This is a genomic window from Cysteiniphilum sp. JM-1 (genome assembly GCF_008711525.1).
Lineage (GTDB): Bacteria > Pseudomonadota > Gammaproteobacteria > Francisellales > Francisellaceae > Caedibacter.
Genome location: NZ_VXKS01000001.1, coordinates 115,343 through 165,522, shown reverse-complemented (window position 1 = coordinate 165,522; position 50,180 = coordinate 115,343). Strand labels below are relative to the sequence as shown.

At 40.3% G+C, this 50,180-nt stretch carries 43 protein-coding genes, 4 tRNA genes, 2 rRNA genes and 1 riboswitch (1 of these 50 cut by a window edge); of the genes, 33 read left to right on the top strand and 16 right to left on the bottom strand.

From position 1 onward, the window contains the following. The 4 genes from F3D68_RS00725 to serS all read left to right on the top strand — a co-directional run. A 23S ribosomal RNA gene (locus tag F3D68_RS00725) occupies nucleotides 1-161 on the top strand; the annotation flags it as partial. A 41-nt stretch (nucleotides 162-202) separates the two neighbouring features. Continuing rightward, nucleotides 203-317, top strand: a 5S ribosomal RNA gene (gene rrf / locus F3D68_RS00720). 118 nt (nucleotides 318-435) lie between these two features. Further along, nucleotides 436-1,974 (top strand): 2,3-bisphosphoglycerate-independent phosphoglycerate mutase, encoded by a 1,539-nt coding sequence (gene gpmI, locus F3D68_RS00715; protein ID WP_151192622.1) that lies wholly within the window; start codon nucleotides 436-438, stop codon nucleotides 1,972-1,974. 21 nt (nucleotides 1,975-1,995) lie between these two features. Then, a complete protein-coding gene (gene serS, locus F3D68_RS00710; protein ID WP_151192621.1) occupies nucleotides 1,996-3,273 on the top strand; it encodes a serine--tRNA ligase in 1,278 nt (425 codons plus the stop codon). Here the strand turns inward: serS and F3D68_RS00705 are convergent. Further along, on the bottom strand, nucleotides 3,270-4,538 hold the full coding sequence (locus F3D68_RS00705; RefSeq protein ID WP_151192620.1) for an MFS transporter: 1,269 nt from the start codon (nucleotides 4,536-4,538) through the stop codon (nucleotides 3,270-3,272). The two genes, serS and F3D68_RS00705, sit on opposite strands and share 4 nt — an antisense overlap. Nucleotides 4,539-4,719: 181 nt before the next feature. Here F3D68_RS00705 and F3D68_RS00700 point away from each other — a divergent pair, with 181 nt between their 5' ends. Then, nucleotides 4,720-5,292: a flavodoxin family protein gene (locus tag F3D68_RS00700; RefSeq protein ID WP_151192619.1), complete on the top strand. Its 573-nt coding sequence runs from the start codon at nucleotides 4,720-4,722 to the stop codon at nucleotides 5,290-5,292. Here F3D68_RS00700 and F3D68_RS00695 read toward each other — a convergent pair. The 7 genes from F3D68_RS00695 to F3D68_RS00670 all read right to left on the bottom strand — a co-directional run bounded on the left by F3D68_RS00695 (nucleotide 5,242) and on the right by F3D68_RS00670 (nucleotide 10,600). After that, nucleotides 5,242-6,102 (bottom strand): sulfurtransferase, encoded by an 861-nt coding sequence (locus F3D68_RS00695; RefSeq protein WP_151192618.1) that lies wholly within the window; start codon nucleotides 6,100-6,102, stop codon nucleotides 5,242-5,244. The genes F3D68_RS00700 and F3D68_RS00695 overlap by 51 nt on opposite strands. Further along, on the bottom strand, nucleotides 6,089-6,898 hold the full coding sequence (locus F3D68_RS00690; RefSeq protein WP_151192617.1) for an alpha/beta fold hydrolase: 810 nt from the start codon (nucleotides 6,896-6,898) through the stop codon (nucleotides 6,089-6,091). Before F3D68_RS00690 ends, F3D68_RS00695 begins: the two co-directional genes overlap by 14 nt. Nucleotides 6,899-6,972: 74 nt before the next feature. Next, nucleotides 6,973-8,244 (bottom strand): citrate synthase, encoded by a 1,272-nt coding sequence (locus tag F3D68_RS00685; protein ID WP_151192616.1) that lies wholly within the window; start codon nucleotides 8,242-8,244, stop codon nucleotides 6,973-6,975. 183 nt (nucleotides 8,245-8,427) lie between these two features. Further along, complete coding sequence (locus F3D68_RS00680) at nucleotides 8,428-8,763, bottom strand: hypothetical protein (protein ID WP_151192615.1); 336 nt, start codon at nucleotides 8,761-8,763, stop codon at nucleotides 8,428-8,430. Between the two features lie 169 nt (nucleotides 8,764-8,932). Next, on the bottom strand, nucleotides 8,933-9,379 hold the full coding sequence (locus F3D68_RS11360) for an IS1595 family transposase (protein ID WP_263478722.1): 447 nt from the start codon (nucleotides 9,377-9,379) through the stop codon (nucleotides 8,933-8,935). A gap of 23 nt (nucleotides 9,380-9,402) precedes the next feature. Beyond that, entirely contained in the window at nucleotides 9,403-9,891 is a 489-nt protein-coding gene (locus F3D68_RS11355) for a transposase (RefSeq protein WP_224728191.1), read from the bottom strand. Nucleotides 9,892-9,994: 103 nt separating this feature from the next. Next, entirely contained in the window at nucleotides 9,995-10,600 is a 606-nt protein-coding gene (locus F3D68_RS00670; protein WP_151192614.1) for a DUF4124 domain-containing protein, read from the bottom strand. A 114-nt stretch (nucleotides 10,601-10,714) separates the two neighbouring features. Between F3D68_RS00670 and F3D68_RS00665 the strand changes: the two genes are divergently transcribed. From F3D68_RS00665 to rpoC, 13 genes are all read left to right on the top strand, one after another. Then, nucleotides 10,715-10,799: transfer RNA gene (locus F3D68_RS00665), tRNA-Tyr, on the top strand. Between the two features lie 12 nt (nucleotides 10,800-10,811). Further along, a tRNA-Gly gene (locus F3D68_RS00660) sits at nucleotides 10,812-10,885 on the top strand. A gap of 66 nt (nucleotides 10,886-10,951) precedes the next feature. Then, nucleotides 10,952-11,027 (top strand) — tRNA-Thr (locus F3D68_RS00655). 33 nt (nucleotides 11,028-11,060) lie between these two features. Then, the gene (tuf, locus tag F3D68_RS00650) at nucleotides 11,061-12,245 is read left to right on the top strand and encodes an elongation factor Tu (protein ID WP_151192613.1); all 1,185 of its coding nucleotides are present in this window, start codon (nucleotides 11,061-11,063) and stop codon (nucleotides 12,243-12,245) included. Between the two features lie 27 nt (nucleotides 12,246-12,272). Beyond that, nucleotides 12,273-12,348 (top strand) — tRNA-Trp (locus F3D68_RS00645). A gap of 81 nt (nucleotides 12,349-12,429) precedes the next feature. Beyond that, nucleotides 12,430-12,846 carry a preprotein translocase subunit SecE gene (gene secE / locus F3D68_RS00640; protein WP_117003533.1) on the top strand — a complete coding sequence of 139 codons (417 nt, stop codon included), beginning with the start codon at nucleotides 12,430-12,432 and terminating at the stop codon, nucleotides 12,844-12,846. Between the two features lie 10 nt (nucleotides 12,847-12,856). Then, nucleotides 12,857-13,480, top strand: a complete 624-nt coding sequence (nusG, locus tag F3D68_RS00635; RefSeq protein ID WP_151192612.1) for a transcription termination/antitermination protein NusG — start codon at nucleotides 12,857-12,859, stop codon at nucleotides 13,478-13,480. A 115-nt stretch (nucleotides 13,481-13,595) separates the two neighbouring features. Then, entirely contained in the window at nucleotides 13,596-14,030 is a 435-nt protein-coding gene (gene rplK / locus F3D68_RS00630; RefSeq protein ID WP_117003535.1) for a 50S ribosomal protein L11, read from the top strand. Continuing rightward, the gene (rplA, locus tag F3D68_RS00625) at nucleotides 14,030-14,725 is read left to right on the top strand and encodes a 50S ribosomal protein L1 (RefSeq protein ID WP_151192611.1); all 696 of its coding nucleotides are present in this window, start codon (nucleotides 14,030-14,032) and stop codon (nucleotides 14,723-14,725) included. Before rplK ends, rplA begins: the two co-directional genes overlap by 1 nt. 241 nt (nucleotides 14,726-14,966) lie before the next feature. Then, nucleotides 14,967-15,485 (top strand): 50S ribosomal protein L10, encoded by a 519-nt coding sequence (rplJ, locus tag F3D68_RS00620; RefSeq protein ID WP_151192610.1) that lies wholly within the window; start codon nucleotides 14,967-14,969, stop codon nucleotides 15,483-15,485. A 46-nt stretch (nucleotides 15,486-15,531) separates the two neighbouring features. Beyond that, nucleotides 15,532-15,906, top strand: a complete 375-nt coding sequence (rplL, locus tag F3D68_RS00615) for a 50S ribosomal protein L7/L12 (RefSeq protein WP_117003538.1) — start codon at nucleotides 15,532-15,534, stop codon at nucleotides 15,904-15,906. Between the two features lie 176 nt (nucleotides 15,907-16,082). Further along, the gene (gene rpoB / locus F3D68_RS00610; protein ID WP_151192609.1) at nucleotides 16,083-20,174 is read left to right on the top strand and encodes a DNA-directed RNA polymerase subunit beta; all 4,092 of its coding nucleotides are present in this window, start codon (nucleotides 16,083-16,085) and stop codon (nucleotides 20,172-20,174) included. 86 nt (nucleotides 20,175-20,260) lie between these two features. Then, nucleotides 20,261-24,556, top strand: coding sequence for a DNA-directed RNA polymerase subunit beta' (gene rpoC, locus F3D68_RS00605; protein WP_206609105.1), 4,296 nt, complete (start codon nucleotides 20,261-20,263; stop codon nucleotides 24,554-24,556). A gap of 105 nt (nucleotides 24,557-24,661) precedes the next feature. Here rpoC and F3D68_RS00600 read toward each other — a convergent pair whose 3' ends face one another. Further along, nucleotides 24,662-25,753 (bottom strand): hypothetical protein, encoded by a 1,092-nt coding sequence (locus F3D68_RS00600; protein ID WP_151192608.1) that lies wholly within the window; start codon nucleotides 25,751-25,753, stop codon nucleotides 24,662-24,664. A gap of 209 nt (nucleotides 25,754-25,962) precedes the next feature. Beyond that, nucleotides 25,963-26,721 carry an indole-3-glycerol phosphate synthase TrpC gene (gene trpC / locus F3D68_RS00595; RefSeq protein ID WP_151192607.1) on the bottom strand — a complete coding sequence of 253 codons (759 nt, stop codon included), beginning with the start codon at nucleotides 26,719-26,721 and terminating at the stop codon, nucleotides 25,963-25,965. Nucleotides 26,722-26,780: 59 nt separating this feature from the next. Here trpC and F3D68_RS00590 point away from each other — a divergent pair, with 59 nt between their 5' ends. The 7 genes from F3D68_RS00590 (at nucleotide 26,781) to F3D68_RS00560 (ending at nucleotide 34,295) form a co-directional block, all read left to right on the top strand. Then, complete coding sequence (locus tag F3D68_RS00590; RefSeq protein ID WP_151192606.1) at nucleotides 26,781-27,656, top strand: glycosyltransferase family 2 protein; 876 nt, start codon at nucleotides 26,781-26,783, stop codon at nucleotides 27,654-27,656. A 95-nt stretch (nucleotides 27,657-27,751) separates the two neighbouring features. After that, nucleotides 27,752-27,928, top strand: a riboswitch (Lysine riboswitch). Between the two features lie 74 nt (nucleotides 27,929-28,002). Beyond that, nucleotides 28,003-29,397: a lysine-sensitive aspartokinase 3 gene (gene lysC, locus F3D68_RS00585; RefSeq protein WP_151192605.1), complete on the top strand. Its 1,395-nt coding sequence runs from the start codon at nucleotides 28,003-28,005 to the stop codon at nucleotides 29,395-29,397. Continuing rightward, nucleotides 29,394-30,068, top strand: a complete 675-nt coding sequence (locus tag F3D68_RS00580) for a dihydrodipicolinate reductase C-terminal domain-containing protein (protein ID WP_151192604.1) — start codon at nucleotides 29,394-29,396, stop codon at nucleotides 30,066-30,068. Before lysC ends, F3D68_RS00580 begins: the two co-directional genes overlap by 4 nt. Beyond that, nucleotides 30,059-30,955: a 4-hydroxy-tetrahydrodipicolinate synthase gene (gene dapA / locus F3D68_RS00575; RefSeq protein ID WP_151192603.1), complete on the top strand. Its 897-nt coding sequence runs from the start codon at nucleotides 30,059-30,061 to the stop codon at nucleotides 30,953-30,955. Before F3D68_RS00580 ends, dapA begins: the two co-directional genes overlap by 10 nt. A gap of 240 nt (nucleotides 30,956-31,195) precedes the next feature. After that, on the top strand, nucleotides 31,196-31,945 hold the full coding sequence (locus tag F3D68_RS00570) for a 2,3,4,5-tetrahydropyridine-2,6-dicarboxylate N-succinyltransferase (RefSeq protein WP_151192626.1): 750 nt from the start codon (nucleotides 31,196-31,198) through the stop codon (nucleotides 31,943-31,945). Then, complete coding sequence (locus F3D68_RS00565) at nucleotides 31,945-33,153, top strand: PLP-dependent decarboxylase (RefSeq protein WP_151192602.1); 1,209 nt, start codon at nucleotides 31,945-31,947, stop codon at nucleotides 33,151-33,153. Before F3D68_RS00570 ends, F3D68_RS00565 begins: the two co-directional genes overlap by 1 nt. Continuing rightward, nucleotides 33,150-34,295, top strand: a complete 1,146-nt coding sequence (locus F3D68_RS00560) for a succinylglutamate desuccinylase/aspartoacylase family protein (protein ID WP_151192601.1) — start codon at nucleotides 33,150-33,152, stop codon at nucleotides 34,293-34,295. The genes F3D68_RS00565 and F3D68_RS00560 overlap by 4 nt, the downstream gene beginning before the upstream one ends. 7 nt (nucleotides 34,296-34,302) lie before the next feature. Here the strand turns inward: F3D68_RS00560 and F3D68_RS00555 are convergent, their stop codons facing one another. Continuing rightward, nucleotides 34,303-35,499, bottom strand: coding sequence for an FAD-dependent monooxygenase (locus F3D68_RS00555; RefSeq protein WP_151192600.1), 1,197 nt, complete (start codon nucleotides 35,497-35,499; stop codon nucleotides 34,303-34,305). 345 nt (nucleotides 35,500-35,844) lie between these two features. On the opposite strand from F3D68_RS00555, the gene F3D68_RS00550 reads away from it, so the two are divergent. Continuing rightward, a complete protein-coding gene (locus F3D68_RS00550) occupies nucleotides 35,845-36,678 on the top strand; it encodes a DUF2608 domain-containing protein (RefSeq protein ID WP_191092638.1) in 834 nt (277 codons plus the stop codon). Here F3D68_RS00550 and F3D68_RS00545 read toward each other — a convergent pair. Then, entirely contained in the window at nucleotides 36,659-37,504 is an 846-nt protein-coding gene (locus tag F3D68_RS00545) for a YiiX/YebB-like N1pC/P60 family cysteine hydrolase (protein WP_151192598.1), read from the bottom strand. The genes F3D68_RS00550 and F3D68_RS00545 overlap by 20 nt on opposite strands. 37 nt (nucleotides 37,505-37,541) lie before the next feature. Next, nucleotides 37,542-38,978 carry an amino acid permease gene (locus F3D68_RS00540; protein WP_151192597.1) on the bottom strand — a complete coding sequence of 479 codons (1,437 nt, stop codon included), beginning with the start codon at nucleotides 38,976-38,978 and terminating at the stop codon, nucleotides 37,542-37,544. Between the two features lie 524 nt (nucleotides 38,979-39,502). Here F3D68_RS00540 and F3D68_RS00535 point away from each other — a divergent pair. Together F3D68_RS00535 and F3D68_RS00530 are read left to right on the top strand one after the other, a co-directional pair. Next, nucleotides 39,503-41,527 carry a hypothetical protein gene (locus F3D68_RS00535; RefSeq protein WP_151192596.1) on the top strand — a complete coding sequence of 675 codons (2,025 nt, stop codon included), beginning with the start codon at nucleotides 39,503-39,505 and terminating at the stop codon, nucleotides 41,525-41,527. A gap of 92 nt (nucleotides 41,528-41,619) precedes the next feature. Next, nucleotides 41,620-42,843 carry an MFS transporter gene (locus F3D68_RS00530; RefSeq protein WP_151192595.1) on the top strand — a complete coding sequence of 408 codons (1,224 nt, stop codon included), beginning with the start codon at nucleotides 41,620-41,622 and terminating at the stop codon, nucleotides 42,841-42,843. Nucleotides 42,844-42,929: 86 nt separating this feature from the next. On the opposite strand, the gene F3D68_RS00525 is transcribed toward F3D68_RS00530, so the two are convergent. Beyond that, nucleotides 42,930-43,514, bottom strand: a complete 585-nt coding sequence (locus tag F3D68_RS00525) for an HAD family hydrolase (RefSeq protein ID WP_191092637.1) — start codon at nucleotides 43,512-43,514, stop codon at nucleotides 42,930-42,932. A gap of 126 nt (nucleotides 43,515-43,640) precedes the next feature. Between F3D68_RS00525 and F3D68_RS00520 the strand changes: the two genes are divergently transcribed. The 5 genes from F3D68_RS00520 to F3D68_RS00500 all read left to right on the top strand — a co-directional run bounded on the left by F3D68_RS00520 (nucleotide 43,641) and on the right by F3D68_RS00500 (nucleotide 48,703). Next, nucleotides 43,641-44,246 (top strand): peroxiredoxin, encoded by a 606-nt coding sequence (locus F3D68_RS00520; RefSeq protein WP_117003514.1) that lies wholly within the window; start codon nucleotides 43,641-43,643, stop codon nucleotides 44,244-44,246. Between the two features lie 149 nt (nucleotides 44,247-44,395). Then, nucleotides 44,396-45,700: an LbtU family siderophore porin gene (locus tag F3D68_RS00515; protein WP_151192593.1), complete on the top strand. Its 1,305-nt coding sequence runs from the start codon at nucleotides 44,396-44,398 to the stop codon at nucleotides 45,698-45,700. A gap of 76 nt (nucleotides 45,701-45,776) precedes the next feature. Next, complete coding sequence (gene nhaD / locus F3D68_RS00510; RefSeq protein ID WP_224728189.1) at nucleotides 45,777-47,162, top strand: sodium:proton antiporter NhaD; 1,386 nt, start codon at nucleotides 45,777-45,779, stop codon at nucleotides 47,160-47,162. A gap of 18 nt (nucleotides 47,163-47,180) precedes the next feature. After that, complete coding sequence (locus tag F3D68_RS00505) at nucleotides 47,181-48,095, top strand: lysophospholipid acyltransferase family protein (protein ID WP_151192592.1); 915 nt, start codon at nucleotides 47,181-47,183, stop codon at nucleotides 48,093-48,095. After that, nucleotides 48,095-48,703 (top strand): DUF3261 domain-containing protein, encoded by a 609-nt coding sequence (locus F3D68_RS00500; RefSeq protein ID WP_151192591.1) that lies wholly within the window; start codon nucleotides 48,095-48,097, stop codon nucleotides 48,701-48,703. The genes F3D68_RS00505 and F3D68_RS00500 overlap by 1 nt, the downstream gene beginning before the upstream one ends. A 78-nt stretch (nucleotides 48,704-48,781) precedes the next feature. On the opposite strand, the gene F3D68_RS00495 is transcribed toward F3D68_RS00500, so the two are convergent. Together F3D68_RS00495 and F3D68_RS00490 are read right to left on the bottom strand one after the other, a co-directional pair. Further along, nucleotides 48,782-50,077: a sensor histidine kinase gene (locus tag F3D68_RS00495; RefSeq protein ID WP_151192590.1), complete on the bottom strand. Its 1,296-nt coding sequence runs from the start codon at nucleotides 50,075-50,077 to the stop codon at nucleotides 48,782-48,784. Nucleotides 50,078-50,080: 3 nt separating this feature from the next. After that, nucleotides 50,081-50,180 carry the 3' end of a response regulator transcription factor gene (locus tag F3D68_RS00490; RefSeq protein ID WP_151192589.1) on the bottom strand. It continues 605 nt past the right edge of the window, so 100 of the gene's 705 nt are visible here — the last part of the coding sequence; its start codon lies beyond the right edge, outside the window — the gene reads right to left on this strand; it ends in the stop codon at nucleotides 50,081-50,083.

The window sequence follows — 50,180 nt, the reverse complement described above, 5'->3', positions numbered from 1 at the left end:
CCGCTGAAAGCATCTAAGCGGGAAGCCAGCCTCAAGATGAGATCTCCCGGGATTAAATCCCCTAGAAGGGTTGTTGAAGACTACGACGTTGATAGGCTGGCTGTAGAAGTGCAGTAATGTATGAAGCTAACCAGTACTAATTGCCCGAGAGACTTGGTTATTACTCTATGATAGATTGTTAGAGCTTTCAGCTTGACAGTTACCTGATGAAGATAGCGACTGTGAACCACCTGATTCCATTCCGAACTCAGAAGTGAAAACAGTTAGCGTCGATGATAGTGTGGCATTCGCCATGTGAAAGTAGAACATCATCAGGTTTTTATTTAGAAAGGCACCTATCGGTGCCTTTTTTGTTTCTATCACTTTAACTACAACTATCTAGCCTTTTGGCTATCGAGCGCATACAATAGATCAATCTGTTTTTCTGGAGATTTTATGAAAAAGCAAACGACTGTTTTATTGATACTCGATGGTTGGGGTTATCGCGAAGAAAATAAAGATAATGCCATTAATAATGCCAATAAACCCAATTGGGATAGTATTTGGCAACATTCCACGCATACCTTAATTAACGCCTCAGGGTTGATGGTGGGTTTACCACAAGGACAGATGGGTAATTCGGAAGTTGGGCATATTAATATTGGCTCAGGTCGTATTGTATACCAAGAGCTAACACGGATTGATGAAGCAATCAAAGATAAAAGTTTCTTTGATAATAAAGTGCTAACCAACGCTGTTGATCAAGCCGTGAAAGGTGACAAAGCCGTACATATTTTGGGACTCTTATCGCCAGGTGGCGTGCATTCGCATGAAGACCATATTATTGCAATGATTAAGCTCGCTGCTGAACGAGGTGCAAAAAAAGTATTTGTTCATGCTTTTTTAGATGGGCGCGATATGCCACCACGCTCAGCGGAAAGCTCATTGCAAAAAATTGATGCGTTATTGTCAAAACTTGGTGTTGGCTATATTGCAAGTGTTAGCGGGCGCTATTATGCAATGGATCGTGATAATCGTTGGGATCGTGTTGAGAAAGCCTATGATGCGATGACAATAGCCAAAGCAGAATACACAGCAGATAGTGCTGAAGAAGCATTAAATATGGCATATGCGCGCAATGAAAATGATGAGTTTGTTAAGCCGACAATCATCAAAAAGCACAATCAGACAGTGACAATTGCTGATGGTGATAGTGTTATATTTATGAATTTCCGCTCTGATCGTGCGCGCCAATTATCACATGTGTTTACTGATAGTGAGTTTTCTGGCTTTAAGCGCCAAGTTTTTCCTAAAGTGCATTTTGTGACCTTAACAAAATATGCTGATGATATTAAAGCAAACGTTGCTTACGCACCTGAGAAGCTAACCAATATATTAGGTCAAGTATTGGCAGATCAGCATATGACGCAGCTGAGAATTGCCGAAACTGAGAAATATGCACATGTGACCTTTTTCTTTAATGGTGGTCAGGAAGCGCCATTTGGCGGTGAAGATCGTATCTTGGTACCCTCGCCTAAAGTGGCTACCTATGATTTACAGCCTGAGATGAGCGCTTATGAGGTGACTGATAAACTCGTTGATGCGATTACTGCACAAAAATATGATGTGATTATTTGTAATTATGCTAACTCTGATATGGTTGGGCATACGGGCAATTATGACGCAGCAGTTAAAGCAATTGAAGCTTTAGATAAATGTATTGGACGTGTTGCTGATGCTGTTCATACGATCAATGGTAATTTATTTATTACCGCAGATCACGGTAATGCGGATCAGATGGTTGATCCTGAAACAGGTAAGATGCATACGGCACATACCACCAATCCGGTGCCTTTTATTTATCAAGGGAATAAGAAAGCTTCAGTTGCATTAAGCGATGGCAAATTATCGGATATTGCCCCAACGATACTGGCAGTGATTGGAGTGAAGCAACCTAAAGAGATGACTGGTGAGTCTATTTTAAAGTTTGATTAAAAAAATGTGAGTAAAGAGTAAATGATTGACCCTAAATTATTAAGAAGTGATATTGATGCAGTAGCTAAAGGGCTATTAACACGCGGTTATGCGCTTGATATCCATGCCTTTAATGCATTGGAAGAAGAGCGTCGTATCGTTCAGCAGAAAACACAAGACTTACAAGCTAAGCGTAATGCCGCTTCAAAACAAATCGGGATGCTCAAAGCACAAAAAAAAGATGCATCAAGCATTCTGGCAGAAGTTGCTAACTTAGGTGATGAGCTTAAAGCGCTAGAGGATGAGCTAAAAGCAATTCAAGATCAAATAACGGCGATTATTGCGGAAATGCCGAACTTGCCAGCAGATGATATTCCTGTGGGCAAAGATGAAAGTGACAACCTTGAAATCAGACGTTGGGGTGAGCCCAAACAGTTTGATTTTGAAGTGAAAGATCATGTTGATTTAGGTGAAAAGATTGGTGGTATGGACTTTCAAACTGCCTCTAAGTTAACAGGAAGTCGCTTTGTTGTGCTTAAAAAAGAAATCGCCCAGTTACAACGTGCATTGACACAGTTTATGATTGATCTACATGTTAACGAGCATGGATACAATGAAGTCTATGTGCCTTATCTTGTCAACAAGGATTCACTATTTGGCACAGGACAATTGCCGAAATTTTCAGAAGATCTTTTTAATATTCAAGAGCAATTTCCATTTAGCTTAATCCCTACGGCAGAAGTGCCAATTACCAATATCGTACGTGATGAAATTATTCCAGCTGAAAGCTTGCCATTGAAATTCGTAGGACATACACCATGCTTTCGTAGTGAGGCGGGATCTTACGGTCGCGATACCCGTGGGCTTATCCGTCAGCATCAATTTGAAAAAGTTGAAATGGTGCATATCGTCACACCTGATGAAGGCTTAAATGCGTTGGAAGAGTTAACCTCACATGCCGAAGCAGTGTTACAAAAGCTTGAACTACCTTATCGTGTACTAACCTTATGTACAGGGGATATGGGCTTTTCCGCACGTAAAACCTATGATTTGGAAGTTTGGATTCCATCACAAAATACTTATCGCGAGATTTCATCTTGTAGCTGGTGTGGTGATTTCCAAGCCAGACGTATGCAAGCACGGTTTAAATCAAAAGATATGAGTAAGCCAGAGCTGTTGCATACATTAAATGGCTCAGGTTTAGCAGTTGGCAGAACGCTTGTCGCTGTATTAGAGAATTATCAGCAAAAAGATGGTTCTATTGTTGTGCCTGAAGTGCTGCGTAAATATATGGGTGGATTGCATGTCATTAAAGCCTAGCTATTAACTTGTCTTTGGCAGTGTGTTTCTTTAATAAAAAATAAGCTAAAAGCAAAAGCCACTGCAAAAAAGATAATACTAATGCTCAGCATTACCTCATAATTTTGCGTACTAAAGTGTGTTGAGCTTAATGCTATTTTACTCAAGGTGATGCCGCCTAGTATTTGAATAATCGCAGCTCCTAAAACAACACTCATATTGTTAAATGCCATTGCCGTTGCTTCAAGCTTTCTTGGTACGTTTTCAACCACAACACTAAAAGAAATAGCCTGAGCGCCTGTAGCAAAACCAAATAAGAAAAACAGTAAGTAGTATACGTGTAAATGTAAATTTGGTAGCCAAACAATAATCGATGAGGCAATTACACCTATTAATGCAGCTAAATAAAGAACGGGCTTACGTTTACGCATTAAGTCTGAGCATAACCCTAATATTGGACTGCCGAGCCCCATGCCAAGCCAAATAAATTGAATCGCAGAGCTTGCTGAGATTTGTGAGTAGCCCATGCTAACCAAGTAACTAGAGCCATATAGCGAGCCAAATAGTTCAGCAGCTGGATAGATAAAAAAAGCAAAAATAGCGATGATAATAATTTGGCGATATCTAAAAAGTGATAACGTCTGCAGTGTTACTTCTTTAATTGATAGGATGTTTTTTGTTGATTGACGATCACGTGCAAATATCAAGAAAATAACTGACAATATAATACCTGCAACGGTTATAAAATAAAAAACAATGCGCCATTGATAATCCACCGATTCAAGTGCGTAAGCTAAGGGTACGTTGGAGAGAATAGGACCAATTACACCAAGAATCTGAGTCATGCCAACCACAAGACCTAGAATGCGGTGTGGAAACCAATCAAGCACGATTTTAAGGAGCAGGATAAAGGCAAAGGCTGAGCCAAAACCAATAAAAAATCGACCAATAAATGCAGAATAAAAGCTTGAGGCGAAGCTAAAGACCAAAACGCCAATAGCGCACCATAAAATAGCAAAAGTCCCCACCTTACGTACGCCAAAGCGATCCAAAATAATGCCTACCGGAATTTGCATCACTGAGTAGGCGATCGCGTAGGCGGCACCAATTAGACTTAATTGTTCAGGCGTGATGTGTAAACTATTGGCAAATGCATTGTGTGGCATAGCATTTAAAGAGTCCAGCGAGGTGCGTGCAAAATACTCATAGATAAAGAAGAGGCTGCCAAGTAGAAATAAAAAACACCCAAAAAAGGTAACCCTTTGTGGGCGCTGATCAGTAGTCATAAGAAAATACTTGTTATATGAATTTTTAGTGTGCGTAAGTCTAGCAGATATTGATTCTGAAATGCACCCTAAACTGGTGGCGCCAAACTGATCATGTTTTTGTTTGAGAGGCTTTATTGAATCTCATCTTAGGCGTGCTACAATGCCAATACTTTATTTAAGAATGAATATCATTTTTAACATGAAAAATGTAGCAATCGTTTATTACAGTGGTTATGGTCATACTAAGAAAGTAGCAGAGCATATTAGAATGGGTGTCAATGCATCAAAAGAAGTGCATGCGGTGCTTATTAGTGTTGATGAGTTGCAAGATGTCGATGCGCTTAATGATTATGAAGCGATTGTTTTTGGTGCGCCAACGTATATGGGCTCGGTGCCATACCAGTTCAAAAAGTTTATGGATGATGCATCAAAAGTTTGGCTAAAAAAAGGTTGGAAAGATAAGCTTGCCGCGGGGTTTACCAACTCAGGCTCTCTAAGTGGCGACAAGTTTAACGTGTTAATGCAGTTATGCACTTTTGCTTGTCAGCATGGTATGTTGTGGTTGTCATTGGGTATTGATAATACTTCTGGGCAAAATGAGCATCATAGTGGGCATTTGGAAGCACTTAATCGGATGGGCGGATCTTTGGGGCTTATGACACAATCAGAAAATGACTCACCAGAAGTGACACCACCAATTGGTGACAAAAGAACGGCTGAATTATTTGGGCGACGCATCGCAGAGTATGTGATTTTGTTGGCAAAAAGGTAATTGCAGTTTTTTATTACCCCATTCACTCCACGATCCATCATAAACGCTGGTATTGCGATACCCAACAATCTTTGCAGCTGCTGCCAATATGCAAGCAGTGACACCTAAACCACATGTAAAAATAAGTGGTTGTTGTAGACTAGGTGCGTAAGTGGCAAACATTGCTGCTAGGGTTTCTTTAGATTTAAAGCAACCTTGATCAAGGACACTGGCGTAGTGCATATTAATAGATTGTGGGATATGACCTGAGTTCAGGTTGTCACGTGTCTCGAGTTCTCGTGCGCTAAAGCGTGCGGGTGATCTTGCATCAAAGACAATGGCGGACTTACTATCTAAATTATTTAATATGTGCTCTTTGTCACAAAAATACCCATTTGTTAGCGTGGCTGTAAAATATTCTGTAGTGGATGTGATATAGCAAGTTGTCGTTGGTAGGTTATCATTAAGCCACTGTGGCAAACCGCCATCTAGGATATAAATATTATGATGTCCCATCGCTTTGAACATCCACCAACAGCGCGCACTCGAGTAAATGTCATTTTGATCATAGACCACGATTATACTATCATTATGGATGCCAAGTTTTGCTGCAGCAAGGGCAAAGTCTTGAGCTTGAGGCAATGTGTGTGGCAAAGAATTAGTTAAGTCACTAAAGTGTTGCTTCAAATCAAAATAGCGACTTTGTGGAATAAATGAGGCACTACACTTTTTATCGGTGAGTGTCGCATCGAGTATGACGAGTTGTGGTAGATTTAAGTTGTTATGGAGCCACTCTGTGCTAACAAAAGTTGTTTCTTTAAGATGTAGCATGATTAAGTATCCAGTCCAAAATAATTTTATTAATTTGCTCAGGTTCTTCTAATGGCGCAAAATGCCCGCTTTTGCTCATGCTCACATATGTGATGTTTTTAATGTTTTGATAAAAGCTAATACTGCTGTCAGCATCAACAATTTTATCCTCGGATGAGGTGATTAATAGTGTTGGAATGCTGAAGTTGTCTGCATTTTTAATATCATGCATTCCTAAGTTTAACTTTTTGATTACCTCTAAATCATTAGTTTTGCCGGCATTAACTTGCTCATCAATAAGTGTTTGTTGCGTATCGGGGTGGAAGCCTGAGGATGCGAAAAATTGATTCATGTTGTCACAGATGCTTTCTAAGACATCAAGAGCTTGGTTCCAAAAGGCAAAATTTTCAGCATCAAGCTTGGTGCATGGCGATGGGCTGATGAGTATAAGCTGATCAATATTAAGGCTTAAGCTATGTTTTTGAGCGGTGGCATAAGCATACGCACCACCTCGTGAATGTCCAATGATAATATGATGAGCGCTACCTAATTCCGAAATAACATGGGCAATATCGTTAACATACTCATCAAGCGTGTAAGGGTTTGTCTTGTTATTTGCAATAACAGGGCTTTGTCCATGCCCTGGTAAGTCTAGTGTAATGACGTTAAAAAACTGCTTGAAAAATGTTATCTGATGATGCCATTGCGTTTGACGTCCGCCCATGCCATGGATAAATACTAGTGTTATTGGGCTACGGTCATGTTTGTGATAATGACAGTTAATCTCGCGATTATTGCGGAGAATGTTTTTAAGCATAATGGGTTATCCTTAACCTAATTATATTGAACTCTCAAAGAATATTTAGCAGGAATTTTGCAAGCACAGAATGGCTATGGAAGGTCTCTTTTGTTTTCACCGATATAAAGTTGGCGAGGACGTCCAATTTTCATTGCGGGATCATTGTACATTTCTAGATATTGAGAAATCCAACCAGAAGTACGAGCTAATGCAAAAATTGGCGTATACATATAAGTTGGGATATCTAGTGCTTTTAAAATGATGCCTGAGTAGAAATCCACATTCGGGAATAGTTTTCTTTCAATAAAGTAGCTGTCATTTAATGCGATTTCTTCAAGTTTCTTGGCAATGTGTAGCAATGGGTTATTGCTATCACCCATTTGATTAAGGATGCTTTCACATGCTTTTTTCATAGCAGTTGCTCGTGGATCGGTGTTTTTGTATACGCGATGCCCAAAGCCCATCAATCTAAATGGATCTTCTTTGTCTTTAGCGCGCTCGATAAACTTATCGATATTGCTTACATCACCAATTTGCTCAAGCATTTTAACGACTGCTTCATTCGCACCACCGTGTGCCGGTCCCCAAAGAGCGGCAATACCAGCAACAATAGCCGCATATGGGTCAGTGCCTGTGGAGCCAGCAAGGCGTACAGTTGAAGTAGATGCGTTTTGCTCGTGATCTGCGTGCAATATGAAAATCGTATCCATGGCGCGTGCGGCTAATGGATCTGGTTGGTAATTTTCATTGTCTGCGAACATCATATATAAGAAATTCTCAGCATATGAAAAAGATTTCTTAGGCGCCATAAAAGGCAAGCCATTACGGTGACGATAAGTCATTGCAACTAATGTTGGAATGCGTGCAATGATTTTTTCTGCCATTGCTATTTGTTGCTCGGGATCTTTCTTATTCATTGTTTTTTGATTTTCTGCAGACATTACACTCACTGCTGCCATTAAGGCTGCCATAGGGTGCGTGTCTTTCGGAAATGCTTTGATTGTATGCGCAACATGCTCACATGCAGGCATGTGATCTAAAATACGTTGACTAAATGCATTAACTTCAGTAGTGCTTGGTAGCTTGTCATTTAATAAAGCATAACAAAGATTCAGGTAGTGCGATTTCTCAACCCATTGCTCAATAGGGTAACCGCGATGCAGAAGCACGCCTTGACCACCGTTAATATAAGTGATTTTTGACCAGCACGCTGCGGTTGAGAGAAAGCCTGGGTCGTAAGTGAATAAACCTTCTTTAACTAAAGAAGATACATCAACAGTTTGTTGACCTAATACAGGAGTGTGAATTGGTAGCGTTAATGATAAATTTTTGTGTTGGATGTTTAAAACAGCAGTTTCAGACATGTTGATCTCCATGATTTGGCACATTTAAACAGCGCAAAACTCCATTGTGACAGAAGTCAACAAGAGAGTTTTCGTGTTGTTTTAGTTTGTGCAGGTAAGTAAAAAATTCTGAGGCATATTTAAGCTTATATCCCTACAGTTGTCAAATAAAGACACCCAAAGAGTTGGGAGGGGTGCTGAGTCTTAAATAGCATGCGCAGATGATGATTTTGGTAATGCAATCGTTCCAATAAAGCCGATGATGCTCGCAATAAGTTGCAAGATCATGCTTTTTTCAAGTCCGCCGACTGAGAAGCTCGCGGTAATGATGGCTAGAATAAACGTGATAACGAATATCGTGCTTACTGTTGATTTGGTATTGGCAAATGTTAGGAAGCCTAACAGCAGTGAGGCGGCAGATAAGATAATTCCCCAAACACCTACTGCAACTGAATAGCCCATAAGTGTCGCTGCGAAAATAATACCTAAAATACTTGCGATAACAACAAGGATAGACCCAATGTTTTTAATGCCTTTCATAATATTTCTCCTGATAAGTGATATGAACAAAATGCTTCCTTTGCATCATGTGCTCAAGAAGTTAGGCTCAGTTTATTCTTTATCAGTGCTTGCTAGAAATGACAAAATTTTATCAAAGCTATAATATTGATTGGCTCTATTTGTGTTGTGAGGAGATTATAAATCATACTTATTGAACCGTTGGTTTTTTACAAAGGACGTTTTCTAACAACGAGAAAATTAATGCTTTTCCTCGCTTCTTTGCATTATGAACAAACTCAAAAAATGCCAGATACTTTGGTAGCTTTTCCTGAGAAATCCCTCGATGTGGTCTTAACCATGATCTTAATAGCGACCAACAACCCTCCTGAGTATTAACGTGGACTTCATAAAACCCATCACCATCCTCATCGCGTGCATACTCCCCAGAACCATGATTCACTGTTTTATGCTTATAGCTTAATTGCGTCAAATTGGCGTAAATGACATACTCATCCGTATAGACGGTACTGCCTGGCTGTATGCAAGATTCAATATAGGGTTTTATCGTCTTCTGTTTAACATCAGGTAGCATTTGCACCACAACATCTCCTCCACGTTGAATCATACCAAATATTGGCGGCTTTTCTTTTTCCAAGGTGCCTCGTCCTCGAGCTCCTTTCAGTCGATTACGCCTTGCTTTGCGCCCTTTTTTTTAACTGCCGCTGAATTGCCCTTATGCCCCGCAACCACATACACTTCATCGCACTCGACCTCACCTGATAATACGGTAGGTTCTCGTCTTTGCTCGACACCTTCGCGTAATTGCATAGTCATGGTGTACACGTCAGTCTCATTCAGCTCCAACTCCTTTGCAATCTGCGCATTTGAGAGGTTTAGCCCCATGAAATAAAGGCATAAAATCCACGTTTTCAAAGGTTGGTGCCGATTGGTGAAAATCGTATTTGTTAAGTCGTCAAAATCTTTATCACATTGTTTACAATGGTAACGTTGGCAAAACTCTGCTTTACTTGAGGCGCCTCGCTTGATGACTTTGTCTTCTGACGCCATACAATGCGGACAAGTTACTCCATTTAACCAGCGCAATTTACGCACTGTTTCATAGCACTGTTGCTCATCTATTAAGTGTTGAATATTAATCATTGGCATATCTAATTACACGAAAACGTCATAAAACTACAGGATTTATCACTATTGCACAACATTAACATCATATTTTATTTAACTCCCTGAAACACAAATAGAGCCAAACTCATTTGAGATTTTGTTTGACGCGACTGTTATGAATATACATGGTGATTGAGTCGGAGAAAAAAGACTCCCCTGTTTCAGTCTTGCCGTAGAGGCTTATGTCGTTCTTGCCAGGAAAAGGCCTTGGAATATTCCATGTGTCATTTTGATAAACAGCGCTTCCCTCATGTTCATTCGCGATCACCATCACTTTGGCTTTGGCTGATAGTGGTGGAGAGGTCTGGATGGGAATTAATGGATAGAAGTTATGAACATGCGTGTTATTGGCGGGAGATGTGATTTTTATATTAAGCGTGCTTTTTTGATTATCGATATGTTCAGAAAGTTTTTTTTTAAGCGTTGAGGTCATTGTGTTTAAAGCTTCAGTGCTATTATCATCGGCATCTTCACTATCAGTTTTGCTATGTGTCTGAGTAATAACGTTTAGCGTTTGTGTATCAATAGTGGTTGTATCAGTGCTTTCGCCGGGCGGTGTATTAGAGAAAACAGTATTGCCATTTTCATCTTGCCACTGATATATCTCAGCATTCGCTGTGAAGATGAAAAAAACTAAAATTAATAGCAAAAAATGCTGGCAAAATGATTTTGCTTTCGTATATACTTGCACGCGTCTTAACTGCTTAAGTTTTCAAAATCTGGTGCATGAAATTATAGGCAAAAAAATCGATGAAAAAAAGTTGATTTTTAAAAACTAAAGCCCTATGATTGTCGCCAGCACGCTGGAGGGGTTCCCGAGCGGCCAAAGGGATCAGACTGTAAATCTGACGGCTCAGCCTTCGCAGGTTCGAATCCTGCCCCCTCCACCACGATTTCCCAGTGCGGGCGTAGTTCAATGGTAGAACTTCGGCCTTCCAAGCCGATAGCGTGGGTTCGATTCCCATCGCCCGCTCCATTAAAGGGATTTATAAAGTGTATTTAAAGATTAAAGTACAAAAAAATTAGGTTTTAAAATATTGAAGCTCGCATAGCTCAGTAGGTAGAGCACTCCCTTGGTAAGGGAGAGGTCACCAGTTCAAATCTGGTTGTGAGCACCAGTTGAGTTTGTTAATAAAACTTTGGAGCAAATAATGGCTAAAGAAAAATTTGAACGTAAGAAGCCGCACGTTAACGTTGGTACAATTGGTCACGTTGATCATGGTAAAACAACTTTGACAGCTGCGATCACTAAAGTGCTTTCAGAAGCATATGGTGGTAGTGCTAAAGCGTTCGATGAGATTGATAATGCGCCAGAAGAAAAAGCGCGTGGTATTACTATTTCAACTTCTCACGTTGAGTATGAAACACCAAATCGCCACTACGCACACGTAGATTGTCCAGGGCACGCGGATTATGTTAAGAACATGATTACTGGTGCTGCTCAGATGGATGGTGCGATTCTTGTATGTTCAGCTGCTGATGGTCCTATGCCGCAAACGCGTGAGCACATCCTTTTATCACGTCAGGTAGGTGTTCCATATATCGTTGTTTTCTTGAACAAGTGTGACATGGTTGATGACGAAGAGTTGTTAGAATTAGTTGAGATGGAAGTTCGTGAGCTTCTTGATCAATACGAGTTCCCTGGTGATGATACACCAATCATTAAAGGCTCAGCAACTGGCGCTTTAGCTGGTGAGCAAAAATGGGTTGATGCTATTCTTGAGTTAGGTAAAACACTTGATGAATACATCCCTGAGCCACAACGTGAAACTGATAAGCCTTTCTTGTTACCAATTGAAGACGTGTTCTCAATTTCTGGTCGTGGTACAGTTGTTACTGGACGTGTTGAGCGTGGTGTTATCAAAGTTGGTGAAGAAGTTGAAGTTGTTGGTATCAGAGCGACTCAAAAGACGACAGTTACTGGTGTTGAAATGTTCCGTAAGCTTCTAGATGAAGGTAAAGCGGGTGAGAACGTTGGTATTCTAGTTCGTGGTCTTAAGCGTGATGACGTTGAGCGTGGTCAAGTTCTTTGTAAGCCAGGTTCAATTACGCCACACACTAAGTTTGAAGCAGAAGTATATGTGTTATCTAAAGAGGAAGGTGGACGTCATACGCCATTCTTCAAAGGTTACAGACCACAGTTCTACTTCCGTACAACGGATGTAACTGGTTCATGTGAGCTTCCTGAAGGTGTTGAGATGGTAATGCCTGGTGATAACATCAAGATGACTGTTACATTGATCAACTCTATCGCGATGGAAGATGGCTTACGCTTCGCTATCCGTGAAGGTGGTCGTACGGTTGGTGCTGGTGTTGTAGCTAAGATTCTTGCTTAATATCAGTAATAGCTCGATAAGTTTTGTAGGCCAGTAGTTCAATTGGTAGAGCAGCGGTCTCCAAAACCGCAAGTTGGGGGTTCGAGTCCCTCCTGGCCTGCCAAATAAATTGACTTGAACGGCGTGTTAATCTGTGTTAAGATTGCACGCCGTTTTTGTTTGTAGTGGGAAATGAGGCTTCTAGATGAAAGATTCAGTAACTAAAAAAGTGTGGACAACCACCACTAAAAAAGCTGATATGCGTCAAATAAGTAGCGCTAATAATAAGATGTTGTGGTTATTGATGGTGATCATCGCTGCAGTCATTGTTTTTTCGAGTATGTATTTCTCGCTTTTTACCGAGTCATCTGCATTGATGGCGGTGCTTATTATTGTTGGTATTGTTGTTTTACTGGCGATAGGCAAGCAGACGAATCAAGGTGCAAAAGGCTGGCAGTTTGTGCTTGAAGCAAGGTTGGAAATGCGAAAGGTCGTATGGCCAACACGCCAAGAAACCATTAATTCAACATTGATTGTTCTGGCGATTGTTGCTGTGGCGTCGGTAATTATTTATTTTGTTGGTATGCTATTTATGCATCTTATTCAGGCGATATTAAGTTAAGAGGTTGTTTATGTCTGCGGATGAAAAAGATGTGCCTAATGAGCATGTCGAAACAGAAGCTGCACAGTCAGATGCGCAAGCAGGGAGTGGCGGCAAGAAGAGATGGTATGTTATTCAAGCTTACTCAGGCTATGAAAAGCGTGTAAAGACTCAGATTGAAGAGAAAATAAAGCTCGAAGGCTTAGAGCATTTCTTTGGCAAGATTTTAGTTCCAACTGAAGAAGTTGTTGAAATGAAGGCTGGGCAAAAGCGTAAAAGTGAGCGTAAATTTTTCCCTGGCTATGTATTGATACAGATGGAAATGGATGAAGCTGCTTGGCAGTTAGTGCGTCGTATACCTCGTGTTAGTGGGTTTGTTGGCGGCACAAGTGAGCGTCCGATGCCAATTACTAATGCAGAAGCAGAAAGAATTTTAGGTTCATTAAAAACAGGTGCTGATAAGACTGCACCGAAACCGCGTACCACCTTTCAGGTTGGTCAAGTGGTTCGTGTGTTGGATGGTCCATTTGCTGACTTTACCGGTGTGGTTGAAGAGATTAACTATGAAAAATCGCGCGTGCATGTTGCGGTCTCAATTTTTGGTCGTTCAACGCCTGTCGAGTTAGAATTCTCTCAAGTCGAGAAAGATGCTTAAGAGTTTATCACTGCCAGAGTCGGTGATATAAGGTGCTTGATGCTAAGCATTAAGCAAATGTAACAGGGAAGCTATTTATAAAAGAATAGCGTTATACCCAAATTAGGAGTAAATAATGGCAAAGAAAGTACAAGCTTATATTAAGCTTCAGGTAAAAGCAGGGCAAGCAAACCCTAGTCCTCCGATTGGTCCAGCATTGGGTCAGCACGGTGTGAATATTATGGAATTCTGTAAAGCATTTAACGCGCAGACACAAAAAATGGAACAGGGTTCACCGGTTCCTGTTGTGATTACTGTATATAGCGACAGAAGTTTCACTTTCACAATGAAAACGCCACCGGCTTCATTCTTGTTGAAAAAGGCTGCTAAGATTAAATCTGGTAGTTCTAAGCCTTCAAAAGAAGTAGCAGGTACGGTTAATCGTGAACAACTAGAAGAGATTGCTAAGGCAAAAGAACCTGATTTAACAGCGGCAACTTTAGATGCTGCTGTTAGAACAATTGCAGGTAGCGCGCGTAGCATGGGTCTTAAAGTTGAGGGGGTTGAATAATGGCTAAGTTATCAAAAAGAATGAAAGCATTGTCTGAAAAAATAAACAGATTAAATGCGTATTCAGCAACTGATGCATTCAACCTTTTGAAAGAACTTTCAAAAGTTAAGTTCAAAGAATCGATCGATGTCGCAGTTAATTTAGGTGTTGATCCGCGTAAATCTGATCAAGTTGTGCGTGGCGCTTCTGTATTGCCAAATGGTACAGGCAAGACAGTTCGTGTTGCAGTTTTCACGCAAGGTGAGAATGCGCTCAAGGCAACTGAAGCTGGTGCTGATATCGTTGGTATGGATGATTTGGCAGCTGAAGTTAAAAAAGGCAATATGGATTTTGACGTTGTAATCGCAACGCCTGATGCAATGCGTGTTGTTGGTCAGCTAGGTCAAATTCTTGGTCCTAAAGGTTTAATGCCGAACCCTAAAGTAGGTACGGTAACAACTGATGTTGCTCAAGCAGTTACGAATGCAAAAGCAGGTCAGGTTCGTTTCCGCGTTGATAAAGCAGGTATTGTGCATACGACTATTGGTAAAGCTGATTTTGAACCAGCAGCTTTGCAACAAAACTTAGAAACGCTTTTGGCAGATCTTAAAAAGCTTAAGCCTGCAACAGCAAAAGGTGTTTATATTAAGAAGATTACAGTATCTAGCACAATGGGTCCTGGGATTTTGCTTGACATGAGCACAATCGAGGTTTAAGATAACGAGCCTTTTTTGTGTGCCTTGGTGCGATTTTGTGCTAAGGACTTAAACGAGTTTCTTTGGGTCGCTACTTAATGTCATGTTAAGTCAGTGATGTCAAAGACCGTAGGTGTGATCGCAAGATCGCTTAATTTCCTACGCAGACGGTGCGTGTGACCTTTGAAGAGAATAAAATTTTTTATTTGGTTTCAAACATCGTATTAAATAATAACGTAGACAAAAACAAGAGGATTAGCTAATGGCGCTAAAGCTTGAAGATAAAAAAGCGATTGTGGCAGAAGTTGCCGAACAGGCATCCTTGGCATTGTCTGCAGCGGTAGCTGATTACCGTGGCTTGACTGTGAATCAAATGAGTAATTTACGTAAACAGGCTCGTGAATCAGGTGTGTACTTGAAAGTTGTTCGCAATAACTTAGCAAGAGTCGCATTTAAAGGTACTGAGTTTGAGTGCATGAACGATGCGCTTGTTGGTCCTTTAGTATTGGCTTTCTCGAAAGAGGAACCAGGTGCGGCTGCTAAATTATTCAAAAACTTTATGAAAGATCATAAAGCTTTTGAAGTGAAGAACTTAGCAATGGGCGGTGAGTTGTTTGGTGCTGATAAGCTAGAAGAAATGTCTAAGCTTCCAAGTAGAAACGACGCGCTTGCGTTATTGTGCAATGTATTACTTGCACCTGTTACCAAGTTTGTGCGTACAGCTAACGAGATTCCAGCGCAAGCTGTTCGTGTATTCGCTGCTGTTGGTGATGCAAAATAAAACCACTTTTCGTTTTTGAAATTAAATTATTTAATAGGAGTATATAATGGCTATTACTAAAGAAGATATCCTAAATGCAGTTGCTGAAATGAGCGTTATGGATGTTTGTGAATTGGTTAAAATGATGGAAGAAAAATTCGGTGTTTCTGCACAAGCTGCTGTTGCAGTTGCTGCACCTGCTGCTGGTGATGCTGCCGCTGCAGAAGAAAAAACTGAATTTGACGTTGTTTTAGTTGATGCAGGTGCTAACAAAGTTGGCGCGATCAAAGCAGTTCGCGCAGCAACTGGCTTAGGTCTTAAAGAAGCAAAAGATGCTGTTGAAGGCGTGCCTTTCACGATCAAAGAAGCTGCTTCTAAAGCTGATGCTGATGCACTTAAAAAACAGCTTGAAGAAGCTGGTGCTAAGGTTGAGCTTAAGTAATCAAACGATTATTTTAAGTTAAAAAGTAAAGGCTAACAGGTATTTTATCTGTTGGCCTTTTCTGCTATCTAACAAATAGCATTTGTAGATGTGTCTGTAATTGCAGATAAATAAAGTTTTCCAAACTTTTGGCATGATTTAGTGGTTAAAACGAATGTAGTCAGAGGAAGTGCCTGATGTCGTACTCATACGCTGAGAAAAAAAGAATCCGTAAAGAATTTGGGAACCTTCCTAATATTCTAGATGTTCCATATTTGCTTGCTGTTCAAGTGAATTCATATAAAGAGTTTTTACAACAAGATGTAAAAGCGCAAAGCCGTAAAAATAACGGTTTAGAAGCAGCTTTTAAATCGGTTTTCCCTATAGCAAGCGTTTCAGGGTATTCCGAGCTTCACTATGTAAGCTACCGTTTAGGTGAGCCTGTTTTTGATGAAAACGAGTGTAGCATTAGAGGGGTAACCTATGCTGCTCCGTTGCGTGTGAAGCTTAGATTGGTTATCTATGATAAAGATGCACCAGTTGAAGATAAAGTGATTAAAGATGTCCGTGAACAAGAAGTCTATATGGGCGAAATCCCATTAATGACTGATAACGGCACCTTTGTAATCAATGGTACAGAGCGTGTGGTTGTGTCACAACTTCATCGTTCGCCAGGGGTGTTTTTTGATCATGATAAAGGCAAAACCCATTCCTCAGGTAAGATATTACATTCAGCACGCGTGATTCCGTATCGTGGATCATGGTTAGACTTTGAGTTTGATCCAAAAGACTTACTTTATGTGCGTATAGATAGACGTCGTAAACTGCCATCCACTGTGTTGCTAAAGGCACTTGGCTATACAGAAGATGAGTTATTAAAGATTTTTTATGAGCCGGTTGAGTTTGCTGTCGAAGATGGCGCTATAATGATGACATTTGATCCGGATTCATTAAAAGGAACAACGGCTTCATTTGATGTGGTTGATAAAGAAGGTAAAGTGTTGGTTGCCGAAGGCAAGCGTATTACCGCAAGACATACCAAGTTGATGAAAGAGCAAGGTCTAAATAAGATCGAAGTTCCAGTTTCTTATGTTGTTGGCAAGGTGTTGTATTCGCGTATCGTTGATGAAACTTCAGGTGAAGTTTTAGCTAAAGCGAATGAAGAGATTACCCCTGCGTTATTAGAGAAACTTTCTGATCGTGGTATTACAACATTCCAAACGCTTAATACGAATGATTTGGATCGTGGCGCTTATATTGCTGATACGCTGCGCAATGACGTATGTCGTGATCGAGATGATGCGTTGGTTGAAATTTATCGTATGATGCGTCCAGGTGAGCCGCCAACAAAAGATTCAGCAGAGAACCTTTTCCAAGGTCTGTTCTTCTCAGAAGATCGTTATGATCTATCGGCAGTTGGTCGCATGAAGTTTAATAATCGTTTAGGTCGTAAGACAGATAAAGGAGCGGGTGTTTTAACTAAAGAAGATATCATTGATGTGGTTAAAACATTGATTGATATTCGTGATGGTCGCGGTGATGTTGATGATATTGATCACCTAGGAAATCGCCGTATCCGTGCGGTTGGTGAGATGACTGAAAATCAATTTAGAATCGGTTTGGTTCGTGTTGAAAGATCAGTGCGTGAGCGCTTATCAATGGTTGATCGTGAAAGTGCGATGCCGCAAGATCTTGTTAATGCAAAACCAATTACTGCTTCGATTAAAGAATTCTTTGGTTCAGGTGCATTGTCACAGTTTATGGATCAGGATAACCCATTATCAGAAGTAACGCATAAGCGTCGTATTTCAGCATTAGGTCCAGGCGGTTTATCAAGAGATCGTGCAGGCTTTGAGGTGCGTGACGTTCATACAACACATTATGGTCGTTTATGTCCGATTGAAACACCGGAAGGTCCAAACATCGGTTTGATCAACTCTTTGGCATGTTATGCACGCACGAATCATTATGGATTCTTAGAAGCGCCATATCGCAAGGTGATTGATGGTGTTGCTACGGATGAGATCGATTATTTATCAGCGATTGATGAGAGCAACTATGTGATCGCTCAAGCATCTGCTGCGATGGATAAAAAAGGTCGTCTAACCGATGAATTAATTCAGTGTCGTTCAAAAGGCGAAGCAATTTTTACAACCGCTGATCAAGTTCAATATATGGACGTTTCGGCAAAACAAATGGTATCTGTTGCCGCAGCGCTTATTCCGTTCTTGGAGCATGATGATGCGAACCGTGCATTGATGGGTTCAAACATGCAACGTCAGGCTGTGCCAACGCTTAGAGCTGAGAAGCCATTGGTTGGTACGGGAATGGAGCGTATTGTCGCGCGTGACTCAGGTACGTGTATTGTCGCTAAGCGTTCAGGCGTTGTTGATGTGGTTGATGGTGGTCGTATCGTTGTTTGTGCGAGTAATGACGAAATCAATGAAGGTGACTCTGTTGTTGATATTTATAACTTAACAAAGTTCCGTCGTTCAAACAAAAATACCTGTATTAACCAGCGTCCAATCGTTCGTCCTGGCGATGTCGTTAAAAAAGGCGATGTATTAGCAGATGGTTCATCAACTGATATGGCGGAATTGGCTTTAGGTCAAAACCTTCTTGTAGCATTTATGCCGTGGAATGGTTTTAACTTTGAGGATTCAATTCTACTATCAGAGCGTATTGTTGAAGATGATCGTTATACTTCTATTCATATCGAAGAATTAACGTGTATTGCGCGTGATACGAAATTAGGTGCTGAAGAAATTACTTCAGATATTCCGAATGTCAGCGAGCATGCGCTAAACAAACTAGATGAAGCGGGCATTATTCACATTGGTGCTAATGTCGCGCCTGGTGATGTTTTAGTTGCTAAGATCACGCCTAAGGCTGAGCAGCAATTAACACCTGAAGAAAAGCTACTACGTGCGATTTTTGGTGAGAAAGCTTCCGATGTTAAAGACAGTTCATTAAGAATGCCAACAGGTATGTATGGTACGGTCATTAACGTTCAAGTGTTTACGCGTGATGGTTTAGAAAAAGATCAGCGCTCTGTTGAAATTGAAAAAGCAGAATTAGCGCGTATTCGTAAAGATTTACGTGATGAATATCGTATTGTTGAAGGGGCAGTGCGCTCTTATTTATTACAAGAGCTAAATGGTAAGAAAGCACTTGCTGGTCCTGGCGGTATAAAACGTGGACAAGAGATCACTAAAGAGTACTTAAAGAATCTTGAATTTGTCCAGTGGCTTGATATCCGCGCGGAAGATGAAGCAACGATGGAAGCAATTACACGTTGTAAAGCGCAGATTGAACAAGCGCGTAAAGACTTTGAAACGAAGTTTGAAGCGAAACGTAAGAAGATTGCACAAGGTGATGATTTATCTCCTGGCGTTCTTAAGATTGTTAAAGTGTTTGTTGCGGTTAAGCGTCGTATCCAACCGGGTGATAAAATGGCGGGTCGCCATGGTAACAAGGGTGTTGTTTCACGCATTCTACCAATTGAAGATATGCCTTATCTTGAAGATGGCACGCCAATGGACATCGTCTTGAATCCACTGGGGGTTCCATCACGTATGAACATCGGTCAGGTACTTGAGACGCATATGGGTATGGCAGCAAGAGCGTTAGGACACAAAGTATCAGATGCACTTGAAGCAAGTCAGAAAGCGCAAGATATTCGTAAGACTTTAGAAGAAGTCTATAACACGATCGGTAATAAGAAAGTTGATTTAAGTCAGCTTGATGATGATCAAGTGATTGAAATGGCGTATAACCTAAGAGCAGGTGTACCTATTGCAACCCCTGTTTTTGATGGTGCTAAAGAGAAAGACATCAAAGATCTTCTAAAACTTTGTGGCTTAAATGAAAGCGGTCAAGCTCAGCTTTATGATGGGCGTACTGGCTTACCATTTGATCGCCATGTAACCGTTGGTTATATGTACATGTTGAAGTTAGACCATTTAGTTGATGACAAGATGCATGCGCGTTCAACAGGTTCTTATAGTTTGGTTACGCAGCAGCCACTTGGTGGTAAAGCACAGTTTGGTGGTCAACGTTTTGGTGAAATGGAGGTATGGGCACTACAAGCCTATGGTGCTGCTTATACACTTCGTGAAATGTTGACGGTTAAATCAGATGATGTGAATGGTCGTACCAGAATGTACAAAAATATTGTTGATGGTAATTTCAAGATGGACGCAAGTTTGCCTGAATCTTTCAATGTATTGATGAAAGAAGTACGTGCATTAGGTATTGATATTGACCTTGAGTCTGACTTAGAAAACTAAACGTACTTTAGTTGTCGTGATGAAACAGCTATGGGCATAGCCTATAGCATTTTGATTTAAAACTTTGCAAAAATAGGAGTAGAGCCTTGAAAAACTTACTAGGCGGTATGAAACAGCAAGGTAAAGATTTAGAGTTTGACCGTATTCGTGTCGGTCTTGCGTCACCTGAAATGATTCACTCATGGTCATATGGTGAAGTGAAAAAGCCAGAAACCATTAATTATCGTACATTCAAGCCAGAAAGAGATGGTTTGTTTTGTGCTAAAATCTTTGGTCCAATCAAAGATTACGAATGTTTGTGTGGTAAATACAAGCGTTTAAAGCATCGTGGTATCATTTGCGAGAAGTGCGGTGTTGAAGTCACACAGGCGCGTGTGCGTCGTGAGCGTATGGGACATATTGATTTGGCTTGTCCTGTAGCGCATATTTGGTATTTGAAATCACTACCATCGCGTATTGGTTTGTTATTAGACATGACATTACGCGATATCGAGCGTATTTTATATTTTGAAGCATATGCAGTAACTGACCCTGGGATGACGCCTTTTGAAAAAGGACAGTTACTCAATGAAGAAACCTATCTTGATGCATTAGAAGAGTATGGTGATGAATTTGAAGCACAAATGGGTGCTGAAGCAATTCAAAAATTGTTGATTGACACCGATCTTAATCATGAGATTGAAACGATTCGTGAAGAGATCCCAACAACTAACTCAGAAACTAAGCTTAAGAAATTAACAAAGCGTTTGAAATTATTAGAATCATTCCGTGAATCAGGTAATAAACCTGAGTGGATGATTATGACCGTTTTACCAGTGTTACCACCGGATTTGCGCCCATTAGTACCATTAGATGGCGGACGTTTTGCAACCTCTGATTTGAATGATTTATATCGTCGTGTAATTAACCGTAATAATCGTTTAAAGCGTCTTTTAGAACTAAATGCGCCTGATATTATCGTACGTAACGAGAAGCGTATGCTACAAGAGTCAGTTGATGCGTTATTGGATAATGGTCGCCGCGGACGTGCGGTAACCGGCTCAAATAAGCGTGCCTTAAAATCATTAGCAGATATGATCAAAGGTAAGCAAGGTCGTTTCCGTCAAAACCTTTTAGGTAAGCGTGTTGACTATTCTGGACGTTCAGTAATTACCGTTGGTCCGACATTGCGTTTACATCAATGTGGTTTACCAAAGAAGATGGCATTAGAGTTATTTAAACCGTTTATCTACTCAAAACTTGAGCATTATGAGCATGCGACAACGATTAAAGCTGCTAAGAAAATGGTTGAGCGTGAAGAAGCCGTTGTTTGGGATATCTTAGAAGAGGTGATCCGCGAGCATCCAGTGCTTCTTAACCGTGCACCAACGCTGCATAGATTAGGTATTCAAGCATTTGAGCCAACCTTGATTGAAGGTAAAGCCATTCAATTGCACCCATTAGTCTGTACGGCATTTAACGCTGACTTTGACGGGGATCAGATGGCGGTTCACGTACCATTGACGATTGAAGCGCAGCTTGAAGCGCGCGTGTTGATGATGTCAACCAATAATATCTTATCTCCAGCAAGTGGCTCGCCTGTGATCGCACCAACGCAGGATATTGTTCTAGGTCTTTATTATGTGACGCGTGAAAAGGTTAATGCTAAAGGTGAAGGTAAATTATTCGCTGATCTATTACACGTTCAACGTGCTTATGATGCAGGGGTTGTTGATATTCATGCAAAAATCAAAGTACGTTTGGATCACAAGGTTCTGCTTGAATCTGGTGAATATATTGATGAGAAAGGTATTGTTGAAACAACGGTTGGACGCGCTTTATTATCAAGCATCCTACCAGAGGGCTTACCGTTTTCATTGATTAACCAACCATTGACTAAGAAAACCGTTGGTAAGATTATCGATCAATGCTATCGCCGTTTAGGTACCAAAGCTACGGTAATCTTCGCTGACCAATTAATGTATGCCGGCTATAAGTATTCAACAAAATCAGGTATCTCAATCGGTATTAACGACATGATTATTCCTGATGCTAAAGTGGGTATTTTGGCTGAAGCTGAAGGTCAAGTTAAAGAAATTTCTGAGCAATACGCAAGTGGTTTGGTCACTGCAGGTGAACGTTACAACAAAGTAATTGATATTTGGTCACGTGCTAACGAGAAAGTTGCCAAGTCGATGATGGAAGTGATCGCAAAAGAAAAAGTTGCTGATAACGCAGGTAATGAAATCGAACAAGAGTCATTTAACTCAGTGTATATGATGGCAGATTCAGGTGCGCGGGGTTCTGCAGCACAGATCAGACAGCTTGCAGGTATGCGTGGTTTGATGGCAAAACCAGATGGCTCGATTATTGAGACGCCAATTACGGCAAACTTCCGTGAAGGTCTATCGGTTTTACAATACTTTACCTCAACGCATGGTGCTCGTAAGGGTCTTGCTGATACAGCATTAAAGACAGCTAACTCAGGTTATTTAACACGTCGTCTTGTTGACGTGGCACAGGATCTTGTGATTATTGAAGATGACTGTGGTACACAAAAAGGGGTAACGGTTTCTGCATTGATTGAAGGTGGCGACGTAGTTGTACCTTTGGGTGAGCGTCTACTAGGTCGAGTTAATGCTGAAGATATCTACAAGCCAGGTGAAGATGAGATCTTGGTTGAAGCAGGCACATTACTTGATGAGAAAGTCGTTGAGTTGATTGAGAAAAATGGTGTTGACCAAGTGATCATCCGTTCATCGATTACCTGTGAAACACGCCGTGGCTTATGTGCTAAATGTTATGGTCGTGACCTTGCGCGTGGACATTTGGTTAATATGGGTGAGTCAGTTGGTGTTGTCGCAGCACAATCGATTGGTGAGCCGGGTACACAGTTAACGATGCGTACGTTCCACATTGGTGGTGCGGCGTCGCAGGATACTGCTGAAAACAACGTTCAGATCAAAAATGGCGGACGTATTAAGTTTAATAATATTAAAACTGTTAAAAACCGCGAAGGTAACCACGTAGTTGTTTCGCGTTCAGGTGAAATTAGTATTATTGATAAGTTTGGACGTGAGCGCGAGAAGTACAAAGTGCCATACGGTGCTGAGTTGCCAGTAAACGATGATGCACAAGTCAAAGCGGGTGCCGTTGTCGCAACATGGGATCCGCATACGCATCCTGTAGTTGCTGAGGTTGCGGGACACATTAACTTCGTTGACTTTATTGACGGTGTGACAATGAAGCACCAAGCAGATGAAATGACAGGACTTTCAAGTATTGTTATTACCTCTGATTCGCAAAAAAGTGGTAATAGAGACATCAAACCATTGGTGCGCTTGATTGATGAGGTCGGTGAAGAGTTGTGCTTCCCGAATACCAATATTCCAGCAAGCTACTTTATGCCAGTCGGTGCGATTTTGAATATCGAAAATGGCACCAAAATCGAAGTGGGTGACGTTATCGCGCGTATTCCGCAAGAAGGCTCTAAAAACAAAGATATTACTGGGGGTCTACCACGCGTTGCAGACTTGTTTGAAGCGCGTCGTCCTAAAGACGCTGCAATCATGGCAGAGACTTCAGGTATTGTTAGCTTCGGTAAAGAGACAAAAGGCAAGCGTCGCTTGATCATTTCACCAGAGGATATGGATCCGATTGAAATTATGATTCCTAAATGGCGTCATATTAACGTATTTGAAGGTGAGCATGTTTCTAAGGGTGAAATCATTTCTGACGGACCATTAGATCCACATGAAATCTTACGTTTGAAAGGCGTGCATGAGCTTGCTGATTACATTATTAATGAAATCCAAGAAGTTTATCGCTTGCAAGGTGTGGGTATTAACGATAAGCATATTGAGACGGTTATTCGTCAGATGTTACGTAAGGTGAATATCTTAGGCGCGGGTGACAGTAAGTTCGTTGATGGTGAGCCAGTTGAATTGGTTCAAGTCTTGGAAGAGAATGAGAAGCTACGTGCTGAAGGCAAGTTAGAAGCGATTTATGAGCCGATTTTACTGGGTATCACAAAGGCCTCATTGTCTACAGAGTCGTTCCTGTCAGCGGCGTCTTTCCAAGAAACGACGCGCGTACTAACAGAAGCTTCAGTCAGTGGACAAGAAGATCAATTGCGTGGTTTGAAAGAAAACGTATTGATTGGACGCTTGATTCCATCTGGTACGGGGCTAGCTCATCACCAAGAGCGTAAGCGTAAACACTTACAAGAGCAAGAAGCATTAGAAACAGGTCCATCGATGGATGAGCTTGAAATGGCGTTAAGTGCGGCATTAAATGCAGACGCTGAAGAAAATAGTGTTGATCTTGAAGACCTATTTGTTATCGGTGATGACGATCTTGATGAAAACAAAAGACAAGACGATGATGAGGACTATGACGAGTAGTCATTGATTTTCTGAAGTCGAATATAACTTGAAGCCTCGTTGCGAATATCCCGACGGGGCTTTTTTGTTTGAGTATAATTAAGGAAAATGTTTTATGTTTGTTGTTTACTCCGTTGCAGTTGGCGCTGGCTTCTTGTTAGCTATCCAACCAGGAATACTGCTACCATTGCTTCCTCCGTCATCAGTAAAAAATCCCATTTGGCGTTGTCCATCTGCCTTGCCAGGTTCGTTGACAACTTCAAATAAAAAGGTAGGGATGGTGTAACCAGCTGTTAGACTATATTGATCATTAAGAGCATCTGTAATCGCAGAGTTTACTTTAGATCCATCGGTGGGGTCGTCACTATCTTTAATCCCTTCAGCACCGGTTTCACCAATAAATACTTGCAGCCCGTTACCACCTACTGTTTTAAAGCGTGAAACATAGTTATTGTAAACGTCAGCATAGTATTCAGAAAAAACCTTATTTGCTGCCCCAATAATGTTTGCTGGATCTTTCTGTTGATCTGGAGTTAATAACGCATCTGCATAGGGATCAAACTCGACAAAAGGATAGCCATTATTCCAGTTGCTAGACCAGTTATTAACAATGGCTTGCATATAAGGATCAAAAAGAGCATTGGCATTTTTGTCTGTACCAATACGCGGCAACCCATTAAAGCTAGTGCTGACGCTGATATTGGGTAGCCCATTATCTTTTAGTGCTTGAGCCATTGCCTGTATGCGATTACTAAGCTCGTCAGCAGTAATATTGTTAGCATTTACCTCATTGCCAATTAGGATAACTTTTATCTGGTTAATACTACTACCAAATGTGGCTTTTAACTTTTGTACCCAAGCATCTGCAGAGATTGGCATCACATTAAGTGTCCCAATGACCGCCTCAATACTTGGATCTTGCTGCATTTGATCAGCGAGAGCTTGTGTTGGGGTATCAATAACATTGCAATCACTGCCAGACGCGCATAAGCGGTAGACTCGGAAAAGTTTGATATTGGTGGAAACGTTTTTGATAACTGTTTTAGCGTTGACTTTTGGCGCAAGCATTGTGTCAAAATCAATGCCCACATTATAAGAAAAAGGGCTGTGGATATTTTTTATTTGCTCTGCAGTTAATGGGGTGCTTGCATAAGATATACCAAAGCATGATGCTAGTATCCCTATCATCACTATTCTTGAGCGTGCTGTTCTAATCATCTAAATTTTCCTTAACATTATGTGGTTACGACCTTGTTAAAATAGCAAACTCAATGTATGGGCTTATTATTAACAAAACCTTAAGCTATTGTCGTTTTCTATGAATCAATAGATTTGTTTAAGATGTAATGTAGCTGATATTTATAAAGCATGCAAAAAAAGTTAAATAACTAAAAGTGACTAAGAATATCTATTGCCTTGATTGGATTTTATGGCATCGTTGTATTTATCGCTTCCTGCAAAAATGCAACCTTATCATTAGCACGCATTAAAGCTGTTCCTGCTAAAACGCCGTCATAGGTGCAGCCAAAATGATGGAGGTCTTGAGGGGTTTTGGCACCTGATAGACTCAATAGCGTAATATCTTTCGGAGTTATTTTTTGTAAGCGTGCGATATTATTGGTGTCCATCTCAAGCGTATCTAGATTGCGATTGTTAACACCGATTAATTTGGCATTACAGGCTAAGGCAGTTTCTGTTTCTTTTTCATCAAATACTTCAACCAGTGCCGTCATATTGAGTGATTCAACACATTGGATAAGTGTTTGTAAACGTACTTTGTCTAAGCAGCGCACGATCAAAAGACAGGCGTCAGCACCTTTAAGGCGCGCTTGATAGATTTGTTTTTCATCGATAATGAAGTCTTTGCATAATATTGGGATGGTCACTACATCACGTACTTTGCGAATATCTTCAAAACTCCCACCGAAAAAAGGTTTATCAGTCAAAATGGATAAAGCACAAGCACCACCACTTTGGTAGGCTTTAGCAATTGTAACTGGGTCATAATTTGGGTCAATGACTCCTTCAGAAGGTGATTTGGATTTAAGCTCAGCAATAATTGCAGGCTTATGCGTTTTTATGGCTTGTAAAAAATCATATTTTGCAGGAAGTAATGCTTGAGGGATTAGATCGGGGAGCTGCTTAAGCTCTTGACGTTTTGATTCAATAATTTTTTGTAAAATCACGTTATGTCCTTATTACTTTATGTGTACACTATTAAAAAATAAAAATGTTGAAATGTGTTATGAAATTATCAGGATTTACCTTTTTACGCAATGCCGAAGAGCTATGCTTTCCCTATATTCAATCGATTCAGTCTATTTTGCCAATCTGTGATGAGTTTGTAATTGCCTTGGGGCAATCGCAAGATAATAGTCCCGAGGTGTTGCAGCAGTTAGCAAAAGAGCATCCGAAGATTAAAATTATCGAAACGGTATGGAATGAACATATGCAGGTCAAAGGTTATACCTATGCCCAGCAGAAAATGATTGCCCAATTTGCCTGTACTGGGGATTGGCTTTTTTATTTAGAGGGTGATGAGATCGTGCATGAAAATGATCTTCAGACGATTAAAGAAGCACTGCACCGCTATAAAGATGACCAAGAAGTCGAAGCCTTAGCATTTCATTATTACCATTTTTACGGCAACACTAATACGTATCTATCATCACCGACTTGGTATCGTTATGCGCCAAGAATCATTAAGGCAAGTGTCAGAAGTTATGCGCCTGATGGCTTGTATTGGTTGGTTCTTGACCCTAAGAAATCTAATCGTATCGCACGCTATCCAAAGGCGAAATTACTCGATAACTATATTTATCATTATGGATGGGTGCGGCCTGAGGCGGCAATGAGTAAGAAAATCAGCCAAGTGAATAAGCATTGGGGTAAATCTGAAGGTTTTGACTCGAAATATAGTGATATTGATCATCAGATCTTGGTGGAGTTTAAGGGGGCTCATCCTAAGATTATCGAGGGCTTTTTTGTCAAAGAAGAAGGGCTGTTCAAAGCTAACCCCAATCATGTTCTAACCAAAAAAGAAAAACGCCAACGTTTTAAAATGAAACTTGAGAAACTATTCGGTTTGGACTTAAGTCGCAAGTATTTCAAAAAAATCTAGCATAAAAGTTTTGACAGCGATAAAAGGCAAACGTTATAGTAAAAAAGTCGCGTTACCGCGATAAAAATAAATTTAAAGAATTTAAAAAATTTTAAAATAAAAGAAGAGGTGCGCAAGCTATAGCGCTTTTGTGAAGATCATAACATCTAGCGATCAACAGCAATAGAGTAAGCGCCGAAAGTAATGATGTGTTATGGCTGAATTACTTGGGTCTGCTGCTAAAAGGCAGCAGGACTGTCACGTCAACAAAGACGTGGGGCGCTTCGGTTGTATTTGTATTTTTGTCAAACACATGAGTCAAATTTTGCAAAAGCCGTAACCCCGTGTCGATAAATGGAGAAGCTTTATGCAAAACCCTTTTGTCGTCGCGAAGTTTGGAGGCACAAGTGTCGCTAATCTAAACGCGATCTGCCAATGCGCAGAAATTATTAAATCTTCGCCAAGTGTGCGTGTTGTTGTCGTCAGTGCACAATCAGGGATAACCAATCTCTTGGTAAAGTTGGCGCATCATGTAAAGTCTGTGCATGAGATTTCAGGTATTGTTGATGATATTAAGACCATACTATCGCCAATTATTGAGGCGATTGATTGTGCTCATTTACACAGCGACATACAGCAGCGAGTAGATGATCTTGTGTTTTTGGCGCAAATGAGTGTGCGCCTTAATACCAAAGAGCTAAGTGATGAGATATTATCATTCGGTGAGCGGATCTCAGCGCAACTTGTCGCGGCAATCTTTAGACAGAATAAGATTAATGCGCAGTATTTTAATGTGCAAACCGTGATGAAGACCAATAGTAATTTCTCTCAAGCAAAGCCCAATCTAGATGAGATTAAAGCGCAAGTAACGATTCATATGTTGCCATTGCTACTTGCTGATCAAGTGCTCATCTGTGAGGGTTTTATTGGCATGGATTCAAAGGGTAAAACAACGACCTTAGGTCGAGGTGGAAGCGACTATAGTGCTGCTCTTTTGGCACAAGCTTTGCAAGCAAAATCAGTTAAAATCTGGACGGATGTTGCAGGTATTTATGAAGCTGATCCACGCACTATTCCACAAGCGCGAGCGATTGAGAGTTTAAGCTTTAATGAGGCGGCTGAGCTTGCTACCTTTGGTGCTAAAGTTTTACATCCGGCAACCTTATGGCCGGCAATAAGTAGCAATATTGATGTATTTGTAGGCTCTACGTTTTCACCTAAAATGGGCGGCACTTGGATTACTGCTAAGGCCAATAGCTTAAAGGAGCCTCCGCAAATTCGCGCGATTGCTGAGCGTAAAAACCAGCTTTTAATGACGCTCAAAAGTTTTGACATGTTTCATGCGCAAGGTTTTTTAGCCAAAGTATTTAGTATTTTAGCCAAACACAATATATCGGTTGATTTAGTAACGACAAGTGAAGTAAGTATTGCTTTAACCTTGGATCATATAGGTAGCCAGTCAATCGGTGAAAGCCTATTAACCGAAGCACTATTAGATGAGCTGCAATCCATTGGTAATCTTGAGATTAGTGTTGAGCATAATTTGTCCCTCATTGCAGTGGTGGGTAATCGATTACATCAGCACAAAGGAGTAAGTGCTAAACTCTTTGCCGCTCTTGAAAGTTATAATGTTCGCCTTTTCAGCCACGGCGCAAGCGGGCATAATATTTGCCTGTTAGTAGCAGCAGAAGATGCAAAGGGTGTGATGATGGAGATTTATATGTCTCTCTTTAGTGAATCAACTAAGGAGTGTGTGCGATGAAGGTAGCAATAATCGGTCGAGGTAAAACCGGTAAAGCCGTACTTGATCTTTTAAAAGAAGATGAGATAAGTGATGTATTTGACTCACAAAATTTAGTGACTGTGGAGAAACTCAATAAGGCAACAGTAGCAATTATTTTTGTTAGCGCTAATGTTTTAAGGCAAATATTGCCCGTGCTTTTACAAAGCAAGGTATCTGTTGTTTGCGGTACCACAGGATTTCATTATGATGAAACGTTGATACAGCGCATCAGGCAATCAGGACAAATCTGGGTTATAGCGAATAATTTTAGTTTGTCGATGGCGCTGATAAAAGAGATGCTAAACACCTTAGGTAATCTGCAAAACCTAGTGACAAATAGTCATTTTCACTTAACAGAAACACATCACACACAAAAGCTTGATGCCCCAAGTGGCACTGCCGTGTCATGGCAATCATGGCTTAATGTGAAAGAATGCCCTATTGAGTCTATTCGTAAAGAAGATGTAAAGGGTGAGCATGTATTAAGGGTGGAAAACCCTTATGAAACCATTGAATTAAAGCATGTGGCGCATGATCGCAAGCTTTTTGCTGAGGGTGCCGTATGGAGCGCGCGCTTTGTGTGTGAAAATAAGTTAAATGCTGGTTTTTACCAGTTTGATGAATTAGTAAGAGGTGTGTCATGGCAATAAATATTAACAACAATACCTACACAGCAGTGGTTACACCAATGTTTGAAGGTGGTGAGATTGATCTGGTAAGTTTTGAGCGACTGCTACGCAAACAAGAAGCTGCTGATTGTGGTGTGTTGATTCTAGGTAGCACGGGTGAAGCTTTAGCATTGAGTTATGAAGAGCAATGTCAAGTAGTGAGATTTGCCTGTGGCTTAGGACTTAAAGTCCCCTTACTTGTTGGTGTGGGCGGTTATCAATTAACCGAGCAGCTTAAGTGGGTTGAATTTTGTAACGCTCAAGCAGTTGATGGCTTTTTGATGGTCACGCCAATTTATGCCAAGCCTGGCACTCAGGGGCAAATTGCTTGGTTTAGTGCATTATTAGACAGAGCAAAAAAGCCATGTATGCTATATAACGTGCCATCAAGAACGGGGGTGAATCTTTGTTTTGATGCTTTTTCTGCACTTAAGGATCATCCGAATTTGTGGGCATTGAAGGAAGCTTCGGGTGATATCTCGCGCTTTAAGTGTTATGTACAAATAGCGCCTCACGTTAATGTATACAGTGGTGAGGATGCGATGATGCCTGAGCTTGCCAAAGTCGGTGGAAAAGGCTTGGTGTCAGTGGTTTCCAATTTATGGCCAAAAGAAGCCAAAGCCTATGTTGAAACTTCGTTACGCTTTGATGCGGATGAAGCCTTAAGCCGTTTGTGGCAAAATGCAACTGCTGCGTGCTTTAGTGTGGCAAACCCAATTCCGGCAAAGGCATGGCTTGCACATATGGGTGTTATTGATAGTGATACTTTGCGCTTACCATTGATTGCTCAAGAGCTAACAAGTATTGAGCGTTTGCAACAAGCCGATGCCGAGATTCAAAGCTATTATGAGCATATCTGTGTCAGTTAAATGTAATGAATAAAGGCTATGACCATATTCCTGCCCACTTTAATTTTGTAAGCGTTGGCTGAGCGTAAGTCGAAGCCTCTATGAAGTGTGATTTTCCCAAGCTTACCCTTCGACTTACGCTCAGGGTACGGCGAGCACTTATAGGTGAACATTTAGTCTTAACCTGAATAAATAACCGGAGTTACGCACTTTAGAAAAAGTCTGTAACTCCAGCAAATAAATATAAAAGGAGTATAAATGATGAGTTGGGAGAAAACCCTACAAGATTTACAAACAGGTAAACTACGTTCAGCAGAGCGCCAAGAAAATGGTCAATGGCAAGCGAACATTGCGGTTAAAGAAGCAATTTTAGCGGCATTTAAAGCGGGTCAAAATACCGATTTTACTGAAAGTTACCAAGGCTTTGTCGATAAGCATAACTTAGTCCCAAGACGTTTTACCGTTGCCGATGGCGTGCGTATGGTGCCAGGCGGCTCAGCTGTAAGAACTGGTGCTTATATTGCGCCATCGGTAATCATTATGCCACCGGCATATGTTAACACCGGTGCGTATGTTGATGAGGGTACAATGATTGATAGCCATGCACTAGTGGGTTCTTGTGCGCAGATTGGTAAGCATGTTCACTTATCAGCAGGTGTGCAAATCGGCGGTGTACTTGAACCAATCGGTATGAATCCTGTCGTGATTGAAGACCATGTGTTTGTTGGTGCGGGAGCTGTCATTGTTGAAGGAATTGTTGTTAAAAGACGTGCGGTTATTGCGCCATCTGTAGTGTTGTCACGTGGCGTTAGCGTGTATGATTGCGTTAATGAGCGTATTCTTGACAAAGGTGAGGCCATTCCAGAAGATGCTGTTGTCGTACCAGGCACAAGACCGTTGACGCAAGGTTGGGCAAAGACTCAAGGCTTACAAGCAGCATGCCCCATTATTGTTAAATATCGTGATGATAAAAGTGATCATGCGCTTAGTTTGGAGGAGGCATTGCGTTAATGGTTGATACCTTACACCACCATCAAGCATTAGTTGATTTAGCTAAAGAGATTGATGCACCCTTTTTTTTCTATGATCTAGATGTTTTACAATCCCATATAAAAACGTTACAAACATTACCCGTAACCCTTTGGTATGCCCTTAAAGCCAATCCTTTATCAGCAATTATTAGCACTTTAGATGATGAGGGAATGCGCTTTGATGTGGCAAGTATTGGTGAGCTTGATCAGGTGCTAAAGCAAGGTGTTAATCCTCAAAATATCTTGCACACAGGACCCGCTAAGTCGTATGAACAGTTAGGCTATTTTATTGATCAAGGTGTCAGACGGTTTGTCATTGAAAGTACGCAACAATTGCAAGATGTGCAAAGTATTGCCAATCAAAAGCAAGTTTATATTGATGTGTTGCTACGCGTGCAATTGCAATGGCATGATGGAGAAAAAAATGTCTTAGGTGGTGAGTGTGTCACACCATTTGGCTTGTCACCCAATGACTGGGTGACTTATTCAAAGAACAATGATCTTGATTGCCCATATCTTAATATCTTAGGTTTTCATTGTTTTCAATGGGGTAATATCCTCTGTATAGACAAGCTTGAGAGAATCTGGTTTACGATTGCTCATACATTACATGAATTGGCAGAGACCATGCATATTGATTTGCGTGTATTAGATTTAGGTGGTGGTTTAGGGGTTGATTATCAACATAAAGGACAAGAGCTAGGCTTAGCTGAAATTAACGCATTGATTCTAAAACTTAAAAGCCATTATCCACAAACAGATATTTGGCTAGAGCTTGGGCGCTATGCCGTTGCCAAGTGTGGAGTTTATGTTACTAAAGTAGTTGATCGCAAATCAGTTTATGAGCGTGACATGTTAATATTAGAAGGTGGCAGTCAACATCTAATGCGCCCAACACTGACATCACAGGCATTTCCTGTGAGTCTTCTAAGAGAAAGTAGTACTACTCTATCTAAGATGCATTTGCATGGTGCGTTATGTACTAGTTTGGATTATTTAGGGGAAGTGCAACTGCCAAGTGATACTAAGGCACAAGATCATATTATCTTTCACTATACCGGTGCTTATGGCTTTACTGAGAGCATGCCATTTTTTTTGTGTCATACGCTGCCAGCGGAGGTGACATATAATAAAGGGCAAATTAAGATACTAAGAAAAGCTGAAGCAGCGGGAGTCTGGCTTAAATGAGAGAAATGAAAGAAACTAAAGAAACTAAAGAAATGAGAAGTTATATCACAAAGTCGTTGCTTGAAGTGGGGCAAAATGCCTCAGGAGAGGCAATCACAGTTGCGAAATATAGGATTAAAGGTCAAGATGACAATGCTAAGAAAGTTTATATTCAAGCAAGCATGCATGCCTCAGAGATTCAGGGTAATGCCGTGATTATAAATTTACTTAAGCACTTTCATGAAGAACAACCGCAAGGTGATATTACGATGATTCCACAATGTAACCCCTTTGGGCGTGACATGCTTATTGGTGCTGGACATCAGGGGCGTTTTGATGCAACCAATGGTGACAATTGGAATCGCTATTATTTTAAGCCTGAGATAGATTATAAGTCATTTGCCAAAGAGCATCTTAAAAGCGCTCAGGCAGAATATGCTACGGCACTGCGAAATGAGATTAGTGCGCAAATGACAGCAGCACTTAATAATGACTTTGGGTTGTCACGTGCGCGACGGTTAAACTATACCATGCAACTAGAGGCATTACAGGCTGATATTATTTTAGATTTACATACGGATTCATTAGCGATTGATTATTTGTATAGTCCGCAATATGCCAAAGATAGTGCTGAGTCTTTGGGGTTTGAGCATGTGTTATTAATTGAGAATAAATGTAATGGCTCATTAGATGAAGCAGGATTTTATCCTTGGTGGAGTGTGCAGAAGGCATTTAGTGAATTAGGTAGAAATGAGCCTGTATTAGTAGATAGTTTCACCCTTGAGTTGGGTTCAGAAGAGTTGATTGAGCATAAAAAAGCGCAGATTCAATCTAATCGAATATTAAACTATCTAGCGACACAGCAAGTAATAGCTGCAAATAAAGCATACAAAGAAGCGTGCGCTAAGCATATTGGCTTTTATGATGAGGGTTCTTTCCAAGCAGTCTACGCGCAATCTGGTGGCTTATATGAGTGGTTTGTTGTCCCAGGAGATATCTTTGAGAAAGATCAGATAATAGGTCGATGTTTGCAAATGGCAGATGCTAAAGAGTGTGAAATAAGTTACCCATTTGCTGGACTTGTGATCAGTGTTCATAGCAAAGGCGCGTTACAACGAGGTAGTCATTTGCTGAATGTGATTATTAATAAATCGCAGAGTTAATCTTGGATTATTTTTGTGCCTCATAGGCATACCATTGTTGATTTTGCATAATGTTGATCCACCATTGATCCATTTTCTCTTGATTCATTAAATGCCAGTCGGGGGTGTCAGTGACAAGCGCATGCCCAAAAATTTTGCCAAGCTCATATAATTTGCGCTCATTATCATATTGTATTTTTGCCCACTGTTCTGTGGCGCGATCTAAATCATGCTGATTTTCTTGTAATTGTTTAAATAAAATAAGTGCGCTTTGCAAGGCTTTGGTCGCGCCACTTGCAGTATGTGGTCGTGAGATAAATGCAGCATCGCCAGATAAGCAAATACGTCCCTTTTTAAGTGCGGGGACTTGTGTGTCAAAGATATTCTGAATAAAAGGTTTTGGTGTATCAAGTATCACTTTGGCAAAAACTTCAGGCATCATGTTGGCTAATTTCTTTAGCTCTTCAAAGTGCATTGGCTGAAGCTCGCGTGCTGCTAAGCTTGTGACTTCATTGCTGTTATTCGTGTTTAACAGTTTATTTTTATGTGCTTGATTTACCTTTTGATAGAGAACCCAATTCAAATCAACACTGCCATCTTGTTTGGGAATGTAGTAAGTGACAACATGCCCATACTCGTAGCAAAAATAATTAAGTCGATCAAATAGTGATGGCTCGCTAACGTGTTTTTTTGCAATCACGCCACGCCAAGCAATATAAGGTGCCTCGTTAAGTTTTGATTGAGGGAAAAGTGTTGTGCGACCAAGTGAATTAACCCCATCACAACAAAAAAGCCAATCTGTCTCTACGGTTTGCCCATTAGTGAGTGACAGTATGACTTTGTGTTGATCTTGTTTAATATGCGCCACACTTGCATCTTGTCGATAAATACCCTGTGGTAAGCGCTTATATAATTGCGTATAAATTTCTGACCAGTTGTGCGCCATGACATTTACAGACTGTTGCCAGAATACATCGGCATCGCGCTTTGCGTCGCTAACAATAAATTGTCGATCAATGATTTCAATATATTTGGCATCAGAATCAAACATATTGCATTGTACTAGCATATTACGTAGGTCTTTTGGAATACATATGCCGACACCGCGATCATCAAGTTGAGCACCTGAGCGTTCATATATGCTGACATCAAAACCTAAGCGCGACAACACTAATCCCATGGCGTTGCCAGCGATTGATCCGCCAATAATAGCTATCTTTTGCATAGTTTCTTTTTTCCCTTTCAACTTTCCAATGACATAGACGGCATATTCTAAACAGAATGAGATAGTAATAAAACTGAAAGCTCCGTATTTTTTTATTAAGCCCTTACATAGTCAAGTTTTAAAGGTCGCCATCCTGGCAAACTGGATTGCCGACTTCCCTGTCGACAATGACGTCATTGCTGCAGGATGCAGGCAATCCATCACCATGGATGGTAAGCTTAGCAAATCCATACTGTTAATCTTTTGGGGAGTTTACAGAATAAAAGCAAAATGCCTTGCTACAAAAAAATACACAAACTTACGGTTTGTGCTAATATGCCTGCGGGAAATCTAAGAGGGTTAAAAATGATCAAGAAAATAACAGCTATATCATTGGTGCTGTTTAGTGTTGGTGTAGCTCAAGCGATGACAAATCAAGAAGTTAGTGTTACAAATATTAAAGATATCGAACCATATGCTGCTAAGTTAAGCAAAGACTATGGTAAGTCTTCAGTGTGTATTGTTTATGATATTGATAACACGCTATTAACAAATAAAGAAAAGTTTGCCAGCGAAGGTTGGGTATATTGGCAGGCATCACAAAGTAATCCATATGCCAAGCATTTATTAACTGATCAAAGTGCAAATATTTATGATTTCTTGAATGCGGTACGCTACTTTATCAATTATCAGCCGGTCGAAAGTGATACCGTGGCAGTGGTCAGTAAATTGCAAAGGGAATATCCTTCGATTGCGTTGACGTCACGCGGGTTTAGTGCTGAGGCAACAACCTTAAGGCAGCTAAGAATCAATGGACTTGATTTCACCAAGAATCCTATTGGCAGCGATCGATTTGATCCAAGCTTCTTTGCGCAAAATAAGTATAAAAATGACTATACGATGTATAACCATGGCATTCAATACGCCGCAGGCGGTGATAAAGGTCAATTGCTTCTTGGCTTGATTGAAAAAGAGCGTCAAAAGACAAATAACTCAAACCTATGTCAATCGGTTATTTATGTCGATGATACCAGAAGTAAAGTTGATATGGTTAAAGATGAATTGAAAGGCAAACTTAATTATTACGCCATTCATTACACCTATTTACCCGATCCAGAGAATAGCAAAAACTGGGAAATTGCAGATTGGCATAAGATGTCCAATTACTTACAACAAATTGTTAGCCGCTTGAATGCTTAACCTCATTTGATGATGAGATCTCTGTTAAGCCCTCATCGTCATTACTCATTACCTCGTTATTCCATAAGAATAGCTCATCACTATTACCTTCAATTTTAACCATCGGATATTTTACAATATCGAAAAACGGTGAATAATCAAAATCGCAAGGTACAAAAAGTCGAGGGTTACGCACAATCGCTTCAAAATAATTGCCTGAAGATTTTTTCTCAATGGTTGGCAGAATAGGAAATCGTGCTTGAATGAAAGCCTCAGCCAACAATAAAGAGCAAGTCATTTTAGCGTGCCCTTTTGCATTGTGCTGAAAAATGCTTGAGCGCCATTTGCGTGGCAAGATCATCCATGGAAACAAAAAACGTGCTAAATCAAAGACTTGTCGATGGTCATATGGCTTGCCAAGATTGGCTATTGCATAGTTAAAAACAGTGATAACTTGGGCTTTAGAAATCCCTTTGGGGCGGCAGATTCTAACGTGTTCGTGTGTGTATTCATTGAGATTTTTAACAACAACACCTTCTCCAAGAATGCTTTCAATAATAATATGCTCATGTTCAAGATGTGGATTAAATTGCAATAGCGTATGTTGTAGTTGTGGTGCAAGCTCATTAAGTTTTCCAATGTATAAAGCGGCATGCGTCCAAATACTGCGGGTGATATAGCTGATAACTCGTGCTGTGCGTGAACGTCCTTCAACTAATAATACATCACAAGTCAAAACGGCGCGACTTAATGATTGATAATCGGATAATGCTAATTTGCGTGGCTTATCAACATCGCGTGTAAGAAAGCGAATAAGGTGTTTACTAAGGCTATTGCGAAAGAACATCTGTTATTTTTACCTTGCATAGAATGATTTTGAATAACTAATGTTTAGCAGAGATATCACATTTTTCCAAGGCAATGAGCTTACTGCGTTTAATCAATTTATAGCCGATAAGTAATGCTAAAAATAGAATAAAGCCGATATAGGTTGCTAAGAATTTCTGCCATGTAATGTCGCCTGAGATAATATCGCTAAACTCTTGTCCTAGGATAATCACGGCAATTAAAAGCATTGCAAAAATGGGTGCGACTGGGAACCATTTGGCGCGATAGGGTAAATCTTGCAGGTTCATACCTTGTTTTTGGTAAGCGCGACGAAACCGATAATGGCTCAAAGCAATACCAAACCAAGCAACAAATCCCGCTAAAGAGGAAATGTTAACAAGCCAGATAAACACGCTACCATTCTCTAAAAAAGAAGTCAGAAAGAACAAGCAACCAACAAGTGCTGTAATCAAAAGTGCATTAATCGGAATGCCTTGACGGTTAATTTTGACAAATATTTTGGGTGCTTGTTTGGTATTGGCTAGATGCCACATAATACGTGTTGCCGAGAACATGCTAGCATTGCAAGCAGATAAGATTGCAATCAAGATCACCGCATTCATAATCGTTGCGGCATAGGTCAAGCCTGCGTTTTTAAAAACAATGGTAAAAGGGCTAATGGCAATATCAGAATTTTTATTAATGAGAATGTCACTCGTATAGGGAATTAAGAAGCTAATAATCCCAATAGCAAGAATATAAAAAATAACCAAACGCCAGAAGGTGCGTTTAATCGCTTGAGGAATAGCTTTTCTAGGGTTATCTGCTTCACCTGCAGCAACGCCAACGAGTTCTGTGCCTTGAAACGAGAAGCCTGCGATCAAAAACACTGCCATAAACCCAAGCATGCCATTATGAAAAGGCGCATCCCCAATATGCCAATTCTCAAAACCAACAGGTCCACCAACGCCAGTAACACCAATGATTGTTAATATGCCAACAACAATAAAAATGATCACAAAAGCAACTTTGATAAAAGATAGCCAATACTCCGTTTCACCATAGACTTTAACGGCTAATAGGTTTAAACCAAAAATAAGCACAAAAAACAAAACACTCCAATAGATCGTTGGCACATAAGGAAACCAATATTGCATAATTAAAGCTGCAGCAATAATCTCAGCGGCAATAGTAATTGCCCAGTTAAACCAATAGTTCCAACCCATGGCAAAGCCAAAATCAGCACTGACATAACGGCTAGAGTATTCACAAAATGTGCCTGTAGTTGGTGAGTGTGCTGCCATTTCACCAAGGCTACACATTAGAAAATAAACCATCAGTGAGATAATGACATAGGCGAGCATTGCGCCACCGGGACCCGCCTCATAAATGGCGCTGCCGCTTGCTAAAAATAAACCAGTGCCAATCGAGCCACCCAAGGCGATCATGATTAAATGGCGAGCTTTTAAGTTTCGTTGTAATTTATGTGACATACTTTTCTCTTTTCTTCAAATGTTCAAAAATTATTTTAAATTTATTATCTGCAATCGCTGCTGCATTGCGGCAATCTATTCAGATACGTAAACTGTGATATTTTTGGTGAAGAAAAAAGTGTGCTTTTGATCGTGTATTGATGTTTGTTTCATGCTTAAACATTATTAATTCCTTTGTGTGTAATATACCAGTGAATCTACAGATTCCAAACCTGTGTCATAAAAATAAAACCCAAATCTTTACTCATGGTATTTTGCCCCATTATTTAATTATTTAGTTTCGCTATAAGGATAAAATATGTATAGCAACCATACATGCGAAGCAGTTAAATTAATCTTTTTCACAGCTGATGTAAAGCGATCTTTTTATGAAAGTTAAGATATTGGCGCACCAAAAATCATCCATTTGCCATAGGTATTTTTATGACGATCTGCTTAACTCATTGTTAACTCATTTTGTAACGCGTGATTGCAAAGTGGTTTGTAATGGATTAAAGATGTAGAGTTCAAAGAGAGGTAGCATTATGGAAAATAAAACGTGTGTGAAGAAAATTATTAGTAGTATATTTTTATTGCCTTTTTTAAGTTATATCCAAACTTCTGTGGGTGCAGATTCTGGGGCAAGATTACAAGAAAAGCAAAATCAATGGAGTCCCTATGCGCGTTATGGAGATTATCTGAGTGCACAGATGAAGTCGTTGAAAAAGTTTGATTATGGAATGTTTGTTGCTAAATTAAAAGCGGCTGATGGCCCTGTTTGTACAGCCTTTTGGCTTTATTCAGATGCCCCAGCGCCAGGAGCTATGCCTGAGGTAGCGCAAATGTGGCGTTGGAATGAGTTTGACTGGGAGTTTGTGCCGTATACACAAGCAACGCAGAATTCGTATATTGCATTAGATACAGGGGGAAATCCAACGTACTATGGTGCAAAGCTTGATATGAGCCAGATGACATCAGGGCAGATTACTGCAGATGTTATTAATTGGACTCAAAATTATTACATTACTGATGATACAGCTCTTGGTATGATGCAGCGTTATTATAATAAATGGATGACAAATGGCAAAAAGGATACACAAATCAATTCAGAAAATTATAACTACCTTGGTGCAATAGCAACAACCGGGGATGGTTATGAGGTGGGTGGTATAACTGGAAGTAGTAAACAACCAGGTTGGCAAAATGCCTCAGTTTGGAAATATCCATTAACAGCAGTTAAACCCGTACCATCCACTTTAGATATGCGTAAAATGGCAGCGATTAATTGGTGGCGTATGCCGCAGGGTAATCAAAATATTGATGTTACTTTACCTGGATTTAATAGGCAGAATTATAAGTTTATTGAAAAGTTACCTGTATTGGGTGGCTCTACACTTGCTAAATCATATACGGCAGCAGCAATGAATAATGAAACCTATATTTTGCCAGATGCAGGTAATGCTAGTTTTAATCCATATGCGCAATTTAATACTTACACTATTGTCTGGTCACCGACACGCGTTGCCTACTATATCAATGCACCGGACAATGGAACTGATATTTCTCATGCAACACCAGTTGCACTATATACGATAGATGACTACCCATCGCTCAAAGCATCAGGTGTGCAAGCACCACAAGGAAGCCTTCCTTGGGTAGATACAGGGTTTGATAATAAACTTGGCGAGGTATCTATTAACCTTGCTAATTATGTCGCATTCAAAGCTGCTAAAGATCTTGAAAATAGTAAATTAACGCCTAGCCAAGAAGCTGGTGCTGGATGGTCTGGGAATCCTCCAGATAATGATTGGCAGGGTGTTGATGCTTATTTTAGAAGTGTAACGTACTACCCTCTTAAGAAAGATAGTGGTCAATATCTTGATGGGTCAAATACAAGTGACTTCGATATGGCTACGAATGTGTGGAAATTTGATTTAGGTGATGGCTCTTGGAGCAAAGATAATTTTTCAGTCAAGCTTATGGATTATTTTGGTATTTTGTATGCTCAGGACTTCACGAAAAAAGGAATAGAGGGCTCAGATCTTAGGGACTCAAAAAGTCCTTTAGCTATTAGCTTTATTGCAAATAAAGAGGGTAGTTATTCAGCTGATAAATTACCTTTAATGCAATTAAGTGTTACGCCGTCAACCGCTAATCCAAAACGTAATTTTTTTAGAGTAGCAACGACGATGAATACAGGTGTCGCGATCAGTGCAACCAATCCATTTATGTTTGTTACGGTAACATTAGCATCCGGAAATGGGCAGGAATTAAAATCTACTAATTCTTCTTTTGGGATTTCAGGAGCTTCAACGCCTCTAGCATTTTTTGCGCCTCAAAATGGAGAGTCTATGACGGCAACTATTAAACTATATACAACATCAACTTATCATGGTGCCTATCCTGCTGATCAAATTCCAACAGCAGCGACAGCAACAGCGCAACTCACATTAGAAACTTCAGCAACGGGTGACATATCATGGGAAGTTAAGAGTGATCCCAAGGGGATTATTATGGCATATCAATCAGTTAATCCTCACCTTATTACGGTCAAGTCTCCTAGTAGTTAAATCGAAAAAATATAGAGTGACCGGAGTTGAATCTTTTCTTTTCATCTAACTCACGGCATAATCCTTGCGTTTAAAGGGCGAGGGTTATCGTAATGCAATCAAAAAATAAAGTCATTATCGCGTCGGCGATTGGTACATTTGTCGAATGGGCGGAGTTTAGCTTTTATGGTTATTTAGCGTTTAAGTTCGCCCATTTATTTTTCCCAGAAGATACGCCTTATGCGATGTTGTTTAGTTTATGTATCTTTGCTGCAAGCTATTTAGCGCGACCTTTTGGCTCAATTATTTTTGGCATCATCGGCGATAAATTCGGGCGCAAAAAAGCCTTATCCTTAAGTCTTATTCTGATGGGTTTAGCAACTTTATGCATTGGGCTTTTGCCAAGTTATCAAAGTATTGGTGTTGCCGCACCGTTGATGTTACTTTTCTTGCGGATTATCCAAGGCATTTCAGTGTCAGGTGAGTTTACAGGGGCTGCGATTTTTGTCGCCGAGCATTACCATGGTGGCTTTAAAAATCTTGCGGTGAGTTGGGTGAGCTTTGCTGCCGCCTTGGGTATGATGTTGGGGGCGGCAATGGCATCAATCGTTTCATTGCCGATGATGCCGGAATGGTTTTGGCGTGTGCCATTTTATTTGGGGTTTGTCGGCTGTTTAATTGGACTTTATTTTCGGATAAGCACGACTGAGAGTCCTGAGTTTGAAAGCGTTAGAGTAAATAAAGCATTCTTTAATGGCATCAAAGCATTTAAAGGGTATACAAATCAGCTGATACAATGCTTTTTTATCGCGGCATTTGTTGGCGTGTATATCTATATTTGTAATCTATGGTGGGTATCTTTTGTCATTCAGCGAGGGTTTTTAAGTAGTGAAAACGCGCACTGGGCTGCAACTTTTGGTGTAGCGACTGTGACAGTGTTGACACCAATAGCAGCATTGTTGGCAGATCGATTAGGTACACAAAAAATGTTGAAATCAGGGCTTTTAAGCAGTGTCATTACTGTGCCTGCTTTATTCTATTTGTCAGGTTTCTCAAGTGTATATTTGGCGCTGTGCGCGCAAGTTGTATATGCAATAAGCAATATCTTAGTTACAGGAAGCATGTTTCGCTATCTGGTCGATATTTTCCCTGTTAATATTCGCTATACCGGCATGGGGGTTGCGTGGAGCATATCCGTTGCTATCTTTGGTGGCGCGGCACCCTTGGTTGCGCAATGCTTAGCAATCGATTTGGCGAATATTGCTTATGTGGTTGTTTATGTATGTGTTATTGCTTTAGTTGCATTTTTCAGTGTGGCTAAGTCGTCAATATCTTAATTGCTTCCCCTTCACCCGTACAGCATAAGCCGCACGAGCGATCCCACAAAGGGCGAGGTGAAAATAGCGAAACTTACCTTTTATTGCTAAGGGTAAAACGTTCTGATATCAGTTACCATCATATTGGCTTTAACCGCATTGATAAGTCCTGGTTTGCCATCCTCAAAGACATGGCATTTATCATGATCAACACCCAGTCTGTCAGCAATTAAAGTAAAAGCTTCAGGAGTGTCCTTGGTCGGGTGATCATCATCAGCGGTGATGATAAATTCAAAATGATTAGCAATATCAAGTGCTTCGAGTGTTTTGACCACATTTCGACGCATGCCACCAGAGATGACCACCATCGGCAATTTTTGGTGATAACGATTAATCAAATTAAGCACCGGTTGGATAGCAATTACGCGATCCATCTTTTCCTCAGCGAGGTTTTCTTTTTCGTGGACCATTTTATGTAAATCAAAACGCTTCTTATCTTCACTGGTTGTTAACATTTGTAATATTTGTAAAGTAGGGATGCCATTATAATGAGCAAGCTCGTCAGCACTTAAATTGAAACGATAGCGCTGAGCGATGGTATGCCATGCCTCGTTATGAATCACCATTGTATCGGCGATGGTGCCATCACAGTCAAAAATTAAGGCTTGGGTTTTGGGGTGAATATAAATCATAAAATTATTTCCAAAATTTGTTAAATTCTGCTGTGTCATTATTGACATAATTAGCAGGCTTTAGCAAACTTTTGCGCACTAAATTGTTGTCAATTTATGAAATTACAAACCCTTAAGGAGATAATCATGACGGTATTAGTAGGACGCAAAGCGCCTGAATTCACAGCGCCAGCAGTGCTAGCAAATGGTGAAATTGTAGATGCATTAAGCTTTGAAAAAGCGCGTGATGGCAAGTATGCAGCGGTTGTTTTTTACCCGCTTGATTTTACGTTTGTTTGCCCATCTGAGTTAATCGCACTTGATAAGCGTGTTGATGAGCTTAAAAAGCTAGGTGTTGAAGTATTTGCAGTATCGATTGATTCACACTTCACACACAATGCATGGCGCAATACCCCAGTGAATGATGGTGGTATTGGTGCGGTTAAATACACGATGATTGCTGATATGAACCATAGTATTGTTAAAGCCTATGGTGTTGAGCACCCCGAAGCAGGGATTGCTTTCCGTGGTACATTCTTAATTGACAAAGACGGTGTTGTTAGACATCAAGTCGTTAATGATCTGCCATTAGGTCGTAATATGGACGAGCTAGTGCGTATGGTTCAAGCATTACAATTCTTTGAAGAACACGGTGAAGTATGCCCTGCCGGCTGGAAAGAAGGTGACAAAGGCATGAAGGCGTCACCGCAAGGTGTTGCTGCTTATTTAGCAGAAAATGCTGAATCTTTGTAATTTTTTATAAAAAAATCTATGATTTGCTTGAAAATTTAAAATAAAGTGATACCTTTGTCGGTGTGTAGTCTTTCGATGGCAAAGAAGCCAACAAAAAAGGAATCATTTTTTAATAAAAATGTAAGTTTTAAAACAGTTGAGGAGAAACTATGAAACTTAAGATGATCGTAGCAGCGGTTGCTGCAACTGCAAGCGCTTCAGCTTTCGCAGCAGGTTCAATGAATGATCAAGTACAAAGCGGTGGCGGTATCGTCAACGTGCGTACAGATGCAAGCTATTCACAACAAATGCTAAACAACCAGCAAGTCACTGGTTCTGTTTTAGATATCCTTAATGCGCGTAAGTCTGGCGATCTAGCACCTAACGCTATCTATATTGGTGGTAAAGGTGAGATTTATGGTGTGTATGGCAATGTAAGTGGGAACACCCCACTTAGCTATGTTCCAGGAACGTTAACGGCTGGTTATAATTATGGTAACAACAGTGCCACTAACGTTAAAATGCCGTATGCTGATTTAGCATTTACATCAACCATTGGTGATTGGGTTACTGGTTTTGCTGATGTTCAGGTTACAAATGTTGGTTCAAGTAATGTTACATTGCCTAATGCTTATTTTATTTTGGGTAATTTATCTAAATCACCATTCTACTTCGTAGGTGGTAAAAAAGTCGTAGACTTTGGTAAATTTGATTCAGTGACTAACTTTATGCCAACATTAACGCGTGCTTACTTTATGGCGTATGGCGGGCAAGTTGCGGCAGGGTTTGCTCAAAATGGCATCAATGCTGCTGTGACATTGATGAATGGATTGGGCGAATCAATGCTTAACTCTCAAGCAACAAGTGCCAATCAGGTTAATGACTTTGCTTTAAGCGCTTCGTACAATGGAGCTGCTGGGGCTATGAGTTACTATGCTGGTGCTGGATATATTAACGCCACTGGTTTTACGAACAAAGATAGTAAAATGGTTGGCGCGCTTGACTTGAATGCAGGTGTTAAAGTTCAGGGACTTGCAGTTAATGGTGAGTTCTTAGTGACAACTTCAGGTGTTCATGGTATGAACTCAACTTCTGTTGTGTATAACGCTTCTACAACAAACTTGCCGAATATTCCTGCAAATAAAGTAGCTGATTCTACAGGTTATTCTGCCTTTGGATTTAATGCTTTACCTGCATTGATTGGCTTTGACTCAGGTTCTACTGTTAAAGCATGGAGTTTAGACTCTTCTTACACTATGCCAGTAGCGGGCAAAGATATGGTTCCTTATGTATCATATAGCCAAGTAGCGCAAAACTCTGATAACAACTTATATCAGTTTGAAGTGGGTACGCGTTATAACGTGGTTGATACTGTTTGGATCGGTGGTTCTTATAACTATATGTCTGGTAAATCATATGGTGAAAAAATTGGTAGATTCAATACAGTAATGCTGGATGCTACAGTTTACTTCTAATCTGATTGATTAGTTAGTTTAAACACTTTAAAGGTCGCAATTGCGGCCTTTTTTGTTTTAAGGGTGGGGGAGAAAAATGATCAGAGTTTTCTATTTATTCATATTGATGCTGCCATGCGCTTTATATGCAAATGAAGTATCAACAACAGTGATGAAGGCGATATTAAGCCCATATGCACTTATTGCATTAGCTGTTTTTATTATTGCTTATATCTTGGTGATGCTTGAAGATGTTATCCATCTGGCGAAATCAAAACCAGTGATTTTAGCGGCAGGCATTATTTGGGTGCTCACGGCAATCATTGGTAAGATCAATGGACAAAGCGCGATCGTTGAGCAAAGCTTAAATAAAGGCTTATTGGAATATGGTGAGCTTTTATTGTTCTTATTGGTGGCAATGACCTATATCCATGTGCTTGAAGAGCACAATGTCTTTGAGAAGCTAAAAGCACTTCTTCTTAAGATGGGCTTGCGCTTTAAAGGGATCTTTTGGTTAACCGGGCTTCTGGCATTTTTTATCTCACCGTTTGCTGATAATTTAACAACCGCCTTAATCCTAAGTGCCGTGGTGCTTTCAGTGGGCAAAGGTCAGACGAAGTTTATCTGTTTATCTTGTATTAATATCGTCGTTGCGGCTAATGCTGGTGGTGCCTTTAGTCCATTTGGTGATATCACCACCTTGATGGTATGGCAAGATGAGGTTGTACCATTCACGCATTTCTTTGCCTTATTTATTCCGGCATTGGTGAGTTTCCTTATTCCGGCAACTATTATGAGTTTCTTCCTGCCCAAAGGTGATGACCATAGTCATGATTTGTTAGAGGTTAAACTTAAATCAGGTGCGATTATTGTTATTGTGATGTTTGTTTTAACGGTTATTACTGCTGTGCTTTTTCAGAACCTGTTAGATCTGCCGCCAGCATTAGGCATGATGACAGGTTTAGGTTATTTGATGTTTTTAGGCTTCTTTCTAAAGGAAAAAGCCCGTGAGCATTTTGATGTATTTCAAAAAATTCAAATGATTGAATGGGATACCTTATTATTTTTCTTTGGTATCTTACTTGCAGTTCAGGGCTTAGCAACTTTGGGTTATTTAGAAGTGCTATCTAACTTCCTATATCACGATGTGCCAAGTGCGATGCCGCAAGTTTTTGATCATATCACACAAGCGAATATTTTGATTGGGCTACTCTCAGCTATTGTTGATAATATCCCTGTGATGTTTGGTGTGCTAACGATGCATCCGCCATTAACCGAAGGGCAATGGCTGTTGGTGACTTTAACCACAGGCATTGGTGGCAGCTTGCTATCGATTGGTTCTGCAGCGGGTGTCGCAGTGATGGGCAAAGCGCATGGTCAGTATACTTTTTTAGGGCATTTGAAGTGGAGCTTAGTGATTTTATTGGGATACTTTGCTAGTATTGCAGCGCATCTTTTGCTAAACCAAGCTTTTTTTAGCTAACCACCATAAAGGTAATCAATGACAGAAAAATCACGTTTTTATGCCCCAAAGTACTGGGGTTTGCAGCTTGCCTTTCTTTTTTTGCGCGGCTTTGTCTATTTGCCCTTTCGCTGGCAGATGAAAGTAGGCGCACTTCTTGGGCGCATGACTTATCCTTTTTTGAAGCGACGTAAACAGATTACATTAACAAATCTAAAGATTGCTTTTCCCAATAAGAGTGAACAAGAGCTAGAGAAGCTATGCAAAAAATGCTTTGAATCCATTGGTATCTCAGGGGTTGAAACGGCGATTGCTTGGTTTATGCCAAAAAAACGTTTTAATAAGATTAAGTTTGATAGCCATGGTATGCAGCATTTTGAGGATGCACATCATGATACTAAGCAAGGGGCTTTAATGCTCGGAGCTCACTTTACTTGTATGGAAGTCATTGGTCGTTTTATTGGTGAGCATTACAGCCCCTTTTATCTTGTTTACCAAAAGCATAAGAATCCGCTGTTTGAACAAGTGATGACAACATCGCGCGAAGCCTATGTTAGCCAATGTCTACAGCGCAAAAATGTCGTATCCATTGTCAAAGCACTTAAAAAAGGTGGCTCGGTTTGGTATGCCCCCGATCAAGACTTTGGTGCAGAGCGTAGTATCTTTGTGCCTTTTTTTGGCAAAGAATGTGCGACCTTAGTGGCAACCTCGTGGTTGGCAGAGAAAACAGCTGCAAAAGTTGTGCCGTGCTATTATACGCGTAAGGCAGATCTATCGGGTTATGATATCTATGTATTACCTGCACTTGATAACTTCCCCTCAGGCGATGATTATCAAGATGCGTTAAGATATCATCATATTCTAGAGAAAGCGATTACGGATTTCCCTGATCAATATTTGTGGCAGCATCGGCGCTATAAGTCGCGCCCACAAGGTCAAGCGAGTATTTACTGATGAGAGATTTAGCTTATTTTCGTAATATCTTAATGCTGCTAATAGGTTGTGTATTGCTATCATCCTGCGCACTATTGCAAACTCGTGCAGTAAATACGCCAGAGGTTGAGGTTTTCAAATCACAAAAGCTAAAATTGCCAACGCCAACTGAGCTTGACCTAGACTTTGATGTGACCCAAATTTTAAGCTCACAATATACCATCAAGGGCAAAAAAGAATCCTATGTTGCACAGGTTGAAGTGGAAGCATCAAAACAAAAGATTGTCATTGTTGCTGCTGCAGGTTGGGGTGGATCGATCTTCTCGCTTGTTTATGATGGGGCTTCTATTGATAGTAGCAGTCTGCCGATGCCGCATGCTGATATGGGGGTTAAGCAAAGTCTGGTTGATTTTATTTTTACCTATGCGCCAACAAAGGTTATTCATGAGATGCTACAAACAACTGATATTACAATGCAGTCATATAAAAATCAGCGAAAGTTTTATTTGAATGATCAGCTAGTTATGCAGATTAACTATCAGAACCAGCAAGATCTCTATGCAGATGTCAAGCTTGAGAATTTTGTTTATCACTATCAAATAGCGATTAAGACGTTAAAAGACAGTTAAATTATATATCCACTCGTTCCCTGAGCAATGTCGAAGGGAGCACATGAGCATATGGCTTCGACTGACGCTCAGCCGACGTTAAATGGTAATCGTAATTGACAGCCCACAAGGCTGATTATTTTTAGCCTCAATGCGTCCACCGTGGCTTTCAATAATATCTTTAGCGATAGATAAGCCAAGACCGTTGCCTTTAGAGGAGGAATTATCACCTTGTTGAAAGGGTAGAAAAATATCGGCTAATTGCGCAGATGGCACGCCTGGCCCATCATCGCTGATCTCAATGGTGAGCGTATCTTTGTATTGTGTGAGTCGCACGCGTACTTTGCTGCCATATTTTAACGCATTATTAATGATATTTGTCAGCGCGCGCTCCATCTCCACTTGTGAGCCATGAATAAAGTAACGATCATAAATGGCAGAGATTTGAATACGCTTAGGATTATGTGATTGATAATCCTGAACAATGTCAGTAACGATTTGGCATAAATCAATGGTGCTTTTAGGGTGTGATAAATGTTTTTGTTTCGCATAATCAATCGTATTTTTTAAGATAAGATCGATATCATCAATTTGCTCAAAAATGCGCTCTCTCAATCCGGCATCTTCAATCTGATATAACATAAGATCAATGCGTGTGAGCGGCGTTCTGATATCATGCGCTAAAGTCGCCATAGTTTTCATTTTGACTTCGTTTAATGTTTGGATCTTGGCAATAAGACTATCGATATATTGTGCGGATTTATGCAAAAGATGTAAGCTTGATTGTGTGAAAAAATTACCACGAATGGCAGGTAAGTTTAGTTGATGTTTTTGTTCAAGTTCAAACAGCCTATTCATCGCCAGAAGTAACTTTCGCCCATTAATCAGATAGATAAGTAAATAAAGCATTACCAGTAATTGTAGCAATACAAATGCTGTGGCAAACCACGGGAAACTAATCGCAGGCAAATAGACAATAATCCACTCTTTCAACTCATTTGAGTAAATCGAGATAATGTTATTGCGCCAGAAACGAATATTACTAAGCACGTGATGTACTTGTTGCGAGTTGATTTGGAGATCATGACTATAGATATAATCAGAGCTGATTTGTGGCTTATCTGCAATCGTAACCACTACACGATTATTACTAAAACGCGGAATAATACTTTTTAGATATTTTTCTTCTTTGGTGGACAGTTTCAAGTGATCGATTTCAGTAATCAAATTAATTAAGTTAATCGCTTCAACGCGTTGATCCTCATTGTGATCAATATACGTGTTGGTGTAGAAATAACTGATCAGTACGATATTGATAATAAAGGCAATGAATAACAGTAAATTAAAGCGTAATCTAGATTTCAAGTTTGGTGAGTTTTTTCTAAGCTTCATCATCGGTTAATCAATCGTGATGTTGCTTTTTAAACTATAACCAATACCACGAACGGAAACAATTAGATCATCACTGGCAACACTTTCAAGCTTTTGACGCAAGCGC

Excerpts from the sequence above, each read along its gene's own strand:
- gpmI (WP_151192622.1), top strand. The coding sequence starts at position 436 with ATGAAAAAGCAAACGACTGTTTTATTGATACTCGATGGTTGGGGTTAT.
- serS (WP_151192621.1), top strand. The coding sequence starts at position 1,996 with ATGATTGACCCTAAATTATTAAGAAGTGATATTGATGCAGTAGCTAAA.
- F3D68_RS00705 (WP_151192620.1), bottom strand. The coding sequence starts at position 4,538 with ATGACTACTGATCAGCGCCCACAAAGGGTTACCTTTTTTGGGTGTTTT.
- F3D68_RS00700 (WP_151192619.1), top strand. The coding sequence starts at position 4,720 with ATGAAAAATGTAGCAATCGTTTATTACAGTGGTTATGGTCATACTAAG.
- F3D68_RS00695 (WP_151192618.1), bottom strand. The coding sequence starts at position 6,102 with ATGCTACATCTTAAAGAAACAACTTTTGTTAGCACAGAGTGGCTCCAT.
- F3D68_RS00690 (WP_151192617.1), bottom strand. The coding sequence starts at position 6,898 with ATGCTTAAAAACATTCTCCGCAATAATCGCGAGATTAACTGTCATTAT.
- F3D68_RS00685 (WP_151192616.1), bottom strand. The coding sequence starts at position 8,244 with ATGTCTGAAACTGCTGTTTTAAACATCCAACACAAAAATTTATCATTA.
- F3D68_RS00680 (WP_151192615.1), bottom strand. The coding sequence starts at position 8,763 with ATGAAAGGCATTAAAAACATTGGGTCTATCCTTGTTGTTATCGCAAGT.
- F3D68_RS11355 (WP_224728191.1), bottom strand. The coding sequence starts at position 9,891 with ATGCCAATGATTAATATTCAACACTTAATAGATGAGCAACAGTGCTAT.
- tuf (WP_151192613.1), top strand. The coding sequence starts at position 11,061 with ATGGCTAAAGAAAAATTTGAACGTAAGAAGCCGCACGTTAACGTTGGT.
- secE (WP_117003533.1), top strand. The coding sequence starts at position 12,430 with ATGAAAGATTCAGTAACTAAAAAAGTGTGGACAACCACCACTAAAAAA.
- nusG (WP_151192612.1), top strand. The coding sequence starts at position 12,857 with ATGTCTGCGGATGAAAAAGATGTGCCTAATGAGCATGTCGAAACAGAA.
- rplK (WP_117003535.1), top strand. The coding sequence starts at position 13,596 with ATGGCAAAGAAAGTACAAGCTTATATTAAGCTTCAGGTAAAAGCAGGG.
- rplA (WP_151192611.1), top strand. The coding sequence starts at position 14,030 with ATGGCTAAGTTATCAAAAAGAATGAAAGCATTGTCTGAAAAAATAAAC.
- rplJ (WP_151192610.1), top strand. The coding sequence starts at position 14,967 with ATGGCGCTAAAGCTTGAAGATAAAAAAGCGATTGTGGCAGAAGTTGCC.
- rplL (WP_117003538.1), top strand. The coding sequence starts at position 15,532 with ATGGCTATTACTAAAGAAGATATCCTAAATGCAGTTGCTGAAATGAGC.
- rpoB (WP_151192609.1), top strand. The coding sequence starts at position 16,083 with ATGTCGTACTCATACGCTGAGAAAAAAAGAATCCGTAAAGAATTTGGG.
- F3D68_RS00600 (WP_151192608.1), bottom strand. The coding sequence starts at position 25,753 with ATGATTAGAACAGCACGCTCAAGAATAGTGATGATAGGGATACTAGCA.
- F3D68_RS00590 (WP_151192606.1), top strand. The coding sequence starts at position 26,781 with ATGAAATTATCAGGATTTACCTTTTTACGCAATGCCGAAGAGCTATGC.
- lysC (WP_151192605.1), top strand. The coding sequence starts at position 28,003 with ATGCAAAACCCTTTTGTCGTCGCGAAGTTTGGAGGCACAAGTGTCGCT.
- F3D68_RS00580 (WP_151192604.1), top strand. The coding sequence starts at position 29,394 with ATGAAGGTAGCAATAATCGGTCGAGGTAAAACCGGTAAAGCCGTACTT.
- dapA (WP_151192603.1), top strand. The coding sequence starts at position 30,059 with ATGGCAATAAATATTAACAACAATACCTACACAGCAGTGGTTACACCA.
- F3D68_RS00570 (WP_151192626.1), top strand. The coding sequence starts at position 31,196 with ATGAGTTGGGAGAAAACCCTACAAGATTTACAAACAGGTAAACTACGT.
- F3D68_RS00565 (WP_151192602.1), top strand. The coding sequence starts at position 31,945 with ATGGTTGATACCTTACACCACCATCAAGCATTAGTTGATTTAGCTAAA.
- F3D68_RS00560 (WP_151192601.1), top strand. The coding sequence starts at position 33,150 with ATGAGAGAAATGAAAGAAACTAAAGAAACTAAAGAAATGAGAAGTTAT.
- F3D68_RS00555 (WP_151192600.1), bottom strand. The coding sequence starts at position 35,499 with ATGCAAAAGATAGCTATTATTGGCGGATCAATCGCTGGCAACGCCATG.
- F3D68_RS00550 (WP_191092638.1), top strand. The coding sequence starts at position 35,845 with ATGATCAAGAAAATAACAGCTATATCATTGGTGCTGTTTAGTGTTGGT.
- F3D68_RS00545 (WP_151192598.1), bottom strand. The coding sequence starts at position 37,504 with ATGTTCTTTCGCAATAGCCTTAGTAAACACCTTATTCGCTTTCTTACA.
- F3D68_RS00540 (WP_151192597.1), bottom strand. The coding sequence starts at position 38,978 with ATGTCACATAAATTACAACGAAACTTAAAAGCTCGCCATTTAATCATG.
- F3D68_RS00535 (WP_151192596.1), top strand. The coding sequence starts at position 39,503 with ATGGAAAATAAAACGTGTGTGAAGAAAATTATTAGTAGTATATTTTTA.
- F3D68_RS00530 (WP_151192595.1), top strand. The coding sequence starts at position 41,620 with ATGCAATCAAAAAATAAAGTCATTATCGCGTCGGCGATTGGTACATTT.
- F3D68_RS00525 (WP_191092637.1), bottom strand. The coding sequence starts at position 43,514 with ATGATTTATATTCACCCCAAAACCCAAGCCTTAATTTTTGACTGTGAT.
- F3D68_RS00520 (WP_117003514.1), top strand. The coding sequence starts at position 43,641 with ATGACGGTATTAGTAGGACGCAAAGCGCCTGAATTCACAGCGCCAGCA.
- F3D68_RS00515 (WP_151192593.1), top strand. The coding sequence starts at position 44,396 with ATGAAACTTAAGATGATCGTAGCAGCGGTTGCTGCAACTGCAAGCGCT.
- nhaD (WP_224728189.1), top strand. The coding sequence starts at position 45,777 with ATGATCAGAGTTTTCTATTTATTCATATTGATGCTGCCATGCGCTTTA.
- F3D68_RS00505 (WP_151192592.1), top strand. The coding sequence starts at position 47,181 with ATGACAGAAAAATCACGTTTTTATGCCCCAAAGTACTGGGGTTTGCAG.
- F3D68_RS00500 (WP_151192591.1), top strand. The coding sequence starts at position 48,095 with ATGAGAGATTTAGCTTATTTTCGTAATATCTTAATGCTGCTAATAGGT.
- F3D68_RS00495 (WP_151192590.1), bottom strand. The coding sequence starts at position 50,077 with ATGATGAAGCTTAGAAAAAACTCACCAAACTTGAAATCTAGATTACGC.